The following is a 55,847-nucleotide window of genomic DNA, read 5'->3' on the forward strand; positions in this document are numbered from 1 at the left end:
CCGCTAAATCCACCGCGGCAAAACCGGCGGCCAAGCCTGCTGCTAGAACTGCTGCGGCCAAACCCGCTGCGGCGAAAGCGACGGCAGCCAAACCAGCAGCCAAAACTGCTGCCGCGAAACCTGCGACGGCCAAGCCAGCAGCCAAACCTGCAGCGGCTAAAACCGCTGCTGCAAAACCAGCGGCCAAATCTGCCGCGGCGAAACCGGTTGCCGCTAAAGCACCTGCCAAGGCCGGCAGCAAAACCCGCCGTGAAAAAGCCGGTCGCCGCTAAGCCAGCAACAGCTGCTGTCGCGGCCAAGCCTGCGACTCCAGCGCCAGCAGCATCGCCGGCACCGACTGCGAGCACGCCTGCAGCGTCGCCTGTAACAACGCCAGCAGCCTCTGCGAGCAGCATCACCCCAACCAGCGCTTCCTAAGCCCCGGTTACCGCGACGCGCAGTTCATTCAGCGCGTCGCGGTTCAGGGTGGTGGCTTGTACCGCCACTCCTTCCAGCCAGGCTGGCAAATCCTTTGCCTCCTCTTCTGGCCAGTCTCGTGCCGTCGTCTCCAGTCGCAACAACAACTGTCGCTCCGCTTCGAGCTCAAGCGCCTTGACCTGTTCGCGCAGAATAGTCAGTTGCACATCCTCAAGGGCCGCCGAGCGCCATTGCTGGCGCAGTTGCCGCAGGGGTTGCACGACATCGTCATGCCAGGGGCCGGCCAGTAACTGCAGCTGCTGCAGACGTTGGGCATTGCAGACCACGCCACGCTGGCCAAGCCAGACCGCGCACAACAGCAGGCAGACATTGGCGCCCGCACTCTGCAGTTCCAGGCAGGCCCGTTCGACGCCGGGTCGGGCGTAGGTCGTCAGGGTAGAGCTCCACAGGTCAGAGGACATATTCCTTCTCGCGCCAGTTGCGAGCGAAGCTGGTAGACTCCGCCGCCATTATGATCCGACTTCAAAGCCTAACATTACAGCGTGGCCCGCAACGTCTGCTAGAAGACGCCGAGCTGACCCTGCACGCCGGTCACAAAGCCGGCCTGATCGGTGCCAACGGCGCCGGTAAATCCAGCCTGTTCGCCTTGCTCCAGGGGGAATTGACCCCTGACTCGGGCGACTGCTTCCTGCCGGCGGACTGGCGTATCGCCCATATGCGCCAGGAGGTCGACACCCTTGAGCGGGTAGCGGTCGACTATGTGCTCGATGGCGACCTGCGCCTGCGCGAGGTGCAGCGTGAGCTGGCCGACGCCGAAGCGGCCCATGACGGTGCCGCTCAGGCGCGCCTGCACGCCGAACTCGATAGCGCCGACGGTTACACCGCCGATGCCCGGGCGCGCAAGCTGCTGGCAGGTCTGGGCTTCACCAACGAGCAGATGGATCGCCAGGTCGGTGATTTCTCCGGTGGCTGGCGAATGCGTCTGAACCTGGCGCAGGCACTGATGTGTCCGTCAGATCTGTTGTTGCTCGATGAGCCGACCAACCACTTGGACCTCGACGCCATTCTGTGGCTCGAAGACTGGCTCAAGAATTACCCTGGCACGTTGCTGCTGATCTCCCACGACCGGGACTTCCTCGACGCCGTGGTCGACCATGTGGCCCACGTCGATCAGCGCAAGATCACGCTCTATCGTGGTGGTTACAGCGCTTTCGAACGTGCTCGCGCCGAACGTCTGGCCCAGCAGCAGCAAGCCTACGAGAAGCAGCAGGCGCAGCGTGCGCATATGGAAAGCTACATCGCGCGTTTCAAGGCCCAGGCCACCAAGGCCCGTCAGGCCCAGAGCCGGATCAAGGCCCTGGAGCGCATGGAAGAGTTGTCGGCCGCCCACGTCGACTCGCCCTTCGATTTCGTGTTTCGCGAGTCGGCGAAAATCTCCAGCCCGTTGCTCGATCTCTCCGACGCCCGTTTGGGTTACGGCGAGAAGACCGTGCTGGAAAAGGTCAAGCTGCAACTGGCTCCGGGTGCCCGGATCGGCCTGCTCGGTCCGAACGGCGCAGGCAAGTCGACGCTGATCAAGAACCTTTCTGGTGAGCTGGAGCCGTTGGCCGGTCGCCTGGTGCGCGGCGAAAACCTGGTGGTTGGCTACTTTGCCCAGCATCAGTTGGACTCCCTCGACTCCAAGGCCAGCCCGCTCCTGCATATGCAGCGTCTGGCGCCGACCGAGCGGGAGCAGACCCTGCGCGACTTCCTCGGGGGTTTCGACTTCCGCGGAGCGCGCATCGATGAGCCGGTGTTGAATTTTTCCGGTGGCGAGAAGGCCCGTCTGGCGCTGGCGTTGATCGCCTGGGGCCGGCCGAACCTGCTGCTGCTCGACGAACCGACCAACCACCTCGACCTGGAGATGCGCCTGGCGCTGACCATGGCCTTGCAGGAATTCACCGGTGCAGTGCTGGTGGTTTCCCACGATCGGCACTTGCTGAAAAGCACCACCGATGAATTCTTGCTGGTTGCCGATGGCAAGGTCGAGGAGTTCGACGGCGACCTGGAAGACTACGCCCGCTGGCTGGTTGACTATCGACTGCGCAACGCGCCGGTTAACAACACGCCGGTCAATCCCGACAAAACCGACAAGAAAGCCCAGCGCCAGGCTGCCGCTGCATTGCGTCAGCAGCTGGCGCCGCATAAGCGTGAAGCCGACAAGCTCGAAACCGAGCTGGGCAAGCTCCACGAAAAACTCGCGAAGATCGAAACCAGCCTCGGCGACAGTGCGGTGTACGAAGCGGCCCGCAAGGATGAACTGCGTGATCTGCTGGCCGAACAGGCCCGGCTGAAAGTTCGTGAAGCCGAGTTGGAAGAAACCTGGATGGAAGCCCTGGAGCAACTCGAGAGCCTGCAGTCGGAGCTGGAGGCGCTCTCTTGATGGAAGCGCTGAAGCTGCATTGGTCTGCCGTATGGGTCGAGCCGCTGCTGTTTGTCGGGCAAATTCTGCTGATCCTGCTGGCCGGTTATCTGGCCCAGCGTTTCGTGGCCAGAGGCCTGACCCGCCTGGGCCAGCGCTATCCGTTCCCGCCGCAATTGCTGATGCCGCTGCGCGGAGGCTTGCGCTGGCTGATCATGGGCAGCGCGCTGATCTTTGTGCTGGAGCGCCTGGGTGTCTCGGCGACTGTGCTGTGGACGGCGTTGTCCGGTTTTGTCGCGGTGGCGGCGGTGGCGTTCTTCGCCATGTGGAGTGTGCTGTCCAACCTGCTCTGCGCGATTCTGATTTTCACTGTCGGGCCGTTCCGCCTGGGCGATGTGGTCGAGTTGGTGGACACCACCGACAAGCCCGGCGTCAAAGGCCGGGTGGTGGCGATCAATCTGCTCTACACCACATTGGTCGAATCCGCTGAGGCCGGCAATGGCAGCGCCATGGTGCAAGTGCCGAACAGTCTGTTCTTCCAGCGCTCGGTCCGCCGCTGGCGCGGCAGTGATGTATTTCCGCTGAGCACCAGCGAAAAACTGCCGGGCAGCTGATAACGCTGGTCGGCAGGGCTCAAGTCTTGCAAAAAATCGATAGTCATTCGCCAGAAGGCGCATTAGTTTAGACGTCTGCAACGAGTCTGAGTGAGGTGTGCGATGGTGCTTGAAACATGGCTGGCGTTTTTTGCCGCCTGCTGGGTGATCAGTCTTTCTCCTGGTGCCGGCGCCATTGCGTCGATGTCTTGTGGTTTGCAGTACGGCTTCTGGCGCGGCTATTGGAACGCCCTGGGCCTGCAACTGGGTCTGGCGATGCAGATCGCGATTGTCGCCGCAGGTGTCGGGGCCATTCTCGCGGCTTCGTCCACAGCCTTCTATGCGATCAAGTGGTTCGGCGTGGCCTACCTGGTCTATCTGGCGGTCAAGCAATGGCGCGCGCTGCCCAGCGACCTGAATGACGACGCGGCCATCCGGCAGATCGGCAAGCCGCTGGCGCTGGTGTTTCGCGGGTTCCTGGTGAACGTCAGCAACCCCAAGGCGCTGGTGTTCATGCTCGCGGTATTGCCCCAGTTCATCGACCCCCACGCGCCACTGGTGGCTCAATACCTGATTCTCGGCGTGACCATGATCATCGTCGATCTGATCGTGATGGCGGGCTACACCGGGCTGGCTTCGAAGGTTTTGCGCCTGCTGCGCACACCGAAACAGCAGCGCCGCATGAACCGTACCTTTGCCGGTTTGTTCATTGGTGCGGCCGGGTTGCTGGCGACCATACGCCGCACAGCGGTGTAACGCCTTCACCCACAAAAAAGGCGACCGCTGAGGTCGCCTTTTTTGTTCAAGGGCTTAGCGCAAAATGACGGGCGCCTCGTCCGGTGGCAGGTGGTTGCCCCGTGAGGTTTGCCCCGGTTGCTGGTAATCGCCGCCACCGAGCTGTTCGCCCAATTGGCGCGCCACGTCCTCACCCAGCGATTTCGAGACATCACGAACTACCCGCGGGCGGTTCAGTGAGACCTTCACGTCTTGGCTATTGACCAGTTTGGTGTCCTGACCTTCGCCCATGGCGGTAAACGCCGAGGTGATTTCGAAGGTGCTGGTGTTGATCAGGCTGAAGTCGGCTACCAGACTCAGACCGAGAATCGCCGAATAGCTGTCGGTATTGGCCAGAGACGTGACATCACGGGTGAAGTCGATATCCGACAGGGTGCCGAACAACACGTAGTCGGCGCCCTGGTAGTTACCGGCCTTGATCCGCTCGATCACATCAAACACGTCTTCGCTGGACCTGGCGGTGTGCGGCGTGCCCTGCACCAATTGAAACATCCCGGACTTGAGAATTTCGCCCTTGATGTCGCCGGTGAATTTGCGCAATTCGCCTTGCTCGATATAGCTGCTGGTGGCCTCGATCTCGTTATAGCTCGACGAACCGCTGGCGTTATAAGCGCTTGCCTGAAAGTTGCTCTGGGCCGAAATGATGTGGATGTATTGTTCCACCCGCTCTTGGTAGGCAAGGTCGGTGACCGCGATTTTCGGGGCCGCCTGCACGCCAAGCGCGCAGGCCAGGCCAATGATGCCAATCCATGCACGCATTGCTTATCGCTCCGTGGTTTTGCGGATCTCTTTTTCGTCCATCCACTCGGCCAGACCGCTTTCGACATCGATCAATTGCAGGCTGAACTTGTAGAAGACGTCCTTGTAATCGCTGCTGCGCTTGACGATCGAGCTGATCGAGCCTTCAAGGCGGTATTGGGCGGCGATCATATTGCCGGTCTTGGCCACGGTGCTTTTCTTGTACAGGCCGCTCTGGTTTTGCAGCTTGAGCTGGTCAACCTGGCTCTGCATGGCCGTGTTGTCACTGGCGAAACGGGCGGTGCCGGATTTCATCAGCTGAGTCTTGATGCTGGTGGTGATCTCGCGGGTATCGATGTACTCGCTGGTTTTGTTCTTCACGTCGTAAACCTGCACCACCGGGCGACCCTGCAGGATCCCGGACTGGGCCAGCGAGCGGGTCATGGTTTCGGCGATCATCTGCAGGTCGGTGGAACCGAACTCGTTGGTCACCAGCTCTACAGCCTTGCTGTCGCCGTAGCCGATATTTTTCCCGCCCAGGACCGGCGAGTTGTTGGCGCAACCGCTGGCCAGAAGGGCGACAACGGCGAGGAACGAAAAGCGTGCAAACATGGGAATACTCTCTAAAACTGAACGAAACGGTGAGTGCCTTAAGGCGTTTTGATTTCCAGGCGGAAATCCACGGCTTTGGCCAAAGGCGCGATGGCTGGCAGGAAGCTGGTTTGCGTGCCGTACAGGGTCAGGCTCTTCCAGGTTTCTTCTTCGCCGACCGGGAAACCTTCAGGGCCGAGCCAGGCGAAGCGGTAGTACATAGTCTTGTTGTTGAAGCTGGTGTTGCTGAGCTGGACGTTGACGGTCAGGAAGCCGTTTTCGCGAGCGACGCGCATCGCACCGACCTCGATGTTCTTCAGTTTGCCCATGCTCACGACTTTGCTCGCCGCGCTGCCGGGTTCTGGAGGTGGGGTGGCGCAACCGGCTAACAAGGCCAGCGCGATGACAGCAATGAAGTTGAAGCGCATGAAGAGTCTCTGCTTAAGGTTGTTTGAGGCTGGCCACAGCCTGCGGGTTGGCGCTTGGCGTCAGATTCGCGGCAATGCCGCTGGTGAACACCTGGCTGCCCACCACGCGCAAGGTAATGACTTGATAGGGCTGATCGATCTTGACCTTCACCAGCGCGCCGCCATGGGGGTTGGGCAGGCTGATCTGGTGCTCGCCTTGCTTGAGGCGCAGGCGCACCACCTGGGTGGCGTCAGGCAGGGTGCGCCAGGTGCGGGTATCGGCGCCTTCCATCACCGTTGAAGTAATGCCCACTGCCAGGCCGGCCAACGGGTTGACGTCGTTCAACTGCTTTTGCGCAACGCCGCGGGTCACGGCGCGCACGGTGGTGCGCAAAATGATCCCTGGCATGTCGTCACGCAGGGCGCGGCGGGACATGGCAGTGGTGCTGTTGAGCTGTGTCAGGTTCAATTGCTGACCGTCCACGCCGATCTGGGCGAAGGTCGCCGTCGAGGTGTCTGGCTTGATTACCGGAAACGACAGCGGCGTGATCACCAGATTGCCGCTGATGGGCAGCGGCAGCGGAATGCGGATGGAGTCGCGGGCCGGTGCCAGACCGCTTTGTACGACGATCAGGATGTCGCTTTCTTCACGCTTGCCAGCCGGCTTGTCGAGGTTCAACAGCGCTTGTTCGAGCAGGGGGGTATTGGGACGCAACTCTGCGGCTTTTCGGTAGCCCGGCGCGGCGAGGTCTCTTTCGCCCAGGGCTTCGTAGACGAAGCCGGCCAGGTAGTGGCTGAAAGCACTCTGATAACTGTTCTTCAGACCGACCACTTCCGGTGCGTCGAGGCTGGCCACCGGATAGCCCTGCAGGTCTTTGTACTCGGTCTGGACCCCTTGCTTCTCGGCTTCGTCTTCGCGCTTGAGGTATTCCTTGTCGCGCAGCTCGGCGATCACCGCTTCGCGTTCGTGAGTCTTCCTGATTTCGGTGCGGGCGCCGTCAAAGTCGTTGATGGCAAGCAGATTCAGGGCCATCTGGGTGGTCAGCATGACTTTTTCGTAGTCATAACCTTCGTAGCGACGAACCTTGTCGTTGACCAGGAAGCTGCCGAACTGTGACAGGTATTTGTCGGAGTCGAACTTGACCGAATCTTCCCACGCCCCCACAACCTGATCCGCGCTTCTCCATGCGGTCTGGCTACCCGGCAAATCACCTTTGGCGCGCAGCAGTTCACCTTTCTCGAAATAATAGAGCAGGTCTTTGTCCTGGCTGCGGTTGTTCTTTTCCAGCAGGGTCAGCGCGGCATCGACGTTGCCGGTGCTCAACTGTTGGTTGGTTTGCTGGAGCTCGGAGTCGTAGTTGCGGAACGCCGAACAACCGGCGAGCAAAGTGACTGCGCTGAGCGCGAGCGAGGTAAGGGCGCGGGATGCCATATGGAGTACTTCTTCCCTGAACGTAAGCAGCCATGTGTGCTGGTCGGGCCAAGTGGACCAATCGGCAGAGGAGGTGACTTTCCTGCCAATTCCTCATTAAAAGAGGAGCTTAAATACCCATTTGGAATAACTGGGGCGCGGCATTGTAGGCTTCGAAGATGGCAAAGTAATGGCTTTTTGGTGTTACTTAGCCGAGGCGTGCCACTATTTGAGCTGATCATTTTAAGAGTCTGAGCGCGCATTTCCCGGACCAGTGGATTCTTTATGGGCACTGTGAATCGTCGCAAAGCCGCTAAATAAGTGTTCTGGAGCTGTTTTCAGCGGTCAGTTCACAGGCCTGAGTGGATGAGAAGGCTTGAGCGAAACGCATTCGAAGTGAACAATGTGTTACTTCTTGTTTCCAATTGAGATTCGTTCATGAGTGCCTCGTCCCGTTTCCTGGCCTGGTTAGTGTTGCCGGTGTTGGTGTTATGCAGTTTCAATCTGCTGGCCGACACCGTGGAAGGCGCGCCCCAAGCGCTGCATTTGCTCGACTACATTGGCGCGGATTACCCGGCCACGGTCGAGGCGGGCAAGGTTGTCGATTCCTCCGAGTACCGTGAACAGCTGGAGTTTCTCGGTGTTTTGCAGGGGTTGATCGGCGGTTTGCCGGCCAAGCCTGAGCGGGCCGAACTGGAGCAAGGTGTCAGCAGCCTGCGCGCCGCCATCATTGCTCGCCAAGACGGAGCGACCGTCGCCCGCCAGGCGCGGCAGTTGGGAGCGAAGCTGGCGGTGGCCTATGAGGTCAGCCAGGCGCCAATCATCACCCCGGACCCGACTCGCGGTGCGCCGCTCTACGCTCAGCATTGTTCGGTCTGCCACGGTGACAGCGGCGCTGGCGACGGCCCGGCAGGCGTTGGTCTGACGCCGCCGCCGGCCAACCTGCGTGAAGCCTCACGCCTGGATCGCTTGAGCCTCTACGCGCTCTACAACACCCTTGGGCTGGGTGTTGAAGGCACGGACATGCCGTCTTTTGCCGATCAACTGGACGACCGTCAGCGCTGGGATCTGGCGACCTACATTGCGAGTTTTAGCGCCGCCGCGATTACGGCGAACAACCAGAAGAGCTTCAACCTTGCCGATCTGGCCCGGCAAACCCCGGGCGAAGTGCTGGCCGCCGAAGGCCCTGAAGCCGCGGCGATCTTCCGTGCTCAACGGGCTCAGCCACCACAGGTCAAGCGCGGCCCGGCTCAGTTGCTCGACTACACGGCGTCGACCCTGGACAAAAGCCTGGCAGCCTATCGCGCCGGCGATCACGAACAGGCTTATGACCTGTCGGTAGCGGCCTATCTGGAAGGCTTCGAGCTGGTCGAAAGCTCCCTGGATAACGTCGACGCCAACGTACGCAAGGACACCGAAAAATCCCTGATGGCTTTCCGTCAGTCGTTACAGGACGGTTTGCCGGTGCCCCAGGTCGAGCAGCGTCTGGACGCCGCGAAAGCCAAGTTGAAGCAATCTGCAGGTCTGTTGGGCAGCGATGGTTTGAGCTGGTCGCTGAGCTATGTTTCCGGTTTGCTGATCCTGTTGCGCGAAGGTCTGGAAGCGATTCTGGTCCTGGCGGCGATCCTGGCGTTCCTGCGTAACACCGGCCAGCAATCGGCAGTGCGCAGCGTCAACGTCGGCTGGGGTCTGGCGCTGGTGGCCGGTCTGGCGACCTGGGCGCTGGCGGCCTACGTGATCGATGTCAGCGGTGCCCAGCGTGAATTGCTGGAAGGTTGCACGGCGTTGTTCGCCAGCGTCATGGTGCTGTGGCTCGGTGTATGGATGCACGACCGCCGTCATGCGGCGGCCTGGCAGAATTACATCAAGAGCAGTCTGGTCAGTGGCGGCGGGCGTTTCGGCTTTGCGATCCTGGCGTTCTTCTCGGTTTACCGCGAGTTGTTCGAAGTAATCCTGTTCTACGAGACCCTTTGGCTGCAGTCGGGCCCTGCGGGACATAACGCCGTATTGGCCGGAGGTGCGACTGCGCTGGTGCTGTTGATCGGCCTGGCCTGGGTGATTTTGCGCGGCTCGGCGAAATTGCCCCTGGCGCTGTTCTTCGGGATCAACGCCGCACTGTTGTGTGCGCTGTCGGTGGTATTTGCCGGGCATGGGGTCAAAGCCTTGCAGGAAGCCGGGATCTTCGGCACCCGGCCGGTGGCGTTCTTTGACTTTGACTGGCTGGGGATCCACGCTGATGCCTATTCGCTGAGTGCTCAGGCCGTGGCGATTCTGGCGATCATCGTTCTTTACAGCCGTAGTCGCATGGCGGAGAAGCGGCGGGTGCGGGCTTCTTGATCTGATTGAAGCCGAAAGATTTCTGAGGGCAACAAAATATGCGTGTATGGATCGATGCCGATGCCTGCCCCAAGGCGGCGAAGGAGCAGGTGATCAAGTTTGCCTTGAAGCGTCAGTTCGAAGTGCTGCTGGTGGCGGGGCAGAGCCAGATCAAACCGGGCTATGCCTGCGTAAAGCTGATCGTGGTGCCCAGTGGCCCGGATGCGGCCGACGACTATCTGGTTGAACACGCGTTGCCCGGCGAACTGGTGATTTGCAGTGATGTGCCACTGGCCGATCGATTGATCAAGAAGGGCGTCGCCGCCCTCGATCCGCGCGGTAAGGAATTCGATCCACAGAACATGGGTGATCGGCTGGCGGTGCGCAACCTGTTCACCGACCTGCGCGATCAGGGCCAGATGGGCGGCGGCCCGCCGCCCCATGGCGAACGCGAGAAGCAGGCGTTCGCCAATTCTCTGGACCGGATCCTTACCCGGTTGATGCGCCAGACTTGAGCCTGACGCGGACCCGTGGCGAGGCGGCTTTTGTGGCGAGGGGGCTTGCCCCCGCTGGGCTGCGCGGCAGCCCCAAAATCAGCCAGCGCATTTTTTTAGAAAGAACCCATAGGCCGTTTTACGACTGCTTCGCAGCCGAGCGGGGGCAAGCCCCCTCGCCACAGCAAGCCTGTCACTACATAGTCGCGCTGTTCAAAAATCGCTTTCGTGAGTCAGCTCCAGCACCCGGTCAACCAGTTTGTTAATCCCTGACGCCGCTTCGCTGATGGATTGCGCCAGCATGTAGGCCGGAGTGCTGACCAGTTTGCGTGCCTTGTCTTCGATGATGTCGCTCACGGCGCACTCCGCATGGGTGGCGCCCATTTTGGTCATGGCTGCGGCGGTCTCGGCATCGTTGCCGATGGTGCAGGTCACGCCGGGGCCATAGATCTTGGCGGCCAAGGCTGGCGAAATGCAGATCAGCCCGACCGGTTTGCCGGCTTCGGCAAAGGCTTCCGTCAGGGCCAGTACTTCTGGCTGGATGCTGCAGCCGGCGCCTTCGACGGCGAAGTTGGAGAGGTTTTTTGCCGAGCCGAAACCGCCGGGCACGATCAGCGCGTCGAAGTCGGCGGCGTCGGCTTCGCGAATATCCTTTACCTCACCACGGGCAATGCGCGCCGATTCGATCAGCACGTTGCGCGATTCAGGCATTTCTTCGCCTGTGAGATGGTTGATCACCTGCAATTGCGCAATATTGGGTGCAAAGCACTGCACTTGGGCACCGCGCTGGTCCAGGCGCAACAGGGTGATCACGCTTTCGTGAATCTCGGCGCCGTCATAGACGCCACAGCCGGAAAGTATCACTGCAACTTTTTTGCTCATGGTTTTTTCTCCAGGTTCATGGCGTTAAATGTCCACTAATTTGTCAATCGTTGCCATAGGGTTATTTCGCGACTAAACCTAATCTGCGGGTAAAGATTCTGATCAGGTCGCGTCATGAACTTCATCCTTTATGCAGTGCCGTTTTTCTTTGTGCTGATAGCCGTCGAGCTGTTGGCCGATCGCTGGCGGGGTGTGAGTAATTATCGCGTGGCGGATGCGATCAACAGCCTCAGCACTGGCGTGTTGTCGACCACCACCGGGCTGTTGACCAAAGGCGTCGGGCTGATCACCTACGCCTTCGCCTTGCAGCATCTGGCGCTGTTCGAGCTGTCGGCCGAGAGCGTCTGGGTCTGGGTGTTTGCCTTTGTCTTTTATGACTTCTGCTACTACTGGCTGCATCGCCTGGGGCATGAGCGCAACATCCTCTGGGCGGCGCACTCGGTGCATCACCAGAGCGAGGACTACAACCTGTCCACTGCGTTGCGCCAGACCAGTACCGGATTCCTGTTGAGCTGGATCTTCTACCTGCCCATGGCGGTATTCGGTGTGCCGTTGCTGGTGTTCATCAGCGTCGCGGCACTGAACCTGCTCTATCAATTCTGGGTGCATACCCGGCACATACCCAAGCTCGGCTGGTTAGAATGGTTCTTCGTCACGCCGTCCAATCATCGGGTCCACCATGCACAGAACGCTCTCTACATGGATCGCAACTACGGCGGGGTGTTCATTATTTGGGACCGATTGTTCGGTTCATTCCAGGAAGAGGACGACAATGAGCCGGTGATTTTCGGCGTGACCACGCCGCTGGCGAGCTGGAACCCGCTGTGGGCCAACGTGCAGTTTTACGCGCAGTTGCTGAGCGATGCGCGGCATGCCGAAAGTGCGTGGGACAAACTGCGGATCTGGTTCATGCGTACCGGCTGGCGACCGGCGGACGTGGCGGCGAGGTACCCACTGAACAAGCCGGACTTGAGCCAGTTCCGCAAGTTCGAGGTGCCATTGGACGGGCGACAGCAGTGGTACGTCGCACTGCAGTTCAGCGTCTATATCGCACTTGGCAGCTACCTGATGAACCTGGCTGACAGTTTACCAACGGCCGCACTGGTCTTGGGGTGGAGCGCCTGGCGTTCGGTCTGTTTGTGCTGGGCGTGGCCCTGGAGAATCGCCCGTGGGCGTTGAAACTGGAGTGGGTGCGCCTGGCACTGAACGTGCCGCTGGTATGGCTGGCGCCGCTGCTGGGACTATGGCCGGCCAGCGCGGTGGGCTGGATCGGCCTGCTCAGTTACAGCCTGCTCAGTGGTATCGGTCTCTACTGTTGCAGAACCCGACTCACTCGACTGGTGTCGTAGGTTTTCTGGATTTGAGGTATTCGGCCTGTTCGGCCTGCTCCGCTTCGTAGATCTTTTTCGCCAGGCGGGCATTCTTCAAGCGCCGGCGCAGCCACAGGGCGAAACCCACCACCAGCAGTGCGCCCAGCACCCATAGCTCGTACTTCTTGACGCTGCCGAGCATCCCTTCGAGCACCGCGCCAAAATGGTAAGCGGCGGCGGCCAGGGCGGTGGCCCAGATCGCGGCGCCAATCCCGTTGAGCAGCAGATAACGCCCCGGTGGATAACCGGACAGGCCGATCGCCACCGGCATTACCGTGCGCAAGCCATAGACGAAGCGAAAGCTCAGTACCCAGATATCCGGGTGCCTGCGGATATGCTCCAGCGCCCGATCGCCCATCAGTTGCCAACGCGGTTTACGCGCCAGCAATTTGCGGCCGTGCTTGCGCCCCAGGAAGTACCACAGCTGATCGCCGGCATAGCTGCCGAGAAAGGCCACGACCACCACCAGGTTGATATCCATGTATCCGCGGAACGCGAGGAAGCCTGCGAGCACCAGAATGGTTTCGCCTTCGAAAAACGTGCCGAGAAAAAGGGCGAAGTAGCCGAAATCCTGAAGAAGTTGTTGGAGCATTGTCTGGATGCTGGCGAAATGAACGCGCAGCCTACCCCTTCAGGCACATTCAGGAAAGTATCCAAATGTGTCTCGACGTGAACAATTCCTACACGGACAATGACTGCGACTAGCGGTCACAGGGGTAAGCACGACTGTAATGACTTAGTCATAATGGCCGCTTATAACTGTCACACTCGCCCGCCAGTGCGGGCTCAGGAGTCTGCCGTGAGCTTTACCCCCGCCAACCGTTTGTTCCCTGCAACCCGCCTGCGGCGCAACCGTCGTGATGATTTCTCGCGTCGTCTGGTGCGTGAAAACGTCCTGACTGTCGACGACCTGATTCTCCCGGTTTTTGTGCTGGAGGGTGAAAACCGTCGCGAGGCCGTGGCTTCGATGCCGGGCGTTGAGCGTCTGACCATCGACCTGTTGCTCGAAGAAGCGGCGAAGTGGGTCGAGCTGGGGATTCCTGCGCTGGCACTGTTCCCGGTAACCCCGCCTGAACTGAAATCCCTCGACGCCGCCGAAGCCTGGAACCCGGACGGCATTGCCCAGCGTGCGACCCGTGCGCTGCGCGATCGCTTCCCTGAACTGGGGGTAATCACCGACGTGGCGCTGGACCCGTTCACCACCCACGGCCAGGACGGTATCCTCGACGAAGAAGGCTATGTGCAGAACGACATCACTGTCGACGCGCTGGTCAAGCAAGCGCTGTCCCATGCCGCTGCCGGTGCTCAGGTGGTGGCGCCGTCGGATATGATGGACGGCCGGATCCAGGCGATCCGCGAAGCCCTCGAACTGGCCGATCACGTCAACGTGCGGATCATGGCTTATTCGGCGAAGTACGCCAGCGCCTATTACGGCCCGTTTCGCGACGCCGTCGGTTCTGCGCTGAATCTGGGCACGGCTAACAAGGCTTCCTATCAAATGGACCCGGCCAACAGCAACGAAGCGCTGCATGAAGTGGCCGCCGACTTGTCAGAAGGCGCGGATATGGTCATGGTCAAGCCTGGCATGCCGTACCTCGACATCCTTTATCGGGTCAAAGAAGAATTTAAAGTGCCGACCTTTGTCTATCAGGTCAGCGGTGAATACGCCATGCACATGGCGGCAATCCAGAATGGCTGGCTGAGCGAAGGGGTTATTCTTGAATCCCTGACCGCTTTCAAACGTGCAGGTGCTGATGGCATCCTGACCTACTTTGCCGTTCGTGCTGCTCAATTGTTACGAGAGCAAAAATAGCCCTCCCAGGAACACGCAATGAATACCGAAGGACTTCTTGAAGTTGCAGTAACTGACGCTCAACCGGTGGTCGAGCAAGTCGTCGAAACCCCGCCGGAGCCGGAAATCCCGCCACTGGCCGTGGCCGTGGTCGAGCCGCAGCCCGCGGCCCCGACGATTGTGCTTCCAAGCCTGGATGACAGTAGCCTGTACATTCATCGCGAGCTGTCGCAACTGCAGTTCAACATCCGCGTGCTGGAACAGGCGCTGGATGAGTCCTACCCGTTGCTGGAACGGCTGAAGTTTCTGCTGATTTTCTCCAGCAACCTGGACGAGTTCTTCGAAATTCGCGTCGCCGGTCTGAAGAAGCAGATCACCTTCGCCCGTGAACAGGCCGGTGCCGATGGCCTGCAACCGCATCAGGCACTGGCGCGCATCAGCGAACTGGTACACGGTCACGTCGACCGCCAGTACGCGATCCTCAACGACATTCTGTTACCGGAGCTGGAGAAGCATCAGGTCCGCTTCATTCGTCGGCGCCACTGGACTACCAAACTCAAGACCTGGGTGCGCCGTTATTTCCGCGACGAGATCGCGCCGATCATCACGCCGATCGGTCTGGACCCGACGCACCCGTTCCCGTTGCTGGTGAACAAGAGCCTGAACTTCATCGTCGAGCTCGAAGGCATCGACGCCTTCGGTCGCGATTCCGGTCTGGCGATCATCCCGGCGCCGCGCTTGCTGCCGCGGGTCATCAAGGTTCCGGAAGAAGTCTGCGGTGCCGGCGACAACTACGTGTTCCTCTCGTCGATGATCCATGCCCACGCCGATGACCTGTTCCAGGGCATGAAGGTCAAGGGTTGTTACCAGTTCCGGCTGACCCGAAACGCCGATTTGTCGGTCGATACCGAAGATGTCGAAGACCTGGCGCGCGCCCTGCGTGGCGAGCTGTTCTCCCGTCGCTACGGTGACGCGGTGCGTCTGGAAGTGGCTGATACTTGCCCGAAACACCTGTCCGACTACCTGCTCAAGCAGTTCAACCTGCATGAAACGGAGTTGTATCAGGTCAACGGCCCGGTCAACCTGACACGCCTGTTCAGCATCACCAGCCTGGACAGCCATCCAGAGCTGCAATACACGCCATTCACCCCACAGATTCCCAAGCTGTTGCAGAACAGCGAGAACATTTTCAGTGTGATCAGCAAGCAGGACATCCTGCTGCTGCACCCGTTCGAGTCCTTTACGCCGGTGGTCGACCTGCTGCGTCAGGCGGCCAAGGATCCCCATGTGTTGGCGGTCCGTCAGACCCTGTATCGCAGCGGCGCGAACTCGGAAATCGTCGATGCGCTGGTCGATGCGGCGCGAAACGGCAAAGAGGTCACCGCGGTGATCGAATTGCGCGCGCGTTTCGACGAAGAGTCCAACCTGCAGCTGGCCAGTCGTCTGCAAGCGGCCGGCGCCGTGGTGATCTATGGCGTGGTCGGCTTCAAGACTCACGCCAAGATGATGCTGATTCTGCGTCGCGAAGCCGGGGAGATCGTCCGTTATGCTCACTTGGGTACCGGCAACTACCACGCCGCCAACGCCCGTCTGTACACCGACTACAGCCTGCTGACTTCCGATGACGCATTGTGTGAAGACGTCGGCAAGTTGTTCAGCCAGTTGATCGGCATGGGCAAGATCTTGCGCATGAAGAAGCTGCTGCACGCGCCGTTCACCCTGAAGAAGGGCATGCTCGACATGATTGCCCGGGAAACCCAGTTCGCCCTCGACGGCAAACCGGCGCACATCATCGCCAAGTTCAACTCGCTGACCGACCCGAAAATCATCCGCGCGCTGTACAAGGCCAGTCAGTCCGGGGTGCGTATCGATCTGGTGATACGTGGCATGTGCTGCCTGCGACCGGGTATCGCCGGGGTCTCGCACAACATCCATGTGCGCTCGATCATCGGTCGCTTCCTGGAGCACACGCGGGTGTTCTACTTCCTCAACGGTGGCGAAGAGCAGATGTTCCTGTCCAGCGCCGACTGGATGGAGCGCAACCTCGACAAGCGCGTCGAGACTTGCTTCCCGGTCGAGGGCAAGAAGTTGATTCTGCGGGTCAAGAAAGAGCTGGAGCTTTATCTCACCGATAACACCCACAGCTGGAGCCTGCAGGCGGACGGCCGTTACATACGCAATTCGCCGACCGGCAACCAGAACCCGCGCAGTGCCCAGGCGACGCTGCTGGAACGTTTGGGCAGTCCGATTCTGAGCGTACGCTGAGGCGGGACGCCGTTTCCCGGGCAACCCTTCTCGAGGGCTGTCCGGGAAACACATCTTTTAAATGCTAACGGGTCCCGTGTAGGAGCTGCCGAAGGCTGCGATCTTTTGATCTTTTCAACAGACAACTCGGTGTCTGTATGGACGCCAGGATCAAAAGATCGCAGCCTGCGGCAGCTCCTACGAGGTGTTTTGCAGCGGTTTCGGTTAGCGAACGTTCAGCACGAAGCCGACTCGGGTCAGCCACTCCGTTTCCAGCGCAAAGTCGGCCTGTGTCAGCTGGTTCTTGTCCAGCCAGTTTTCCGGGAACAGCACATCCAGACTGCCGCCAGCGGCTTGCAGCGTCACCTGCGGCATCTCTTGGGTACCGCGGATGTGATGGAACAGAATTGCAAAGCGCAGTAGTACGCACAGGCGAATCAGCTTGATGCCTTCATCGCCGAACTCGGCGAACCTGTCCTTGGGAATATTGCGTCGGTGTCCACGCACCAGTAGTGCCAGCATCAGCTGGTCTTCACGGGAGAAGCCGGCCAGGTCGGAGTGCTCGATCAGGTAGGCGCCGTGCTTGTGGTATTGATAGTGGGCGATGTCCAGCCCGACTTCATGGACCTTGGCCGCCCAGCCCAACAGTTCGCGCCAGACGCCGTCATCCAGATCCCAATCGGTCGCCACCTGATCGAAGGCATGCAGCGCCTTGCGCTCGACCCGTGCCGCTTGCTCCAGATCAACGTGATAACGCTCCATCAACGAGCTGAGAGTGCGTTCTCGGACGTCTTCGTGGTGATGACGGCCTAGCAGGTCATACAGCACGCCTTCGCGCAGAGCGCCTTCACAGTGGTCCATGCGTTGCAGTTCGAGGGCGTCGAAGATCGCTTCGAGGATCGCCAGGCCGGCCGGGAAGATGGCCCGGCGGTCGGGCTTGATGCCTTCGAAGTCGATTTTTTCGGCGTCACCCAGCTTGAACAGCTTTCGTTTTAGCCAGGCCAGGCCTTCGGCGTTGACCTCGCCAGCACCGTGACCGCCGGCTTTCAACGCCAGGCCTATGGCGCGGATGGTCCCCGAGGAGCCGATGGCTTCATCCCAGGTCAGGCGATGCAAAGCGTATTCGATGCTCATGATCTCCAGCCGCGCCGCGGTGTACGCCTGGGCGTAGCGGGCCGGGGTGATCTTGCCGTCACGGAAATAGCGCTGGGTATAACTGACGCAACCCATTTGCAGGCTTTCGCGCAGCAGCGGTTCAAAGCGCTGGCCGATGATGAATTCGGTACTGCCGCCGCCGATGTCGGTCACCAGGCGCTTGCCCGGGGTATCGGCTAGGGTGTGGGAAACGCCGAGGTAGATCAGTCGGGCTTCTTCACGGCCGGAGATGACTTCTACCGGGTGGCCGAGGATTTCTTCGGCGCGGCGGATGAATTCGCCACGGTTACGTGCCTCGCGCAGAGCGTTGGTGCCGACGATACGGACCGCGCCCGGGGGCATGCCGTTGATCAGTTGGGCGAAACGTTTCAGGCAATCGAGCCCGCGCTGCATGGATTCTTCGCTGAGCTGGCGCTCTTCGTCGATCCCTGCGGCCAGCTGAACTTTCTCGCCGAGCCGTTCCAGAATACGGATTTCACCGTTCTGGGCCTTGGCCACGACCATGTGGAAGCTGTTGGAGCCCAGGTCAATGGCGGCGATCAGGGACAGATTCTTGGCTTGGGATTGCGGCATGGTTAAGGGGTCTCGGTCGATAACCTTGTCATCCTGCCACGATCAAACGCTGACGCCAACGCGCAGGAGCTGCCGAAGGCTGCGATCTTTTGATCTGGATCCTGTTCGGGGCATATATTTATTATCCCTGTGGCAACTGCAGCCCCCTGTGGTGAGGGAGCTTGCTCCCGCTCGGCTGCGCAGCAGTCGGCCGAGCTGTTTCTGGAGAGTCAGAAGTTACCGTTCATCCGGCCCGAGCGAGCCATGGAAACCTGGCAGGAACACCGCAAGATCCTCCGGGCCTTGGCGCGCCGGGCGTCCGGCGCTGCGCAGAAGTCCATGCAAGGTCATGTGCGTAACGCTGCCCTGCGCACCGGGATTGCCATCGTGACTCCCGCAGCGTCCTGAGTTGAGCTATACACAAACTCGTGCGCCACCATAGTGAGAGTCAATCACCTGCGGCTTCCTGAACGGGGGAAGGGCAGCTATGATGGGCAACGTTTTTTATTGCTTACTACCCCGGAGACATCCATGAGCAGCGATCTTATCAAGCACGTCACCGACGCTACCTTCGAGGCAGAAGTACTTCAGGCCGCTGGCCCTGTGCTCGTTGACTACTGGGCTGAATGGTGCGGCCCTTGCAAAATGATCGCCCCGGTTCTGGACGAAATCGCTGGCACCTACGCTGGCAAACTGACCGTCGCGAAGCTGAACATCGACGAAAACCAGGAAACCCCGGCCAAGCATGGCGTGCGTGGTATCCCGACCCTGATGCTGTTCAAGAACGGCAACGTCGAAGCCACCAAAGTCGGTGCGCTGTCGAAGTCGCAATTGGCTGCCTTCCTCGACGCCAACATCTAAGCGTCGTTGTTATGGCGTCATGAAAAAGCCCCGCAAATTGCGGGGCTTTTTCATGAGAGAGGGCTAGACGCTCTGAAACTCAGGTGGTACATTCGGCCCCGCACTGGTTTCTCCTTTGCCCCCTGCAAGCCGTCGCCGACGCTCTCCTTTTCGATTAGTACGCGATCCTGTCGCCTTCTCTGCGGCGCGGCCTCATTAAGCCAAAAGCTTAATTTCCCCCCTCCATAAATGATTACGTCATTCCTATATGAATCTGACTGAACTCAAGCAAAAGCCGATTACCGAACTGCTCGAATTGGCCGAACAAATGGGCATAGAAAATATGGCCCGTTCGCGCAAGCAGGACGTGATTTTCTCCCTGCTCAAAAAGCACGCTAAAAGCGGTGAGGAAATCTCCGGTGATGGCGTGCTGGAGATTCTCCAGGACGGCTTCGGCTTCCTCCGCTCTGCTGACGCTTCCTATCTTGCCGGTCCAGACGATATCTATGTCTCGCCGAGCCAGATCCGTCGCTTCAACTTGCGCACCGGTGACACCATCGTTGGCAAGATCCGCCCTCCAAAGGAAGGCGAGCGTTATTTCGCCCTGCTGAAGGTCGACACGATCAACTACGATCGTCCCGAGAACGCGAAAAACAAGATTCTCTTCGAGAACCTGACCCCGCTGTTCCCGACCGTGCGGATGAAGATGGAAGCCGGCAACGGTTCCACCGAAGACATCACCGGCCGTGTGATCGACCTGTGTGCACCGATCGGTAAAGGCCAGCGCGGTCTGATCGTTGCTCCGCCGAAAGCCGGTAAAACGATCATGCTGCAAAACATCGCAGCGAACATCGCCCGTAACAACCCGGAAGTTCATCTGATCGTGCTGTTGATCGACGAGCGTCCGGAAGAAGTAACCGAAATGCAGCGTACCGTGCGCGGCGAAGTGGTTGCCTCGACGTTCGATGAGCCGCCAACCCGCCACGTGCAGGTTGCCGAAATGGTGATCGAGAAGGCCAAGCGCCTGGTCGAACACAAGAAAGACGTGGTGATCCTGCTCGACTCCATCACCCGTCTGGCTCGCGCCTACAACACCGTGATCCCGAGCTCCGGCAAGGTCCTCACCGGTGGTGTCGATGCGCACGCCCTGGAGAAACCGAAACGTTTCTTCGGTGCCGCGCGAAACATCGAAGAAGGCGGCTCGCTGACCATCATCGCTACCGCGCTGGTTGAAACCGGCTCGAAGATGGACGAAGTGATCTACGAAGAATTCAAAGGCACGGGCAACATGGAACTGCCTCTGGATCGCAAGATCGCTGAAAAACGCGTGTTCCCGGCGATCAACATCAACCGCTCCGGTACCCGCCGTGAAGAGTTGCTGACCGCTGACGACGAGTTGCAGCGCATGTGGATCCTGCGCAAGCTGCTGCACCCGATGGACGAAGTCTCGGCCATCGAGTTCCTGGTCGACAAGCTCAAGCAGACCAAGACCAACGATGAGTTCTTCCTGTCGATGAAGCGTAAGTAAATCGCAGAAAGTCAGCAAAAGCCGGGGAAACCCGGCTTTTTGCTGTCTGATTATTCATGATCCGGGCAGGTCACTATTCTGAACCGGTGGGTTCGGCGCTAAACTCATGCCCCCGAACGCCACGGCCAAAACGAGGCTCATGCATGCAGTATCGCGACTTGCGCGACTTTATCAGCGGTCTGGAACAGCGCGGCGAACTCAAGCGCATCCAGGTTCCGGTGTCCCCAGTGCTGGAAATGACCGAGGTCTGCGATCGCACCTTGCGCGCCAAAGGTCCGGCCCTGCTGTTCGAAAAGCCGACGGGTTATGACATTCCGGTGCTCGGCAACCTGTTCGGTACGCCCCATCGCGTTGCCTTGGGCATGGGCGCCGAGGCGGTCAGCGAGCTGCGGGAAATCGGCAAGCTGCTGGCTTTCCTGAAAGAGCCGGAGCCGCCGAAAGGCTTGAAGGATGCCTGGTCGAAGCTGCCGATCTTTCGCAAGATCATCGCCATGGCGCCGAAGGTCGTCAAAGACGCGGTCTGCCAGGAAGTGGTCATCGAAGGTGATGACGTCGATCTGGCCATGTTGCCGGTGCAGACCTGCTGGCCTGGCGATGTCGGCCCGCTGATCACCTGGGGCCTGACCGTCACCAAAGGCCCGAACAAGGACCGGCAGAACCTCGGCATCTATCGCCAGCAGGTTATCGGGCGCAACAAAGTCATCATGCGCTGGTTGAGCCATCGTGGCGGCGCGCTGGACTACCGTGAATGGTGCGAGAAGCACCCGGGCCAGCCATTCCCGGTTGCCGTGGCGCTGGGTGCGGATCCTGCGACCATCCTCGGAGCGGTCACGCCGGTGCCGGACAGCCTTTCCGAGTACGCCTTCGCCGGCTTGCTGCGCGGCAACCGTACCGAGCTGGTGAAATGCCGTGGCAACGACCTGCAAGTCCCGGCAACCGCCGAGATCATCCTTGAAGGCGTGATCCATCCGGGCGAGATGGCCGACGAAGGTCCGTATGGCGACCACACCGGCTACTACAACGAAGTCGACAGCTTCCCGGTGTTCACCGTCGAGCGCATCACCCATCGAATCAAACCGATCTACCACAGCACCTACACGGGTCGTCCACCGGATGAACCGGCGATTCTTGGCGTGGCGCTGAACGAAGTGTTTGTGCCGATCCTGCAGAAGCAGTTTCCCGAGATCACCGACTTCTACCTGCCGCCGGAAGGTTGCTCGTACCGCATGGCCATCGTCACCATGAAGAAGCAGTATCCCGGTCATGCGAAGCGGGTAATGCTCGGTGTCTGGTCGTTTTTGCGACAGTTCATGTATACCAAGTTCGTTATCGTCACTGATGACGATATCAACGCCCGCGACTGGAACGACGTGATCTGGGCCATCACCACGCGCATGGACCCCAAGCGCGACACGGTGATGATCGACAACACGCCGATCGACTACCTCGACTTCGCTTCGCCGGTTTCCGGCCTGGGATCGAAGATGGGGCTCGATGCCACGCATAAATGGCCTGGTGAAACCACCCGCGAGTGGGGCCGGGTTATCGTCAAGGATGAAGCGGTCACCCGCCGGGTCGATGCCATCTGGAATCAGTTAGGAATAGATTGATGCGTGTAACCTTGCAGCCGTCCGGAGCAGTGCTTGAGATATTGCCCGGTGAGCGGATTCTCGATGCGGCACGGCGCCTGGGCTATGAATGCCCGCAGAGCTGCCGCAATGGCAATTGCCATGTGTGCGGCGCGCTGCTGGTGGAAGGGCGAGTCGAACAGGCTGGTGATGTTCGTGACCACGGCGAGTTCTACACTTGCATAGCAGAGCCGCTGGAAGACTGCATCGTGCTGTGGGATGGCGTGCTTGCGCTGGGAGAATTGCCGGTGCGTAGTTTTGCGTGTCAGGTCACTCAATGCATTGAAGTCGGCGGTGATACCTGGCGGGTACGACTACGGGCGCCAGCCGGCAAGTCGCCGCGCTATCACGCCGGCCAGTACCTGATGATCGAGCGTGAGAATGGCGAAAAATCCGCTTTCTCGCTGGCCTCCGCACCGCATTCCGGACGGGATCTGGAAATCCATGTGCTGGCGCGCGAAAGCAGTGCGCTGAGCCTGATCGAGCAGTTGCAGCGCAACGCCATGGTGCGGATCGAGATGCCATTGGGCGATACGCACCTGGCTGAACTGCCGGACGGCCCATTGGTGCTGATCGCCGCGGGCACCGGGATGGGACAGATCCACAGCCTGATCGAACATTGCCGCTCCAAGGGCTTCAAACACCCGGTGCATCTGTACTGGGGCGTGCGGCGGCCGGAAGATTTCTATGAAATCGAGCACTGGGATGAGTGGGAAAAGTTGCCCAATCTGTTCCTGCACAAAGTCGTCAGCGATCTGTGCGGCTGGGAAGGGCGCTGTGGCATGTTGCATGAGGCGGTCTGCGAGGACATCGCGGACCTGAAGGCGGTGCATGTGTATGCCAGTGGCTCGCCGGCCATGGTCTATGGCACCCTGGACGCCTTGGTCAACGCGGGAATGGATGCTCATCAGATGCGGGCAGATGTCTTTGCATACGCGCCGCGATCTTGATCCGCGATCTTGATCCGCGATCTTGATCGCGATCTTGATCCTGTTCAGTGGTCAGTCTCCATATAACCCCCTATATAGCCTAACGGTATTTATCCAGTCGAATAAATGCCGTTAGGGTATATGCAAAAGTCCGCGACAGTTATTGGCACTCAACTTGCGTTGAAACTTATGTGCCTCAAGGTTTCAGCGGCGCGTTCTATTAAGTAACTCTTTTAATATGCGAGGAGCTGAACGCTATTCGCCATGACAGCCATCGAACCTGCTTTTTTGCATCCGCCATACCCGCCGCGGCTCGATCTGGGACCGCAGCTCACTCACGAACAGTTATTGAGCTCGATGCAGGCCACCATGGGCCGGCACAAGGGTGGGCCGGTCTGGTTGTTCGCCTACGGCTCATTGATCTGGCGCCCTGAATGCTCGGCAGTCGAGCGGGTACGCGGGCGAGTGCACGGTTATCATCGCGGTTTGTACCTGTGGTCTCACGAGCACCGTGGCACCCCGGAAATCCCGGGACTGGTATTCGGTCTGGATCGTGGCGGTTCTTGCAGTGGCTTCGCCTATCGCTTGCCGGAAGATCAGCTGGAAGCGTCGCTCTACGCCCTGTGGCAGCGCGAGATGCCGTTCCCGTCCTATCGTCCGCACTGGCTTAACTGCCGTCTCGAAAATGGAAGTCAGGTTCAGGCCTTGGGATTTGTGTTGGAACGGCACCTGCCCAGCTATGCCGGCAATTTGCCGGATCATGTGCTGAGCCAGGTGTTCGAAAGCGCTTGCGGGCGTTACGGCACCACCCGCGATTACGTCGAGCAGACCGCCAGCGCCCTGCGTAGCCACGCCATGCCAGACCGAAATCTGGAGGCGCGGCTCAAGCGCTGCCAATCAAACGCGGATCAGGCGATCGCTTCGCGGCTCTGACTGGCGACTTGCTTGTGCCCCAAGGTCGGCGCCAGGAAGGCCATGGCCAACAGGCAGGCACTGACCAGCAGCACGAAGCCGCCATCCCAGCCAAAATGGTCCACGGTGTAGCCCATGGCCGCACTGGCCGCGACCGAACCTCCCAGATAACCGAACAGACCGGTGAAGCCGGCAGCGGTGCCCGCGGCTTTCTTCGGTGCCAGCTCGAGCGCCTGCAGACCGATCAGCATCACCGGACCGTAGATCAGAAAGCCGATGGAGAGCAGTGCGATCATGTCGACCATTGGATTGCCCGCCGGGTTGAGCCAGTAAACCAGGGTCGCCACGGTCACCAACGCCATGAACACCATGCCGGTCAGGCCGCGGTTGCCACGGAAGATCTTGTCCGACATCCAACCGCACAGCAGCGTGCCCGGAATCCCTGCCCATTCGTAGAAAAAGTAGGCCCAGGAGGTTTTATCCACAGTGAAGCCTTTGGCTTCCTTGAGGTAGGTCGGCGCCCAGTCCAGCACGCCATATCGCAGCAGGTAGACAAAGACATTGGCCATGGCGATGTACCAGAGCATTTTGTTGCGCAGCACGTATTTGACGAAGATTTCCTTGGCGCTGAATTCGTCCTCGTGGCTGGAATCGTAGCCTTCCGGGTAATCGTTCTTGTACGTCTCGATCGGCGGCAGACCGACCGATTGCGGGGTGTCGCGCATGGCCACAAAAGCGAACACCGCCACCAGCAACGCGACGGCCGCCGGCACATAAAACGCCGCATGCCAGTCGTTGAACAAGCCCATGCCGAGCAGGAACAGCGGGCCGATCAGCCCGCCGCCGACGTTATGCGCGACGTTCCACACCGACACCACGCCGCCGCGTTCCTTCTGCGACCACCAGTGAACCATGGTCCGGCCACTGGGTGGCCAGCCCATGCCCTGAGCCCAGCCATTGATGAATAACAGAATGAACATCATGGTCACGCTGGACGTTGCCCAGGGCGCGAAACCGAAAACAAACATCACCCCGGCGGATACCAGCAAGCCGAACGGCAGGAAGTAGCGCGGGTTGGAACGGTCGGACACCAGGCCCATGAGAAACTTGGACAAACCGTAGGCGATGGCAATCGCCGACATCGCCAGCCCCAGTTGACCTCGGCTGTAGCCCTCGTCGATCAGATACGGCATGGCCAGGGAGAAGTTCTTGCGCAGCAGGTAATAACCCGCATAGCCGATGAAAATCCCGGCGAAGATCTGCCAGCGCAAGCGGCGGTAGGTGCTGTCTATTTGTTCTTCAGGCAATGGAGCCTGATGTGCGGCAGGACGAAAGAAAGCAAACATTCAAAGGCTCCAGATTTCTTGTTTTGACGGCGGATGCGAATGTTACGGTTTCGTTACCGAAAATAGCATCGCTTCACATTGGCGAAACAGCGGAAATCAGAGGGATTGCATGTTCCTTTGCGAACATGTCGCTCAGGTGTAAGAGGAGGGCGTTCTTGGGACGGTGTCTCTACGCCACGCACCGGGATATCTGTCCGGATGTGTCTTTCGGATAAATCCTACGTACAAACAAGAAGCGCTGATCTTAGAAGCACAAGCAATGGCCACTACCCTCTTGTCCTGTTCGCCGATTTCGGCATTTCGAACACGATGGGGTTCAGGATGAAAGGTTTCGCATGGGTGTTGGTCTTGCTTTTTTCAATGAGCGTGCAAGCTGCGGATGTTCAGTTGATTCCTGTGTACACGCCGAATCCCGTTTACCCGATAGACATGTGGCGAGCAAACAAGAGCGGGAAGGTCCGTGTCAGCTATTGGGTCAACGCCGATGGGTCGGTCAGCGATCTCAAGGTGCTCAAAAGCTCCCACCGCGAGTTTGACCGGGCCGTTAAACGCAGGGTGAAGACATGGCGTTTCAAACCATGGACACCCACTGACCAGCGGCCTGCAAAGATCAAGATTGTGGCGCCCTTTGTATTCGACCTGGGCTCAGGAGCTACCTGGGCTTCGGATATGAATACGGTTCTAACGACCGTGCCCTGTAGCAAATTGAACGAGGAACTTGCCCAAACTCGGCAATACTTCCCGGACAAACCTTTGGCAGACCTGCATTTGTTCGGGTACATCCGCGCTTACCTGTCGGGAGTCTTCATGCGCGGGCAACTCTCGGATGGCGAGCGCCAGATCATGTTGGACGACCTGGATAGAGCGGTTCCGAGGATTCTGGAAAGCTGTGAAAGGAATCCGACGGCGAACTATGTCGATTTTTTGCCGGAGAATATGCGCAAGCTGTTTTAGTTGGCCGTTAGGAAGGGTTTCGCCCGGTTGCAGGTTGCCGCGTTGTTTCAGCACGTGCATCGAGGTGCCATAGGTCATGCTGAACGCGGCGCATGTCACTCAGGCGCAGAGGAAGGGCGGTGTGGGAAGTGTTACCACTCCATCCGTTTTAGGGGGGTTAAGGGCAGCAAGGGGCTTGCCGTTAGGAAATTTCCTGCACTCAAATGAGAATCTATGGCATTTGCTATATCGCCATGCGGCTTTAACCTCTACCACCACTGCCAGGTCTGGCAGCAAAGGCGCGAAGGGTGGCGGTTATGCAGTGTTGGCTTGGATTGGTCATAGGATTTTTTATCTTTATCGATAGTGTGGCGGCGGAGGTCTTTCTGATTCCTGAGCACACCCCCAAGCCGGATTATCCTCGAGAGTTGTTCAGGAAAGGCGTCACGGGTGTCGTCCGGGTTGCGTTCACCGCCAATGCCGATGGCTCCGTCAGCAAGGTGAAGACGCTGGAGAACCCTCATCCGCAACTGGCCGAGGTCGCCTTGGCCGCCGTGAGCCAGTGGCGCTTCAGGCTGTGGACGGTCGATAGCGACAATCCGGCCGAAGTGGAGGTTGTCGCGCCGATGGATTTTCGACTCGACCTGGATTTACCCATTCACTTCAATAAATCGATCAAGAAGTGGAAATGCCGAGACTTAAATGAGGCCGCGCTTCAGTACCCGGAGTCATCGTGGGTCGATATGCCTGCGTTCCATTACACCCGAGCGCATCTGTCGAATGTGTTTTACTCGACGCAATTACCGGATGCAGAGCGTCTGGCATTGATCGCCCGGCTCAATCGAAGTGTGCCGTACATTGTGAGGCATTGCAGCACCAGTCCTACCTCCAGGTATGTGCGTTTCCTGCCCGAGGAAATCCGCAAACTGCTGTAGTGGTGGTCCATGAAAAGCGTCACTGCGGTCTGAACGACGTCATCAGCCGTTCAGGCCGCTTCGGCCAACTTAGCGAACCTGCACCACCACTTTCCCGACCGCCTTGCGCTGGCCGAGATCATTAATGGCTTGGGCCGCTTCGGCCAAGGGATATACCTGCGACACCAATGGCTTCAACTTGCCCTCTGCAAACCACCCAAACAATTGCTGGAAGTTCGCTGCGTTGTCTTGCGGCTGGCGCTGGGCGAATGACCCCCAGAACACGCCGACTACTGCCGCACCTTTGAGCAGCGCCAGGTTCACCGGCAGTTCCGGAATGCGCCCGCTGGCGAAGCCGACCACCAGCAGGCGCCCATTCCAGGCGATGGCGCGGATGGCCTGGTCGAACAGGTCGCCGCCGACCGGGTCGTAGATCACGTCGGCGCCCTGGCCGTCGGTGAGGCGTTTGATCTCGTCTTTCAGGCTGGTTTCGCTGTAGTTGATCAGCTCATCGGCCCCGGCAGCCTTGGCCACGGCGAGTTTCTCGGCGCTGCTGGCGGCAGCGATAACCCGGGCGCCCATGGCTTTGCCGATTTCCACGGCGGCAAGACCGACCCCGCCGGAAGCGCCGAGCACCAGCAGGGTTTCGCCGGCTTGCAGGTTGGCGCGTTGTTTCAGTGCGTGCATCGAGGTGCCGTAAGTCATGCTGAATGCGGCGGCGGTGTTGAAGTCCATGGCCGCGGGAATCGGTAGCACGTTATAGCCGGGCACCGCGACCTGCTCGGCGAAGCTGCCCCAACCGGTGAGTGCCATGACCCGGTCGCCGACCTTGAGGTGGCTGACCTTTTCGCCCACCGCGCTGACCACGCCGGCCGCTTCACCACCGGGGGAAAACGGGAAGGGTGGCTTGAACTGGTACTTGCCCTCGATGATCAACGTATCGGGGAAATTCACCCCGGCGGCGTGCACGTCCAGCAGGATCTCGTTCTTCTTCGCTTGAGGACTGGCGATTTCTTCCAGCACCAGCGATTCGGCAGGGCCGAAGGCTTTGCACAGCACGGCTTTCATCGGGGCTATTCCTTTGGGAGTGATGGCCGATAAGTGTAGGTGTGTGATTCAAGCGGTCAACGAGCATGCCCCGTCCTGATAGTCAGCCATAAGCTTTGTGCTTGGGGTCGCGCAGGCGGATCGCTATGCTAGGCCGCAAACCGGATAAGGAGCGAACTGTGAAAGCGTGGACCATGTTGATGCTGGCCCTGTCTCTGCCAATGGCAGCGCTGGCCGAAGAAGCCAAAGAGGGGACGGCACCGAAAGTCAGCTACATCAACCTGAGCCCGCCCTTCGTTGGCAACTATGGTCTGGATGGCAGCCCGAAACTCAGGGTGTTCAAGGCCGACGTAGCCTTGCGGGTGACGGGCGATGAAGCGGCACAGGCGGTAAAGGCCAATGAACCCTTGATCCGCAATCAATTGGTGGCGTTGTTTTCCCAGCAAACCATTGAGGCCATGAGTAACGTCGAGGCCAAGGAAAAGCTCCGCCAGGAAGCCTTGAAGCAGACCCAGCAAGTGATGAACGACGAAACCGGCAAGCCGATGGTTGATGATCTGTTGTTCAATAATTTGATCATTCAATAGGATCTTCGGTGTCTGGGCGGGCCCTATCGCGAGCAAGCACGCTCCCACATTCGACCGCGTCCGTCCGGGCAGCTCGGGCAACTGTGGGAGCGAGCTTGCTCGCGATGAAGCCCAGTACAAACAACCGAGTACTTTCTAGCGCAACGCCAAAACCGCCGCCCATTGCTCGGCGGATACCGGCATCACCGACAGCCGACTGCCTTTCTGTACAAGCGGCAACTCAGCGAGCTCGGTTTGTTGTTTCAGGTAACCCAGGCCAAGCACTTTTGGAAAGGTCTCGACATGGGCGACGTTTATCGCGCTCCAGGGATTCTTCTCGACGTTGGCTTTCGGGTCGTAATACGGGCTGTCGGGCTCCAGCGCGGTCGGGTCCGGATACGTCGCCTCGGTGATGCGGCCGATTCCGGCAATACCCGGCTCAGGGCAACTGGAGTGATAGAAGAAAAACTCGTCGCCTACCGCCATGGCCCGCAGAAAGTTACGTGCCTGGTAATTGCGCACGCCGTCCCAGCGCGCTTCGCCGAGGGCCTCCAGGTCCTTGATCGAGAGTTCTTCCGGCTCGGATTTCATTAGCCAATAGGCCATCGTTTTTGCTCCTGGAGGGGGAGTGGACAAGTTGTCCGGCAATTTTATGACAAACCGACAGTCGGTTGACGCCAGCATTTGCGTGTCGGTTCACGTTACCGCAGAATGCCGGCCTTCTAAGCTTGACGCTGCTGCACGGCCTATAAAAAAACCGCTGCTGTCATCGTGTGTGATGTGCCTGAAGGGGGGCAATCGATGAAACGCAAACCGGATTTACTATGGATTTTGGTTATTTTGTTCGGTTTGGGCGTCGTGACCACGGGTTATGCGCAGAGTCTGTGGTCGCCCCAGACCGAGGCCCCGATGGCCGTCGCGACGCAACAGCAACCCCTCAAGCACTGACAGTGATTACCGGACGCCGCTGACTCCAGTGGCGTCTACCTGGCGAAATACCACTTCTTGTCCGTAACCGTTCCTTGCAGCGGTACATCCCAGCTCGCTTGATTCAGTCGATCGACTTTCTGACATTCATGGGCCAGCCCCAGCAGCGTCGGCTTGCGCCAGGTTTTGCGGCGCGCCAGATAGGCCAGGCTGCGGTCGTAGAAACCACCGCCCATGCCCAGACGACCACCGGCGTCATCAAAACCCACCAGCGGCAAAAACACCAGATCCAGGGCCCAGACCTTGCGTTGTCGGGCCGTGTTGAATCGTGGCTCGGGAATGCGGAAGCGGTTGGGACGAAACTTTTCCCCGGGGCGAATGCGCTGGAACACCATCTTGGTGCGTGGCCAGGCACTGAGCACCGGCAGGTAGGTGATCTTGCCCCGACGCTGCGCGGCACGCAGCAGCAGGCGCGGATCGATTTCACCGTCGGTGGGTAGATACAGCGAGATGTGTCTGGCCCGGCGAAACAGCGGGTGCTGTGCCAGTTGGCGGTAAAGTCCGTGGGCCGCTTCGCGTTGTTCGCAAGGCGTCAGCGCCCGGCGGGCTTTGCGCAGCATGCGTCGAAGTTGCGGGCGGGAAAGCGGCGCAGGTTCAGTCATGCTGTTGGTTGATCAGAATCGAGCGCGGCAGGGTGGCGTACTCGTTAAAAGCCATTGCCAGTTTGCAGAAACTGGCAATGGGCAGGAATTCAGGCTCCCCGGATGAACCGCTGTCGACTTAGCCCTTGAACCCGAAAGTTCAAGGTGGAAGATGCAGTAGGCCTTAAGGCTTTCCGTCTAGCGGACATGCACACCGGCCCAACGTGCAACCTCCAGGGTAGTGCGAATCGGCTCAGGGACATCGCCAACTGGCAAGCACCCCAGGGAGTGGCGCGAGTATACCGCAACCACCCTAAGGAATCAGCCCTTGGTGACATCCGTATCGGTCGCGAGCACCAAATCGACACGTTCCAGCAGGTCACGTACCTGCTCGCGGGTCGAACCGCTGGCCTGCACTTCCGAGCGTTCCTGGTTGTGCAGCAGGTCATGGGTGATGTTCAGCGCGGCCATTACGGCAATGCGATCGGCACCGATGACTTTGCCGCTGCTGCGGATTTCGCGCATCTTGCCGTCCAGATAGCGGGCGGCGCTCACCAGGTTGCTGCGTTCTTCCTGAGGGCAGATGATCGAATATTCTTTGTCGAGGATCTGCACGGTAACGCTGTTGTTTGAACTCATGAGTCTTGCTCCAGGGCCTTGAGGCGCGAAATCATGGATTCGACCTTACGCCGGGCGATTTCGTTCTTTTCGATGAGGTGAGCGCGTTCCTCGCGCCAGGTCTTTTCTTGAGCTAATAAGAGTCCGTTCTGGCTCTTTAGTTGCTCGACCCTGTTAATTAGCAGTTCGAGTCTAGCCATCAGCGCTTGCAGGTCGGTGTCTTCCATTGGGTTCCACTGGATTTGTCTGATGAATGGCACTGGCTAGGGGCCGTTGATGCTGGGTGAACCGCGCGTCAACAGCCCCTAGGCAAACGAGTTGGCGCCCTCGATAGTCTTGGCGCGTCTGCCGATGCTAGGATACAAGGCCTTTATTCTAGACATTGCGCCGCTTGGCGCCTAGCAGCCCATGCCCATTCAGAATTCTCCGTATCACGCATTCGCCACCCTGCTCAACACCAGCGGCCATCCCGTATCGCCTGCCGAACTGCATGGCCTGTTGCTGGGGCGCAGTTGCGCCGGCGCCGGTTTTGAAGCCGACAGCTGGCTGGCCGATGCTGCCGAACTGCTTGAAGGCGAGCCCCAAGACAACGTCCGTAACGCCTTGATCGGCCTGCAGGAAATGGTCAAAGGCGAACTGACCAGCGACGACATGACCGTTGTGCTGCTGTTGCCGTCCGATGACGCGCCGCTGACCGAGCGTGCCGAGGCCCTCGGCCAGTGGTGCCAGGGTTTCCTTGCCGGCTTCGGCCTGACCTACCGTGACAACGCCTTGAGCGCTGAAGCCACGGAAGTCTTGCAGGATCTCGCGGCCATTGCCCAAGTGCAAGACGCCCTGGAAGAATCCGACGACGGTGAAAGTGACTACATGGAAGTCATGGAGTACCTGCGGGTTGCGCCATTGCTGCTGTTCACCGAGACCACCAAACCGGCTACAGCGCCTGCCAAACCTTCGCTGCACTAATTGATTGCCAGGGAAATCCATCTGCCCATGATTCATATCCCGAAATCGGAATACAGCCGGCGCCGCAAGGCGCTGATGGCGCAGATGGAACCCAACAGCATCGCGATTCTGCCGGCCGCGGCCGTGGCGATACGCAACCGTGATGTCGAGCACGTCTACCGTCAGGACAGCGATTTCCAGTACCTCAGCGGTTTCCCCGAACCTCAGGCAGTGCTGGTCCTGATGCCCGGGCGTGTACATGGCGAATACCTGCTGTTCTGCCGTGAACGCAACGCCGAACGCGAGTTATGGGACGGTTTGCGCGCCGGGCAGGAAGGCGCGATCCGCGACTTCGGTGCCGATGACGCCTTTCCGATCACGGACATCGACGACATCTTGCCGGGCCTGATCGAAGGCCGCGACCGGGTCTATTCGGCCATGGGCAGCAATCCCGAATTCGACCGCCATCTGATGGACTGGATCAACGTGATCCGTTCTAAAGCGCATCTCGGCGCCCAGCCACCGAACGAATACGTTGCTCTGGATCATCTGCTGCATGACATGCGTCTGTATAAATCGGCGGCAGAAGTGAAAGTGATGCGTGAAGCCGCGCGGATTTCCGCTCAGGCGCATGTTCGGGCGATGCAGGCCAGCCGTGCCGGTTTGTTTGAGTTCAGCCTGGAAGCGGAGCTGGACTACGAGTTCCGCAAGGGTGGGGCGAAAATGCCGGCCTATGGCTCGATCGTTGCCTCGGGGCGCAACAGTTGCATCCTGCATTACCAGCAGAACGATGCGCTGCTCAAGGACGGCGACCTGGTGTTGATCGATGCCGGTTGCGAGATTGACTGCTACGCCAGCGACATCACCCGGACCTGGCCGGTCAGCGGCAAGTTCTCCCCTGAGCAGAAGGCGATCTACGAGTTGGTGCTGGCTTCCCAGGAAGCGGCATTTGCCGAAATCGCCCCGAACAAGCACTGGAACCAGGCCCATGAAGCCACGGTTCGGGTCATTACCGCGGGCTTGGTGGACCTTGGTTTGTTGCAGGGCGACGTTGACGAGCTGATCGCCAGCGAAGCCTACAAGGCGTTTTACATGCATCGCGCCGGTCACTGGCTGGGGATGGATGTGCATGACGTCGGCGAGTACAAGGTCGGCGGCGAATGGCGGGTGCTGGAAGTCGGCATGGCGCTGACGGTCGAACCGGGCATCTACATTGCACCGGACAATCAGAACGTAGCGAAGAAATGGCGCGGCATTGGCGTGCGCATCGAGGATGACGTGGTGGTGACCAGGCAGGGCTGTGAAATTCTGACTAAAGGCGTGCCCAAAACGGTGGCCGAGATCGAAGCACTGATGGCGGCTGCCCGGGCTCAGGCGGCATGAGTCGAGTCAGTCTGGCAATCATTGGTGGCGGCCTGGTCGGCGCCAGTCTGGCGTTGGCCTTGCAGGCGGGAGCCAAAGCCCGCGGCTGGAAGATCGTACTGATCGAACCGTTTGCACCTGGCGACAGTTTTCAACCGAGTTATGACGCCCGCTCCTCGGCGCTGTCCTACGGCGCCCGGCAAATTTATCAGCGGTTGGGCCTGTGGCAGGAAATTTCCCGGCGGGCCGAGCCGATCAAACAGATCCATGTCTCCGATCGCGGGCGGTTTTCCACCGCACGGTTGTCGGCCATGGAGGAGGGCGTTCCGGCGCTCGGTTATGTGGTCGAAAACGCCTGGCTCGGCCAATGCCTCTGGCAAGGTATGGACAAGGACGTGATCAGTTGGCACTGCCCGGCCGAAGTCACGGGCATGGAGCCACTTGAAGACGGTTACCGCCTGACCCTCAACGATGAAACCACCCTCGACTGCGATCTGGCCGTTCTAGCCGATGGCGGCCGTTCGGGACTGCGCGAGCAACTGGGGATCGGCATCAAACAGCGTCCGTACAACCAGAGCGCGCTGATCGCCAACATCACCCCGAGCGAGTCCCATAACGGCGTGGCGTTCGAGCGCTTTACCGATGACGGCCCGATGGCCTTGCTGCCACTGCCGGATAACCGCTGCGCACTGGTCTGGACCCGTATCGGCATGGACGCCAAGCGTCTGGCGAGCCTTGATGAACGCAGCTTTCTCAGTGAGTTGCAGGGCGTCTTCGGCTATCGCCTGGGCACCCTCAAACAGGTCGGCGCACGGCACCTTTATCCATTGACGCTGGTGGAGGCCGAAGAACAGGTTCGTCCGCATCTGACGATTCTGGGCAATGCCGCCCACAGCCTGCATCCGATCGCCGGTCAGGGTTTCAACCTGTCGCTGCGTGATGCCCAGGCATTGGCCGATGCCTTGCTGGCCAGCGAGAGCGCGCCGGGCGACTTCGTGACCTTGCAGGCCTATCGGGAGCGGCAACGGCTGGATCAACAACTGACTATCGGCTTCTCCGATCAGGTCACCCGCTTGTTTGGCAGCGCTCAACCGTTGGTCGCTCTGGGCCGCAATATCGGCTTGCTCGGCCTCGATCTGCTGCCACCGGCCAAACGCTGGTTCGCCCGGCAGGCCATGGGCCTGGGCACCCGTCCCGATGCATGAGTGGCTGACCCACGGTTTAGAGATTGGTGACGGCGGCGGCACGCAGGTGGCGCGGCTCGATAAACCCCTTTACGTGCGGCTCAAGCCGCAAGCGAGACAGGCTTAAAGCATGGAAATGCGCGCAGATCTGCTGATTGTCGGGGCCGGAATGGTCGGGAGCGCTTTGGCGCTGGCGCTGCAAAACAGCGGGCTGGAGGTGCTGCTGCTCGATGGCAGCCCGTTGAGCGTCAAACCCTTTGATGCGCAGGCGCCCTTCGAGCCGCGAGTGAGTGCCTTGTCGGCAGCCAGCCAGCGGATCCTGGAGCGCCTGGGCGTCTGGGACGGTATCGCTGAGCGGCGCACCAGCCCCTATACCGAAATGCAGGTCTGGGACGGCAGCGGCACCGGGCGGATCCATTTCTCGGCGGCCAGCGTGCACGCCGAAGTACTCGGGCATATCGTCGAGAACCGTGTGGTGCAGGATGCCCTGCTCGAGCGTTTGCACGACTGCGATTTAGGCTTGCTGGCCAATGCGCGACTGGAGCAGATGCGCCGCTCCGGCGACGACTGGCTGCTGACCCTGGCCGATGGCCGGAAATTGCGTGCACCTTTGGTGATCGCGGCGGACGGCGCCAACTCGGCGGTACGCCGCCTGACCGGTTGCGCGACCCGCGAGTGGGATTACCTGCATCACGCCATCGTCACCAGCGTGCGCAGTGCTCAGCCCCATCAGATGACCGCCTGGCAACGGTTTACCGACAACGGTCCGCTGGCCTTCTTGCCGCTGGAGCGCGACGGCCGGCACGACTGGTGCTCGATCGTCTGGTCGACCACCCCGACTGAAGCCGAACGCCTGATGGCGCTGGACGATGAAACCTTTTGCCGCGAGCTGGAACGAGCCTTCGAAGGCCGGTTGGGCACGGTGTTGAGCGCCGACCCGCGACTTTGCGTGCCGCTGCGTCAGCGTCATGCCAAGCGCTACGTGGCCGAAGGCCTCGCGCTGATCGGCGATGCAGCCCACACCATTCACCCGTTGGCCGGGCAAGGGGTCAATCTCGGCTTCCTCGACGCTGCGGTATTGGCTGAAGTACTGCTGCAAGCGGCCAGCCGCGGCGAGCGCCTGGCGGATGTCAAAGTGCTCAGCCGTTACGAGCGTCGACGCATGCCCCACAACCTGGCGCTGATGGCGGCGATGGAAGGGCTGGAGCGGTTGTTCCAGGCTGATCCCTTGCCACTGCGCTGGCTGCGTAATACCGGCTTGAAGATGGTCGATCAGATGCCTGAAGCCAAGGCGCTGTTCGTGCGCCAGGCGCTGGGGTTGACCGGAGATTTACCGGAGCTGGCCAAGGCGTAGGAGCTGCCGCAGGCTGCGGTCTTTTGCTCTTCGGCAATCAGTGGTGCGCCGGAAAAGATCGCAGCCTGCGGCAGCTCCAGCAACATCTAGTAACTCCTCCGCGGACTGTTCGGTTGAGAAGCTAAATGTGAGTCACTATCATTTCATTTTCCCTTATTTCGAGAGACCGCCCCCATGCTGGCACCGAAGCGTCTACTGACTGCCCTGGCACTCACACTCATCGGTAGCACGGCCCAGGCGGCCGACGAAGTGGTGGTTTACTCCTCGCGCATCGATGAGCTGATCAAACCGGTGTTCGATGCCTATACCCAGAAGACCGGTGTCCAGGTGAAGTTCATCACCGACAAGGAAGCACCGTTGATGCAGCGGATCAAGGCCGAGGGCGAAAACGCCACCGCCGATCTGCTGCTCACCGTCGATGCCGGCAACCTCTGGCAAGCCGAGCAGATGGGTATCCTGCAACCTTTCACCTCCAAGGTGATCGACGCCAATATTCCGCTTCAGTACCGTTCGTCCGCCCATCAGTGGACCGGTTTAAGCCTGCGGGCGCGGACCATCGCCTATTCCACTGCCCGGGTTAAACCGGCTGACTTGAGCACCTACGAGGCGTTGGCCGATAAGCAATGGGAAGGCCGTTTGTGCCTGCGTACGGCGAAAAAGGTTTACAACCAGTCACTGACCGCCACGATGATCGAAGTTCATGGTGCGGAAAAGACCGAGAAAATCCTCAAAGGCTGGGTCAACAATCTGTCTACCGATGTGTTCTCCGATGACGTCGCGGTGCTTGAAGCGATCAACGCCGGGCAATGCGACGTCGGCATCGTCAACACCTACTACTATGGCCGTCTGCACAAGCAGAAGCCTGATCTGGCGGTAAAACTGTTCTGGCCAAACCAGGGCGACCGTGGTGTGCACGTCAACCTGTCCGGCATCGGTCTGACCAAACACGCGCCGCATCCAGAGGCGGCCAAGGCACTGGTGGAGTGGATGACCACCCCGGAGGCACAGAAGATCTTCGCCGATATCAACCAGGAATTCCCGGCCAACCCGAGTGTGCAGCCGTCTGCTGAAGTAGCGGGTTGGGGCAAGTTCGTTGCCGATACCTTGCCGGTGGAAGTGGCTGGCAAGCGTCAGGCCGAGGCCATTCGTTTGATGGACCGTGCTGGCTGGAACTGAGTCGCCCGTTATACTGCGCCCCGCATTTGCGGGGCGTTTTGTTTCCGACAGATTGTCGGCGCGATTTAGATGGCCAAAAGATCGTAGCCTCCGGCAGCTTCTACAGGAATCGCATACACCTCTGATATCGCGGTTGCACGCGGTCGGCGTAGGAGCTGCAGGCTGCGATCTTTTCCGGTACACACCGCAATCCGCTATCGATTCAAACCCATCACCAGAGAGCTTTTCGTGGCCCATCCCGCTCAACGTCGTTGGTATCCACTGGTCTTTGCCGTTGCCGCACTGGTTCTGCTGCCACTGAGCGTGCTGTTGTTGTCGTGGCAGTCGATCGACCAGCAGATCTGGTCGCACCTGTGGCAAACCCAGATGCCGCGCTTGCTCGGCAATACGCTGACGCTGGTGCTGGGCGTCGGTTTCGGCGTGACGCTGCTGGGTGTCAGCCTGGCCTGGTTGACCAGCCTCTGTGACTTCCCTGGGCGGCGCTGGCTGGATTGGGCGCTGATGCTACCGTTTGCGATTCCGGCCTACGTGCTGGCGTTTGTCTTCGTGGGTCTGCTGGATTTTTCCGGTCCGCTGCAAACCCTGTTGCGAGAATGGTTCGGCATGGGCCTGCGTCTGCCGCGAGTGCGCTCTACTGGCGGGGTGATCCTGGTGCTGGTGCTGGTGTTCTACCCCTACGTCTATTTGCTCGCGCGTACCGCCTTTATCGCCCAGGGCAAGGGCCTGATGGAAGCTGCGCGGGTTCTTGGTCAATCTCCCTGGCAGGCGTTCTGGCGCGTGGCGCTGCCCATGGCGCGGCCAGCCATCGGTGCGGGCGTAGCCCTGGCACTGATGGAGACCCTGGCGGATTTCGGCGCGGTGGCGGTGTTCAACTTCGATACCTTCACCACGGCCATCTACAAGACCTGGTACGGCTTCTTCAGCCTCTCCAGCGCAGCGCAACTGGCCAGTCTGTTGCTGCTGGCGGTCATGCTGGTGTTGTACGGCGAACGCCGGGCTCGCGGCGCCAGCCGGGGGAGTAATGAGCGGCCCCGGGGCAAGGCGTTGTATCACCTGCGCGGCTTCAAGGCGTTGGCTGCCAGTACTTGGTGCGGCCTGGTGTTTGCCTGTGCCTTTGTCATTCCGATGCTGCAGCTGATGGTCTGGTTCTGGCAGCGCGGACGTTTCGACCTCGATGAGCGGTATGCCGGGCTGATCGTGCACACGCTGTACCTGGGTGGCATGGCGGCCTTGATCACGGTGAGTGTGGCCATGTTGCTGGCATTTGCCCGACGACTGGCGCCGACCCGGGCCATCCGCTCCGGTATCAGTGTGGCGAATGTAGGCTACGCCTTGCCGGGCTCGGTGCTCGCCGTGTCGATCATGCTCGCCTTCAGTTATCTGGACCGCGAGTTGGTGATCCCGCTGTCGTCCTGGCTGGGTGGTGCGGGTAAACCCTTGCTGTTGGGCAGCCTGTCGGCATTGTTGCTGGCGTATCTGGTGCGATTCATTGCGGTGGCCTACGGACCGCTGGAAAACAGCCTGGGGCGGATCCGGCCGTCGTTGCCCGAAGCAGCCCGAAGTTTGGGGGTCAGTGGGCCACGACTGTTTTGCAAAGTGTATCTGCCATTGCTGCTGCCAGGTACCTTGAGCGCTGCGTTGCTGGTGTTCGTCGATGTGCTCAAGGAAATGCCCGCCACCCTGCTGATGCGCCCGTTTGGCTGGGATACGCTGGCTGTACGAATCTTCGAAATGACCAGTGAAGGCGAGTGGTCACGGGCGTCGTTGCCGGCTTTGACGCTGGTTTTGGTCGGACTGTTACCGGTCATCGGATTGATCCGACGTTCCGCGCATCGAACAGGCTAGGTGCCAGTCCTACACCTTGCGGCTACAATGCGCGGCATTTGGTACGGTCCGTCTTTCAGACAGGGTGACTAAAATCGGCTGAAAGCCATATATTTAAAGGCTTTCACTCCGTACAGCACTCGTCCGCACCTTCGCCACGCCCGGAAGGAGAAACCCATGGGACAGCGTACGCCTCTGTATGACCTTCATCTCGCCCTCGGCGCGAAGATGGTCGATTTTGGCGGTTGGGATATGCCGTTGCATTATGGCTCGCAAGTCGAAGAGCACCATCAAGTGCGCCGCGACTGCGGGGTTTTCGATGTATCCCATATGACCGTGATCGACGTCAGCGGCCCCCAGGCTAAGGCCTGGCTCCAGTATTTACTGGCCAATGATGTCGAGCGTCTGCACGGCGTTGGCCGTGCCCTGTACAGCGCCATGCTCAATGAGCGCGGCGGGGTGGTCGATGACATGATCGTCTATCGCACCGAGGCCGGTTACCGTCTGGTGGTGAATGCCGCCACCCGTGATCAGGACATGGCCTGGATGCAGGCTCAGCTCGGCGATTACCAGGTGCAGTTGCACGAGCGCTACGAGTTGGCGATGCTGGCGATTCAAGGCCCGCAGGCCCGGAACAGGATTGCCGAGCTGGTTTCCCAGGCGCGTGGCGCGCTGATCCATCAGCTGAAACCTTTTGAAGGGCAAGCCGACGGCGACTGGTTCATTGCGCGTACCGGTTACACCGGTGAAGATGGTCTGGAAATTGTCCTGCCGGCCGATCAGGCACCGGCGTTCTTCAACGATCTGGTCGGTGCCGGTATTTCCCCGATCGGCCTCGGCGCCCGCGATACGCTAAGGCTTGAAGCCGGCATGAACCTGTACGGCCAGGACATTCATCAAGACGTCTCACCGTTGGCGGCCAATATGGCCTGGAGCATCGCCTGGGAACCTGCCGCTCGTCAGTTTATCGGCCGCGCGGCGCTGGAAGCCGAGCGGGCAGGCGGAGTGCAGCAAAAGCTGGTGGGTCTGGTGCTGGAGGAGCGCGGTGTATTGCGCGCTCACCAAGTGGTTCGCATCGCCAATGTTGGCGAAGGGGAGATCACCAGTGGTAGTTTCTCTCCTACGCTTAGCAAGTCGATCGCACTGGCGCGGGTGCCCATGGCAACCGCCGACCGTGCAGAAGTGGAAATCCGTGGCAAGTGGTACCCGGTTCGGGTGGTAAAACCGACCTTTGTGCGTCATGGCAAAGCCTTGATCTAACTTTTTCTGGCGGGCAAACAACCGCTGACATTTCTTCTTGAGGACACAGAATATGAGCGAAATCCCTGTCGACCTGCGTTTTGCCGAAAGTCACGAATGGGCCCGTCTGGACGAGGATGGCGGCGTGAAAGTGGGTATTTCCGACCATGCTCAGGAAGCCTTGGGCGATGTAGTGTTCGTCGAGCTGCCGGAAATTGGCAAAGTGTTTGCCGCCGGTGAGGCCGCGGGTGTGGTCGAGTCGGTCAAGGCCGCATCCGATATCTACTCGCCAGTGTCGGGCGAAGTGATTGCCATCAACGAAGAACTGGGCGCCAGTCCGGAGCTGCTTAACAGCGATCCATACGGTGCGTGGATCTTCAAACTCAAGCCCACCGATACCTCTGAACTGGACGCGTTGCTCGACGCTGCCAGCTACAAGAGCGCTATCGGCGAGTAATGCTCGCCCCGTAGGAGCTGCCGCAGGCTGCGATCTTTTGATCTTTCTAACGGACCACGCGTTTCCGAACAAAGATCAAAAGATCAAAAGATCAAAAGATCGCAGCCTGCGGCAGCTCCTACAGATGCAGGCAACAATTACGGCTGCAGCACAGCCTTGACCGCCGCCACCGAACGCTCGACATCACTCTTGCTCGTGGCCGAGAACATCGGCAGCGAGACGATCAAACGACCCACACGTTCCACGACCGGGAACATGCCCTATGTGAAACCGTGCGCATGACCGTTTCAGCTCGAGCCCAAGGCTTGTGCGGCGTCTTCCAGCACCCACGGTTCTCTCAGACGCTGAGCATAATGGTACCGATTGGCCAAAGACCCCATGCCGTCGACCCTCGGGATCGGCTGCTATGCTGCTTTGACCGTGTTGCATCGACGCCGAGCGCCATTCGAGAGAGAGCCCGTCATGTCCCAGCTGCCGTCCTTGAGCCAGTTACGCGACCCCAATGCCTTCCTGCGGCGCCATTTGGGACCCGATTGCGCCGAGCAACAGGCCATGCTCGACAGCCTCGGGCTCGCCAGCCGGGTCGAGTTGATCGAGCAGACGGTGCCGCCGGGCATTCGATTCAACCGCATGCTGGATCTGCCGCCAGCACTTGATGAAGAGGCCGCACTGGCCAGGCTCAAGGGCTATGCCGAGCAGAACGAGGTCTGGACCAGTCTGATCGGCATGGGCTATCACGGCACCCTGACGCCTGCGGTGATCCTGCGTAACGTGCTGGAAAATCCCGGCTGGTACACCGCCTACACCCCCTATCAGCCTGAGATTGCCCAGGGTCGGCTCGAGGCGTTGCTGAATTTCCAGCAGATGACCATCGACCTCACCGGCCTGGAACTGGCCAACGCATCACTGCTGGATGAAGCCACGGCGGCAGCGGAGGCCATGGCGCTGGCCAAGCGTGTGGCCAAGTCCAGAAGCAATCTGTTCTTCGTCGACGAAAACTGTCACCCACAGACCATTTCCGTGATCCAGACCCGCGCCGAAGGGTTCGGCTTCGAACTGGTGATCGATGCTGTGGATAACCTTGCCAGCCACCAGGTGTTCGGCGCACTGCTGCAGTACCCGGACACCCACGGTGAGATCCGCAACTTGCGGCCGCTGATCGATCAGTTGCATGCGCAGCAGGCGTTGGCCTGTGTCTCGGCCGACCTGCTCAGTCTGTTGTTGTTGACCCCGCCAGGGGAGTTGGGGGCCGATGTGGTGTTCGGTTCGTCTCAGCGATTTGGTGTGCCCATGGGTTACGGTGGTCCTCATGCGGCATTTTTTGCCAGTCGTGATGAGTTCAAACGGGCGATTCCGGGGCGGATCATCGGCGTTTCGAAGGATGCGCGGGGCAATGTCGCGCTGCGTATGGCGTTGCAGACCCGCGAGCAGCATATCCGCCGGGAGAAGGCCAACTCGAACATCTGTACCGCGCAGGTACTGCTGGCCAACATCGCCAGCTTCTATGCGGTGTATCACGGCCCAGAGGGGCTCAAACGCATTGCCCAGCGGGTTCACCGGCTGACCTGCATTCTGGCTGCCGGTCTTGAACGCAACGGCATTACCCGGCTTAACCAACAGTTCTTCGACACCCTGACCCTGGAAGTCGGCGGCAGCCAGACGGCGATCATCGAAAGCGCCAAGGCTGCACAGATCAATCTGCGGATTCTCGGTCGTGGGCAGTTAGGCTTGAGCCTCGATGAAACCTGCGATGAAACCACGGTGGCGCGGTTGTTCGATATCTTTCTCGGCGCCGACCACGGGCTGGATGTCGCTGAGCTGGATGCCGAGCCATTGGCCTCGGGCATCCCGACTGAACTGCTGCGCAGCTCGCCTTATCTGAGCCATCCGGTATTCAGCGCCCATCACAGCGAAACCGAGATGCTGCGCTACCTCAAACAGCTGGAGAACAAGGACCTGTCACTCAACCAGTCGATGATCCCGCTGGGCTCCTGCACCATGAAGCTCAATGCCACCAGCGAGATGATCCCAATCACCTGGCCGGGCTTTGCCAATCTGCACCCGTTTGCGCCGACCGAGCAGGCGTTGGGCTATTCGCTGATGATCAGCGAGCTGGAGCGCTGGCTGTGCGCGATCACCGGCTTCGATGCCATCTGCATGCAGCCCAACTCCGGTGCTCAGGGTGAGTACGCCGGGTTGCTGGCGATCCGCAAATACCACGAGAGCCGCCAGCAGGGCGCGCGCAACGTTTGCCTGATCCCGGCGTCTGCCCACGGTACCAACCCGGCCTCGGCGCAGATGGCGGGCATGCAGGTGGTAATTGTCGAGTGCGATGATGCCGGCAACGTCGATCTGGACGACCTGAAAGCCAAGGCCCTGGCCGCCGGCGACAAGCTGTCCTGCCTGATGGTGACCTACCCATCGACCCATGGCGTGTATGAAGAAGGCATCAGCGAGATCTGCGAAGTTGTCCACAGTCACGGCGGCCAGGTGTACATGGACGGCGCCAACCTCAACGCCCAGGTCGGGCTGGCTCGCCCGGCGGATATTGGCGCTGATGTATCCCACATGAATTTGCACAAGACTTTCTGCATCCCCCATGGCGGTGGGGGCCCCGGCATGGGGCCGATTGGCGTGCGGGCGCATCTGGCGCCATACGTCGCCAATCACCCGGTAGTGCCCATCGAAGGCCCGCTACCGCAGAACGGCGCGGTCAGCGCGGCGCCCTGGGGCAGCGCGAGCATTCTGCCGATCAGCTGGATGTATATCGCGATGATGGGGCCGCAATTGGCGGATGCCAGCGAAGTGGCGATTCTCGCCGCCAACTACCTGGCCGAGCATTTGAGTGGAGCCTTCCCGGTGCTCTATACCGGGCGTAATGGCCGGGTGGCCCACGAATGCATTCTTGATCTGCGGCCGCTCAAGGCGCAAACCGGGATCAGCGAAGAGGACGTGGCCAAACGCTTGATGGACTACGGCTTTCACGCGCCGACCATGTCGTTCCCGGTACCGGGCACGCTGATGGTCGAGCCGACCGAAAGCGAGTCCAAGGCTGAACTGGACCGTTTCATTGAAGCGATGCTGAGTATTCGCGCGGAAATAGCCCTGGTGCAAAACGGTACCTGGCCCGGCGAAGACAACCCGTTGAAACGCTCACCGCACACCCTGGCGGATATCACCGGCGTCTGGGAACGGCCCTACAGCATCGAACAGGCAGTCATCCCCAGCGCTCACACCAAGGCCCATAAATACTGGCCGGCGGTGAATCGCGTCGACAATGTCTATGGCGACCGTAATCTGTTCTGCGCCTGTGTGCCGGTGGATGCGTATCGTTGAAGCGAGGGAGCGGTAAGCCCTAAAGGGGCAAAAAAATACCGCTCCCGGGAGCGGCATTTTTTTATTCAGCAGATCAGCAGATCACTGCTGGGCAACCGCATTCTTCGCCAGAATCGCGTTGGCCAGTTCCATGTCGGTAGCCTGCAAGCCTGGGTTATCGGCGCGGACTTTCTGCATCGCGGCTTCCAGATACGGGCCACGAATACCACCCTCGCTGGCGACGAAGCTGCCGGCATCGTCCTGGGCGGCGACCATCAGTTTGTGATCCTTGAAGGTCAGGTAGGTAGAGCCTGTGGTCGCACCGGAGGAAATGACGTTACGCCAGAAGCTGTCGGCCATTGCCGAACCAACAGGAATAGACAGCAAGGCCAGGGTGGCGACAGCAAGTTTAAAACGCATTATGGGTGACTCCGACATGGGTTAGCTGGAGTCTTGGATACTCGATAGCCCGGTTGAGTTCCGTTGCCCTCAATCGGCGGGTTCTACCTGGATGATGACCCCTTCCTGCCCGATAACGCGAACACGGGAGCCGACAGGCGCGTCCGGCCCTTTGGCCATCCAGACGCCGTCGGCGACCTTGATCTTGCCTCGCCCGCCGACAATCGCCTCATGGACCATGAAGGTTTTGCCGATCAGCTCCTGACCACGCAGATTGAGGTTCGGCTGATCGCTGGCGCGAACGGCACTGCGCTGGCGTCTCCACCAGTATAAAGCCGTCAGCACCGATAGCAGACCGAACAGCAGCAATTGCACTTCCCAGGACAACTCCGGAATCAGGAAGGTCAGCACTCCGACTGCGGCAGCGGCCATGCCAACCCAGAGCAAATAACCACCGGCGCCGAACACTTCGAGAATCAGCAAGACGGTGCCTAATGCCAGCCAGTCCCAGAACGACAAGTGCTGCAGGAATGCCCACATAAGTCGCGCCTCAGGCCTTTTTGCTGTCGAATGTGGCTTTGACTATTTCGCCGATACCACCGACGGCCCCGATTACCTGGCTGGCTTCCAGCGGCATCAGGATTACTTTGCTGTTGTTGGCCGACGCCAGTTTGCCTAACGCATCAATGTATTTCTGTTCGACGAAGTAGTTGATCGCCTGCACGTTACCGGTCGCGATCGCTTCGGACACTACCTGAGTGGCACGGGCTTCGGCTTCGGCTTGCCGCTCGCGGGCTTCGGATTCAAGGAACGCCGCCTGCCGGCCACCCTCGGCCTCGAGGATCTGCGCTTGTTTTTTACCTTCGGCAGTCAGGATCGCCGATGCCCGCAGGCCTTCGGCCTCGAGGATTTGCGCTCGCTTGATCCGCTCGGCTTTCATCTGCCCGGACATGGCCGCCATCAGGTCCGCGGGTGGGCTGATGTCCTTGATTTCGATCCGGGTGATCTTGATGCCCCAGGGCGCCGTGGCTTCGTCGACGGTGCGCAGCAATTTCTCGTTGATGCCGTCACGCTGGCTGAGCATCGCATCCAGCTCCATGGAGCCGAGTACCGTGCGAATGTTGGTTTGCAGCAGGTTGCGGATGGCGTGCTCGAGGTTGTTCACCTCGTAGGCGGCCTGAGCGGTGTTGACCACCTGGAAAAAGCATACGGCATCGATCTGCACAGTGGCGTTGTCGGCAGTGATGACTTCCTGCGGCGGGATATCCAGCACGCTCTCCATCACGTTGATCTTGCGGCCGATGCGGTCCATGACCGGGATGATGATGTTCAGGCCCGGCTTCAGGGTGTTGGTGTAGCGGCCGAAGCGCTCGACGGTCCACTGATAGCCCTGCGGAACCACCTTGAAGCCCATGAATACAATGGCGATGGCCAGGCCGACAAAAAGCAAAAGCACGCTACCGATCTGCATAACATTTCCCTGTTCACATTCAATGAGGCTGCAATGCCTGATTGTAGCGGCGCGGGGCGGGCATAAAAACCGATTAGTGCGGCTGGCATCATCGGGAGACATAAAAGCTGCCGCACCGGGTTGGCCACTGTTGCGGTTGTCGGCTACGCCGTTATTTCAACTCACTCTGGGGTGTCACGCGCAGCACCTCCTCGATGGTCGTCAAGCCTGCTGCGACTTTCTGTGCGCCGGATAACCGCAGGCTGCGCATGCCTTCCTTGAATGCCTGGTGACGCACCGCCAGCAGATCGGTGTCCCGGTGGATCAGCGCTTTGACGCTGTCGCTCATCAGCATGATCTCGTAAACCCCGGCGCGCCCGCGATAACCGGTGTCGCGGCACTCCAGACAACCGATTGCCCGTTGGGCATTGATCGGCAGCGGTGCTTGCCAGGGCCGGGTCAGGGTCTGCCAGTCCTCGTCGCCCAGACTCACTGGCGCCTTGCAGTGTGGGCAAAGGGTCCGCACCAACCGCTGAGCCATGACCCCGAGTACGGTGGCCTTGATCAGGTAATGCGGCACGCCGAGTTCCAACAGGCGGCTGATGGCGCTCGGCGCATCGTTGGTGTGCAGGGTGGAAAGCACCAGGTGACCGGTGAGCGCGGCCTGGATCGCCATTTCGGCGGTTTCCAGGTCGCGGATCTCGCCAATCATGATGATGTCCGGGTCCTGGCGCATCAGTGCTCGTATACCGCTGGCAAAGGTCAGTTCGATGTTGTGCTGGACCTGCATCTGGTTGAACGCCGGCTCGACCATTTCGATCGGGTCTTCGATGGTGCAGAGATTGACTTCGGGTGTCGCCAGTTTCTTCAGGGTGGTGTAGAGCGTGGTGGTTTTACCTGAACCAGTCGGACCGGTGACCAGAATGATGCCGTTGGGCTGGCGGGTCATGTCTTGCCAGCGGCGCAGATCTTCTGCGGAGAAGCCCAGCTGGTCGAAATCCTTGAGCAGCACTTCCGGGTCGAAAATTCGCATGACCATTTTTTCGCCAAAAGCTGTTGGCAGCGTCGACAGACGCAACTCGACTTCGCCGCCGTCCGGGGTTTTGGTCTTGACCCGGCCGTCCTGGGGTTTGCGCTTTTCCGCGACATTCATCCGGCCCAGGCTTTTCAGGCGGCTGACGATGGCCATGGTCACTTGAGGGGGAAATTGATAGACGTTGTGCAGTACGCCGTCGATACGAAAGCGCACGGTGCCTTGCTCTCGGCGGGGCTCGATATGGATATCGCTGGCGCGCTGCTGGAAGGCGTACTGGAATAGCCAGTCGACGATATTGACGATGTGCGCGTCGTTGGCGTCCGGCTCCTGGTCACTGGCACCGAGGTTGAGCAATTGTTCGAAGTTGCCCAGGGTGCTCATTTTCTGATCAGAGTTGTTGGCGCCGCTGACCGACTTGGCCAAGCGGAAAAATTCCACGGTAAAGCGCTGGATGTCAGCCGGGTTCGCCACCACGCGTTTGATCGGCAGCTTCAGGACGTGGGTCAGATCGGCTTCCCAGGCGGTGACGTAGGGCTGCGCGCTGGCCACGGTCACCGCATCGCGGTCGATCGACACCGCAAGGATCTTGTGGCGCTGGGCAAAGGCATAGGACATCAGTGGGGTAATGCCCGCGACATTGATCTTCAGCGGGTCGATACGCAAATAAGGCTGACCGGCCTGCTGCGCGAGCCACAGGGTCAGGCTTTCCAGGTCGAGCTGCTTGCCGGGTCGACTGAGGTCGTCGAACTGCTGGCTGGCGAGAAATTCCAGCGGGTGGAGCTGGCTGTTGACGGCGTTGCGTCGGGTAGTCAATGCGTGTTCGGCACAATCCTGACTGATAAAGCCCTGGGCGACCAGTTCACGCAGCAGATCATTGAGATCGAGCCAGCGATCCTGAGTGAGGAGGGGGACGGACATGCGGGTTCCTTATGAACGATCCTGCAACTAGCGGTTAAGACGTGTGCGTCTCTGACCTCCGATTGCCAAGAATAGTCCCCGGATGAGCCGACCGTTCGGCCGTTACCGAACCAAGCGTTGCGAGTTTTTGCCGAGAGGCTTCAGCCGGTCGCCTGTGCAGGCTGAGCCCATGCAGATTCAGCAGATTGCAAATCCACCGAGCAGACGCTGATCAAGTTACGGAGCTTTTCAGCGATCACCTGGGCGCGGTGCCAGCTCAGCCCGTCGAGCACCACGTCGATCGACAGTAAATCGCCCTGCTGGAGCACGTTGACCTGCTGCGGAACCAGAAACTGCAGGGCGAAATGGTTGAGCACCCGGCACAGCAGATCCGGCTCGGCTTCCGCCAGGAGCTGATAGTGCACACGGCAATGGGCGTTGCTGACGTTCCAGACATCGGCGCGGGTCGGGGTGGTGCTGACAGCTTCAAGAGGGGGCATGTTGGTTCTCCAAATCACTGGCGAAATTTTTACATGCTGGCCGGGGTATTTCTTATCTATGATTGGCCTAATTAGCCATATATTGAATTAAACAATTCTCCATTATCTATTTTTAGGGTTTTTATATGCATAGCGAGCTTGATGCATACGACCGGCGGATTTTGGCGCTGCTCCAGGAGGACGCCTCGCTCTCCAGTGCGCAGATCGCCGAACAGGTCGGGCTATCGCAGTCGCCGTGCTGGCGACGGATTCAGCGGCTCAAGGAGGAGGGGGTGATTCGCGGGCAAGTGACCCTGCTGGATCGCAAGAAAATCGGTCTCAACACGCAGATCTTCGCCGAGATCAAACTCAACGCCCACGGCCGCTCCAACTTCACCGAATTCACCGAGGCGATTCGCGGCTTTCCGGAGGTTTTGGAGTGTTATGTGCTGATGGGGTCGGTGGACTTTTTGCTGCGCATCGTCACCGCGGACATCGAGGCGTATGAGCGGTTTTTCTTCGAGAAGCTGTCGATGGTCCCGGGGATACAGGAGGTCAACTCGATCGTGGCGTTGTCCGAAATCAAATCCACGACGAGTTTGCCGGTGTAGCGATTCAGTGCTTTTTGTGGCGAGGGGGCTTGCCCCCGCTGGAGTGCGGAGCGGTCCAAAAACCAGCAGCCGAGTATTCCCGGAAGGAGTGCGTTAGCCGGTTTACGACTGCTGCGCAGCCGAACGGGGGCAAGCCCCCTCGCCACAGCGATATCACATACGCAGAAGCATTTTCCAGGCACGATTCTGGAACACTACAATCGCCTGCTGCTTGCGGGCATCGAGCGCTTCATCGGTGATCGGCTCGTTGGCCAGTTGCTGCAGCTGTTTCAGCTCGCCGTACAGGCGATCGGCTTCCGGGATCTCCAGCACGCCACGCGCATGATGCAGCCAGGACAGGATGCGTTCGATGCGCGGCAGTTGTTCGGCCAGGTCTTCCGGCTGTTGCTGATAACGCGACAGTTGCAGGGCGACGGCTTCGTCGGCCAGCAGACGCGGCAACCAGTTGGCCAATTGCGCTGCACCCTGGCGATTGCCGCGGATGTTGCGCTCGGCTGCCCAGGTGCGGGCCAGCAACCAGCGCGAAGTGTTCAGCGAGAACAGGCCCCAGCGCACGTCTTCGAGTTCTTCGGCGAACTGTTCGGGTGCGGCTTTGCGCACGTCTTCGTCGTCCTGGCCGGCTTGCACCAGTGGGCGCCAGTCTTCCAGCAAGGCATCCAGCGCTACCCGCAGATCGTGGGTCGATTGACGTGGCGCGGCCTGGCCCAGGCTGCCCAGCAACGCGCGCAACTCAGAGAGGTTCTCGACCCATTCCTGCAGCAGGCGCCAGTGGCCATTGAAGCGGTATTGCTCGGCCAGGCGCTGGCTGCTGCTCAGCAAATGCCAGCTCAACGCGGCGAAGGCCTCGTCCAGCGGCAGTTCAGCCGTCAGCTTTGGCGCGGGCAGGCTCAACGAATAGCTGTTGGCATCGAACAGGCGATAGCCACGCTCGGCCTTGCTGATATCGCACGGCATCAGCGCCAGGGTAGCGGCCAGTTCGGCGGCCAGTTCCAGCAGTGCCGCCGGTTCGCCTTCACGCAGTTCCAGTTCCAGTTCGCAGATTTCTTCTTTCTGCTTGCCGGCGATCACGTGGCCCAGGTCCAGCGCGGCTTCGATGACCACTTTGGCTTTGCCACGGCCCCAGGCGATTTCCGCGCGTTCGCGGACGAAATCGGTGGTGAAGATCGGCTTGAGGGTTTTCTTGTCCAGCTCAGCCAGCTGTTCCGGCCAGCATTCACCATCGAGTTTTTTCACATCGAGCTTGGCTTTGGGCAGTTTCCAGTCGTACTCGTTACGCTCGGACAGACCGGCGATGCTTTGACCGCGGGTCTTGAGGGTCTGGATCACTTCTTCGCCATCGCGGCGCAGGCGCAGGGCAACCTTGGCCTGGGCCAGATCGCGCTCTGGCGTGTCGAAGTACTGGTTCATCAGTTCACGGCGTTCCCAGCCACTTTTGTTGCGTTTTTTCAGTAGCGGATGCTCGCGCAGCGCGGCGAGGGTTTCGCGGCTGACGCGGAGTTTGATTTCGGTTTCTTTCTGCATGGCCGGAAAATCCAGGATCGGGAGCGCAGCCGGGGGAATGTGTGGCTGCCAAGGCCGTGCAGTGTACAGGACAAGCCAGCTCGACGTGCCGCGACGGTTTATTCCGCGCGCCGGATGGCTCTATGATGGAGTTCACAACCGCGAGCCCGGAGACCGAGCATGCCTTTGCCATCCATGAAAGATCAGTTCGCTGCGCTGATCGCTGCACCGTCGGTCAGTTGTACCCAGCCGCATCTGGATCAATCCAATCGAGCGGTCATCGACCTGTTGGCGACCTGGCTCGGTGATCTGGGATTTGCCTGCGAGATCCAGCAGGTCAACCCTGGCAAGTTCAATCTGCTCGCCAGCTTTGGCACGGGCCCCGGCGGCCTGGTGTTGGCCGGGCACAGTGACACGGTGCCGTTCGACGGCGCGCTGTGGCAGACCGATCCGCTGAAACTGACCGAAGTCGACGGTCGTTGGGTGGGTCTGGGCAGTTGCGACATGAAGGGCTTTTTTGCGTTGGCCATCGAAGCCGTCCTGCCGTTGCTGGACAAGCCGTTCAAGCAACCCTTGATGATTCTCGCCACCTGCGATGAAGAAAGCTCCATGGCCGGCGCCCGGGCATTGGCCGCAGCCGGCCGGCCATTGGGACGTGCGGCGGTGATTGGCGAGCCAACCGGACTCAAGCCGATCCGGATGCACAAAGGGATAATGATGGAGCGCATCGATATTCTCGGGCAAAGCGGCCACTCATCGGACCCCCGCCTGGGCCATAGCGCGCTGGAAGCCATGCACGACGCCATGGGTGAATTGCGCGGCTTGCGCCTGGCGTGGCAGCGCGAGTACCGCAATCCGCAGTTCAGCGTGCCGCACCCAACCCTGAATTTTGGCTGCATCCATGGAGGCGACAACCCCAACCGGATTTGCGGCCAGTGCTCGCTGGAATTCGACCTGCGACCCCTGCCAGGCATGGACCCGAACGTCTTGCGTGCAGCGATCCGGCAGAAGCTTGAGCCGATTGCCGAGTGGCATAAGGTGAAGATTGATTACGCGCCGTTGTTCCCCGAAGTGCCGCCTTTCGAGCAAGCCGAGGACTGCGAATTGGTCCGCGTCGCCGAAAGACTCACCGGGCACCTTGCCGAAGCAGTAGCGTTTGGCACCGAAGCGCCTTATCTTCAGCGCCTTGGCTGCGAGACGCTGGTGCTTGGCCCAGGCGACATCGCCTGCGCGCACCAACCGGGGGAATACCTCGAAATGTCACGCTTGCAGCCTACCGTGCATCTACTACGTCAACTGATTGAACATTATTGCCTGACACCGGCCTGACCTCCGTTAATCGCCGATGATCAAGCCCGTATCTACAAGGAGAGCTCGCGTGTCGCCTAGCCTGTTCCGACGATAACCAACAGCCCGCTGTGCGTTTTCTGTTTCGTCCTTTTTTTGGCTGCTTTTTATTACAGGCGCTGGTTTTATGCCCGATTACGTCAATTGGCTTCGTCACGCTTCTCCCTATATCAACGCCCACCGTGATTGCACCTTTGTCGTCATGCTGCCTGGCGATGGGATCGAGCATCCGAACTTCGGCAATATCGTCCACGACCTGGTGCTGTTGCACAGCCTGGGCGTGCGGCTGGTACTGGTGCATGGTTCGCGCCCGCAAATTGAAACCCGTCTCGCGGCCCGTGGCCTGACCCCGCATTACCACCATGGCCTGCGCATCACCGATGCGGCGACCCTGGAATGCGTCATCGATGCGGTCGGCCAACTGCGGATTGCTATTGAAGCGCGCCTGTCGATGGACATGGCCGCATCGCCAATGCAGGGCTCGCGTCTGCGGGTGGCCGGCGGCAATCTGGTGACTGCACGGCCGATCGGCGTGCTTGAAGGCGTCGACTATCACCATACCGGCGAAGTCCGTCGGGTCGACCGCAAGGGCATCAACCGTCTACTGGACGAGCGTTCGATCGTGCTGCTGTCGCCGTTGGGTTACTCGCCGACCGGGGAAATTTTCAACCTGGCCTGCGAAGACGTCGCCACACGTGCCGCCATCGACCTGGGGGCGGACAAGCTGTTGCTGTTCGGCGCCGATATGGGCTTGATCGACGAAAACGGCAAGCTGGTGCGCGAGCTGCGTCCGCAACAGGTCCCCGCGCATTTGCAGCGTCTGGGTGGCAACTATCAGGCGGAATTACTCGATGCCGCCGCCGAGGCCTGTCGTGGTGGTGTGGGTCGCAGCCATATCGTCAGCTATGTGGAAGATGGCGCTTTGCTCACCGAACTCTTCACTCGCGACGGTGGCGGTACCCTGGTCGCCCAGGAGCAGTTCGAACTGGTCCGTGAAGCGGCTATTGAAGACGTCGGCGGATTGCTGGATTTGATCAGCCCGCTGGAAGAGCAGGGCATTTTGGTTCGCCGTTCCCGCGAAGTGCTGGAGCGTGAGATCGAGCAGTTCAGCGTGGTCGAGCGCGAAGGGATGATCATTGCCTGCGCGGCGCTGTATCAGATTGCCGATTCGGATGCCGGAGAGCTGGCTTGCCTGGCGGTCAACCCGGAATACCGGCATGGCGGTCGCGGTGATGAATTGCTGGAACGGATCGAAACCCGCGCCCGGGCGCAGGGCTTGAAAACCTTGTTCGTACTCACCACGCGAACCGCGCACTGGTTCCGCGAGCGCGGCTTCGTGCCGAGCAGCGTTGACCGCCTGCCATCGGCTCGGGCCTCGCTGTATAACTACCAGCGTAATTCGAAAATCTTCGAAAAGTCGCTATAACCGGCGATAATTGATCCACGACAAATCTCGCATTCACATACGGCGATAACCTGAAAGCACGGCTGAATGTTCCTCGGTTGTTTGAGGAACCTGACGGTTTTGCCGAGGGTTTTCGCCGTTTGCGTTTGGCCAGGAGGGTCGTCTGTGGATGGCGAACCAGCAAAGCCTAAGCGCCAAATGATCTAAAAATAATCGGTTAAATACTCTTTAGAAATTAGCCGGCAAGCCGACACTTTGTGTCCGGTTTGGTTGAGTGGGTCATGTCTTATTTCCAAATAGAATGAAAAATGATGAAATAATTCTTTTTGGGTTTATGGAAAACTCATTACCCTGCACGAATCCATCACGCGGTTAGACCATGGTCGTAGACACGCCTGGTTACGATTGACTTCCCAGTTACCGTCTGGCGCTAATCGCGCACCTACGGATCCCGGGCGTTCGACTCAGGACCTAAGTACAGAAGAATTAGAAAACGAGAGGAGCGAAACAATGAACAAGTCCACGTTGGCCCTGGCTGTGGCCGTGGGGGTTTTGGCACAGCAAGCAGGTGCCGCCGGTTTTGTCGAAGACAGCAAGGCTACATTGGGGTTGCGCAACTTCTACATCAATAACGACAACCGTGATTCGAATACCCCTAAAAACGCGAGCTATCAAGAAGAATGGGGCCAAGGCTTCCAGCTCAACTTCACATCGGGTTACACCCAAGGCCCTGTTGGCTTTGGTGTCGATGCGATCGGCTTGTTGGGGGTTCGGCTGGATTCGGGCAAGGGTCGCCATGGCAACCCGACCAGCACCAATTACGGCGGTACGGTATTCCCGACTGACAGCGATGGTCGCGCAGTTAATGATTACTCCAGCCTGGGCCTGACGGCCAAAGCCAAGGTTTCCCAGACTGAATTGAAACTCGGTACCCTGCAGCCAAAACTACCGGTTATTGTGACCAACGATGGTCGTCTGCTGCCGCAAACCTTCCAGGGTGGCCAGATCACCTCCAACGAGATCAAGGACCTGACCCTGGTCGGCGGTCAGATCGAGCACGCCAAAGGTCGTAACTCCAGCAACAACGAAGAGTTGTCGATTGCCGGTGCCAACAGTCCTACCTCTACCGGCCGTGACAGCAACAAGTTCCTCTATGCCGGTGGCGACTACAAGATCACCAAGGATCTGACCGCTCAGTATTACTACGGCAACCTGGAAGATTTCTACAAGCAGCACTTCCTCGGCCTGGTGCACAACTGGTCCATCGGTCCGGGCGTGTTGAAGAGCGATCTGCGCTACTTCAACAGCTCCGATGATGGCGCCAACGGCCACGATCCGGCCTACTACAGTACCGGTAACTATTCGGGCTTCCGCGCGGGTAGAGGCAAGGTCGACAACAACCTCTACAGCGGTCTGTTCCTGTATTCCGTTGCCGGTCACACCTTCGGTGGCGGCTATCAGGTCAGCAATGGCAGCAGTGACTTCCCTTGGTTGAACCAGGGTGACGGTTCGTCCGCTTACCTCACCACCGACATGCAAATCCAGAAGTTCGCCCGTGCCGGCGAGCGGACCTGGCAAGCGCGCTACTCCTATGACTTCGCCAAGGTCGGCCTGCCAGGCGCAACCGCCGGTGTGGTCTACCTGCGCGGCGACAACATCGATACCACTGCCAACACGGTGGCTCACCCGGCTTCCGGTACCGGTCGTTCCGAGTGGGAACGCGACATTACTGTGGCTTACGTAGTGCCGGAAGGTCCGCTGAAGAACCTCGGGGTGATGTGGAAAAACGCCATGTGGCGCAACGACGTTCCGGGTCAGCGCGACCAGGACGAGAACCGTCTGATCGTCAGCTACTCGATCCCGCTGTTGTAATACTTGCGTAAACCCCGCCCGGCGCAATGCCGGGCGGGGATTGTCAAATCAGGCTCTCCCGGACCCCCTCTTTGAATCACCTTCTCGAACCTCGATGAGAAAGGTGGTCTTCACGTGCGTGTGCAGTGAAGATGCTTTTAATATTCTATTTGGAAATAAACAAATCGATATTTATTCTTTTTAAGTTGTCTGGGGTGCAGGCAGAGTAGGCGGCACAAGCACTCACCAGGAGCACTATCATGAGCCTCAGACTTGGCGACATCGCACCCGATTTTGAACAGGATTCCAGCGCCGGCAAGATTCGTTTCCATGAGTGGCTCGGCGATAGCTGGGGCGTGCTGTTTTCCCATCCGGCGGACTTCACCCCGGTGTGCACCACGGAGCTCGGTTTCACCGCCAGGCTCAAGGACGAATTCGCCCAGCGCGGGGTCAAGGCCATTGCCCTGTCAGTCGATCCGGTGGACTCGCACCACAAGTGGATCGAAGACATCAACGAAACCCAGAACACTATCGTCAACTTCCCGATCCTCGCCGACGCGGATCGCAAGGTCTCCGACCTCTACGACCTGATCCACCCCAATTCCAGTGACACCCTGACCGTGCGTTCACTGTTCGTCATCGACCCGAACAAGAAGGTGCGCCTGACCATTACCTATCCGGCCAGTACCGGGCGTAACTTCCATGAAATCCTGCGGGTGATCGATTCGCTGCAGCTCACCGAGAACTACAAAGTGGCTACACCGGCCAACTGGCAGGACGGTGATGAGGTAGTGATCGTGCCATCGCTCCAGGATCCAGAAGAGCTCAAGCAACGCTTCCCCCAAGGTTATCGGGCGGTGAAACCGTATCTGCGACTGACGCCGCAGCCGAATCGTTAAATTCCAGCATTTTTTGCGTGGCTGAAATCGTCATCCCGAGCAAGCTCGCTCCCACATTTGACCGCATACCCTGTGGGAGCGGGCTTGCTTGCGATAGCGGACTGACAAGCACCACAGAATTCAGGTTCTACCG

Annotated in this window: 51 protein-coding genes, 1 other RNA gene and 5 pseudogenes; 34 read left to right on the forward strand and 23 right to left on the reverse strand. The window is 59.7% G+C overall.

What is annotated here, in order from left to right:
* On the forward strand, positions 1–272 hold a 272-nt coding region (locus F8N85_RS35140), incomplete at its 5' end, for a hypothetical protein (RefSeq protein ID WP_224795739.1).
* A gap of 141 nt (positions 273–413) precedes the next feature.
* Here F8N85_RS35140 and F8N85_RS24565 read toward each other — a convergent pair.
* Complete coding sequence (locus F8N85_RS24565) at positions 414–878, reverse strand: TIGR02444 family protein (protein WP_150806107.1); 465 nt, start codon at positions 876–878, stop codon at positions 414–416.
* A gap of 50 nt (positions 879–928) precedes the next feature.
* On the opposite strand from F8N85_RS24565, the gene F8N85_RS24570 reads away from it, so the two are divergent.
* The 3 genes from F8N85_RS24570 to F8N85_RS24580 all read left to right on the forward strand — a co-directional run bounded on the left by F8N85_RS24570 (position 929) and on the right by F8N85_RS24580 (position 4,167).
* Positions 929–2,839: an ATP-binding cassette domain-containing protein gene (locus F8N85_RS24570; protein ID WP_150806108.1), complete on the forward strand. Its 1,911-nt coding sequence runs from the start codon at positions 929–931 to the stop codon at positions 2,837–2,839.
* Entirely contained in the window at positions 2,839–3,432 is a 594-nt protein-coding gene (locus F8N85_RS24575; RefSeq protein WP_150806109.1) for a mechanosensitive ion channel family protein, read from the forward strand. Before F8N85_RS24570 ends, F8N85_RS24575 begins: the two co-directional genes overlap by 1 nt.
* Before the next feature lie 102 nt (positions 3,433–3,534).
* Positions 3,535–4,167, forward strand: a complete 633-nt coding sequence (locus tag F8N85_RS24580) for a LysE family transporter (protein WP_150806110.1) — start codon at positions 3,535–3,537, stop codon at positions 4,165–4,167.
* Between the two features lie 54 nt (positions 4,168–4,221).
* On the opposite strand, the gene F8N85_RS24585 is transcribed toward F8N85_RS24580, so the two are convergent.
* Genes F8N85_RS24585 through F8N85_RS24600 form a run of 4 tightly spaced genes read right to left on the reverse strand, consistent with a single transcriptional unit; the run spans position 4,222 to position 7,374 of the window.
* Positions 4,222–4,965: a penicillin-binding protein activator LpoB gene (locus F8N85_RS24585; RefSeq protein ID WP_150806111.1), complete on the reverse strand. Its 744-nt coding sequence runs from the start codon at positions 4,963–4,965 to the stop codon at positions 4,222–4,224.
* Positions 4,966–4,968: 3 nt separating this feature from the next.
* The gene (gene lpoB, locus F8N85_RS24590; protein WP_150806112.1) at positions 4,969–5,556 is read right to left on the reverse strand and encodes a penicillin-binding protein activator LpoB; all 588 of its coding nucleotides are present in this window, start codon (positions 5,554–5,556) and stop codon (positions 4,969–4,971) included.
* Between the two features lie 38 nt (positions 5,557–5,594).
* A complete protein-coding gene (locus F8N85_RS24595) occupies positions 5,595–5,963 on the reverse strand; it encodes a YcfL family protein (RefSeq protein ID WP_150806113.1) in 369 nt (122 codons plus the stop codon).
* Positions 5,964–5,976: 13 nt separating this feature from the next.
* Positions 5,977–7,374, reverse strand: coding sequence for a COG3014 family protein (locus tag F8N85_RS24600; protein WP_150806114.1), 1,398 nt, complete (start codon positions 7,372–7,374; stop codon positions 5,977–5,979).
* 417 nt (positions 7,375–7,791) lie between these two features.
* On the opposite strand from F8N85_RS24600, the gene F8N85_RS24605 reads away from it, so the two are divergent.
* Together F8N85_RS24605 and F8N85_RS24610 are read left to right on the forward strand one after the other, a co-directional pair.
* Positions 7,792–9,690: a cytochrome c/FTR1 family iron permease gene (locus F8N85_RS24605; RefSeq protein ID WP_150806115.1), complete on the forward strand. Its 1,899-nt coding sequence runs from the start codon at positions 7,792–7,794 to the stop codon at positions 9,688–9,690.
* A 38-nt stretch (positions 9,691–9,728) separates the two neighbouring features.
* Entirely contained in the window at positions 9,729–10,184 is a 456-nt protein-coding gene (locus F8N85_RS24610; protein WP_150806116.1) for a YaiI/YqxD family protein, read from the forward strand.
* Positions 10,185–10,376: 192 nt separating this feature from the next.
* Here F8N85_RS24610 and elbB read toward each other — a convergent pair whose 3' ends face one another.
* Positions 10,377–11,045: an isoprenoid biosynthesis glyoxalase ElbB gene (gene elbB, locus F8N85_RS24615; RefSeq protein WP_150806117.1), complete on the reverse strand. Its 669-nt coding sequence runs from the start codon at positions 11,043–11,045 to the stop codon at positions 10,377–10,379.
* Positions 11,046–11,159: 114 nt separating this feature from the next.
* Between elbB and F8N85_RS24620 the strand changes: the two are divergent.
* Positions 11,160–12,394 (forward strand): annotated as a pseudogene (locus F8N85_RS24620) (sterol desaturase family protein).
* On the opposite strand, the gene F8N85_RS24625 reads toward F8N85_RS24620, so the two are convergent.
* Positions 12,375–13,007 (reverse strand): DedA family protein, encoded by a 633-nt coding sequence (locus F8N85_RS24625; protein ID WP_150806118.1) that lies wholly within the window; start codon positions 13,005–13,007, stop codon positions 12,375–12,377. The pseudogene F8N85_RS24620 and the gene F8N85_RS24625 overlap by 20 nt on opposite strands.
* Positions 13,008–13,214: 207 nt before the next feature.
* Between F8N85_RS24625 and hemB the strand changes: the two genes are divergently transcribed.
* Complete coding sequence (hemB, locus tag F8N85_RS24630; RefSeq protein WP_150806119.1) at positions 13,215–14,228, forward strand: porphobilinogen synthase; 1,014 nt, start codon at positions 13,215–13,217, stop codon at positions 14,226–14,228.
* A gap of 18 nt (positions 14,229–14,246) precedes the next feature.
* The gene (gene ppk1 / locus F8N85_RS24635; RefSeq protein WP_150806120.1) at positions 14,247–16,472 is read left to right on the forward strand and encodes a polyphosphate kinase 1; all 2,226 of its coding nucleotides are present in this window, start codon (positions 14,247–14,249) and stop codon (positions 16,470–16,472) included.
* Positions 16,473–16,676: 204 nt separating this feature from the next.
* Here ppk1 and ppx read toward each other — a convergent pair whose 3' ends face one another.
* Positions 16,677–18,179 carry an exopolyphosphatase gene (gene ppx / locus F8N85_RS24640; protein WP_150806121.1) on the reverse strand — a complete coding sequence of 501 codons (1,503 nt, stop codon included), beginning with the start codon at positions 18,177–18,179 and terminating at the stop codon, positions 16,677–16,679.
* Between the two features lie 171 nt (positions 18,180–18,350).
* Here ppx and F8N85_RS24645 point away from each other — a divergent pair.
* The 6 genes and pseudogenes from F8N85_RS24645 to F8N85_RS24670 all read left to right on the forward strand — a co-directional run.
* Positions 18,351–18,566: pseudogene (locus F8N85_RS24645) on the forward strand (FCD domain-containing protein); the annotation flags it as partial.
* A 123-nt stretch (positions 18,567–18,689) separates the two neighbouring features.
* Positions 18,690–19,019 carry a thioredoxin TrxA gene (gene trxA / locus F8N85_RS24650; RefSeq protein ID WP_064680366.1) on the forward strand — a complete coding sequence of 110 codons (330 nt, stop codon included), beginning with the start codon at positions 18,690–18,692 and terminating at the stop codon, positions 19,017–19,019.
* 247 nt (positions 19,020–19,266) lie between these two features.
* Complete coding sequence (gene rho, locus F8N85_RS24655; RefSeq protein ID WP_150806122.1) at positions 19,267–20,526, forward strand: transcription termination factor Rho; 1,260 nt, start codon at positions 19,267–19,269, stop codon at positions 20,524–20,526.
* 143 nt (positions 20,527–20,669) lie between these two features.
* On the forward strand, positions 20,670–22,136 hold the full coding sequence (ubiD, locus tag F8N85_RS24660) for a 4-hydroxy-3-polyprenylbenzoate decarboxylase (RefSeq protein ID WP_150806123.1): 1,467 nt from the start codon (positions 20,670–20,672) through the stop codon (positions 22,134–22,136).
* On the forward strand, positions 22,136–23,104 hold the full coding sequence (locus F8N85_RS24665; RefSeq protein WP_150806124.1) for a CDP-6-deoxy-delta-3,4-glucoseen reductase: 969 nt from the start codon (positions 22,136–22,138) through the stop codon (positions 23,102–23,104). Before ubiD ends, F8N85_RS24665 begins: the two co-directional genes overlap by 1 nt.
* 243 nt (positions 23,105–23,347) lie before the next feature.
* Entirely contained in the window at positions 23,348–24,016 is a 669-nt protein-coding gene (locus F8N85_RS24670) for a gamma-glutamylcyclotransferase (RefSeq protein WP_150806125.1), read from the forward strand.
* On the opposite strand, the gene glpT is transcribed toward F8N85_RS24670, so the two are convergent.
* Entirely contained in the window at positions 23,992–25,341 is a 1,350-nt protein-coding gene (gene glpT, locus F8N85_RS24675; protein WP_150806126.1) for a glycerol-3-phosphate transporter, read from the reverse strand. The two genes, F8N85_RS24670 and glpT, sit on opposite strands and share 25 nt — an antisense overlap.
* A 321-nt stretch (positions 25,342–25,662) precedes the next feature.
* Here glpT and F8N85_RS24680 point away from each other — a divergent pair, with 321 nt between their 5' ends.
* Positions 25,663–26,295, forward strand: a complete 633-nt coding sequence (locus F8N85_RS24680; RefSeq protein ID WP_191636257.1) for an energy transducer TonB — start codon at positions 25,663–25,665, stop codon at positions 26,293–26,295.
* Positions 26,296–26,307: 12 nt separating this feature from the next.
* On the opposite strand, the pseudogene F8N85_RS35860 reads toward F8N85_RS24680, so the two are convergent.
* Positions 26,308–26,391, reverse strand: a pseudogene (locus F8N85_RS35860) (hypothetical protein); the annotation flags it as partial.
* Between the two features lie 200 nt (positions 26,392–26,591).
* On the opposite strand from F8N85_RS35860, the gene F8N85_RS24685 reads away from it, so the two are divergent.
* The gene (locus F8N85_RS24685) at positions 26,592–27,209 is read left to right on the forward strand and encodes an energy transducer TonB (protein WP_150806192.1); all 618 of its coding nucleotides are present in this window, start codon (positions 26,592–26,594) and stop codon (positions 27,207–27,209) included.
* A 69-nt stretch (positions 27,210–27,278) separates the two neighbouring features.
* Here F8N85_RS24685 and F8N85_RS24690 read toward each other — a convergent pair whose 3' ends face one another.
* Positions 27,279–28,256 carry an NADPH:quinone oxidoreductase family protein gene (locus F8N85_RS24690; RefSeq protein WP_150806128.1) on the reverse strand — a complete coding sequence of 326 codons (978 nt, stop codon included), beginning with the start codon at positions 28,254–28,256 and terminating at the stop codon, positions 27,279–27,281.
* A 158-nt stretch (positions 28,257–28,414) separates the two neighbouring features.
* Between F8N85_RS24690 and F8N85_RS24695 the strand changes: the two genes are divergently transcribed.
* Positions 28,415–28,822 (forward strand): flagellar basal body-associated protein FliL, encoded by a 408-nt coding sequence (locus F8N85_RS24695; protein WP_150806129.1) that lies wholly within the window; start codon positions 28,415–28,417, stop codon positions 28,820–28,822.
* 135 nt (positions 28,823–28,957) lie between these two features.
* Here F8N85_RS24695 and F8N85_RS24700 read toward each other — a convergent pair whose 3' ends face one another.
* Positions 28,958–29,407, reverse strand: coding sequence for an EVE domain-containing protein (locus F8N85_RS24700; protein WP_150806130.1), 450 nt, complete (start codon positions 29,405–29,407; stop codon positions 28,958–28,960).
* A 195-nt stretch (positions 29,408–29,602) separates the two neighbouring features.
* Here F8N85_RS24700 and F8N85_RS24705 point away from each other — a divergent pair, with 195 nt between their 5' ends.
* Positions 29,603–29,749 carry a hypothetical protein gene (locus F8N85_RS24705; protein ID WP_150806131.1) on the forward strand — a complete coding sequence of 49 codons (147 nt, stop codon included), beginning with the start codon at positions 29,603–29,605 and terminating at the stop codon, positions 29,747–29,749.
* 35 nt (positions 29,750–29,784) lie between these two features.
* Here the strand turns inward: F8N85_RS24705 and F8N85_RS24710 are convergent, their stop codons facing one another.
* The 4 genes from F8N85_RS24710 to F8N85_RS24725 all read right to left on the reverse strand — a co-directional run bounded on the left by F8N85_RS24710 (position 29,785) and on the right by F8N85_RS24725 (position 31,214).
* Complete coding sequence (locus F8N85_RS24710) at positions 29,785–30,390, reverse strand: 5-formyltetrahydrofolate cyclo-ligase (RefSeq protein WP_150806132.1); 606 nt, start codon at positions 30,388–30,390, stop codon at positions 29,785–29,787.
* A 91-nt stretch (positions 30,391–30,481) separates the two neighbouring features.
* Positions 30,482–30,660: non-coding RNA, 6S RNA (ssrS, locus tag F8N85_RS24715), on the reverse strand.
* Between the two features lie 30 nt (positions 30,661–30,690).
* Positions 30,691–31,008 carry a cell division protein ZapA gene (locus F8N85_RS24720; RefSeq protein ID WP_150806133.1) on the reverse strand — a complete coding sequence of 106 codons (318 nt, stop codon included), beginning with the start codon at positions 31,006–31,008 and terminating at the stop codon, positions 30,691–30,693.
* On the reverse strand, positions 31,005–31,214 hold the full coding sequence (locus F8N85_RS24725; protein WP_003213954.1) for a TIGR02449 family protein: 210 nt from the start codon (positions 31,212–31,214) through the stop codon (positions 31,005–31,007). Before F8N85_RS24725 ends, F8N85_RS24720 begins: the two co-directional genes overlap by 4 nt.
* Before the next feature lie 181 nt (positions 31,215–31,395).
* Between F8N85_RS24725 and F8N85_RS24730 the strand changes: the two genes are divergently transcribed.
* The 9 genes and pseudogenes from F8N85_RS24730 to gcvH all read left to right on the forward strand — a co-directional run bounded on the left by F8N85_RS24730 (position 31,396) and on the right by gcvH (position 40,525).
* Positions 31,396–31,950, forward strand: a complete 555-nt coding sequence (locus tag F8N85_RS24730) for a YecA family protein (protein WP_150806134.1) — start codon at positions 31,396–31,398, stop codon at positions 31,948–31,950.
* Between the two features lie 27 nt (positions 31,951–31,977).
* Positions 31,978–33,312, forward strand: a complete 1,335-nt coding sequence (gene pepP / locus F8N85_RS24735) for a Xaa-Pro aminopeptidase (protein ID WP_150806135.1) — start codon at positions 31,978–31,980, stop codon at positions 33,310–33,312.
* Positions 33,309–34,496 carry a 2-octaprenyl-6-methoxyphenyl hydroxylase gene (gene ubiH, locus F8N85_RS24740; RefSeq protein ID WP_150806136.1) on the forward strand — a complete coding sequence of 396 codons (1,188 nt, stop codon included), beginning with the start codon at positions 33,309–33,311 and terminating at the stop codon, positions 34,494–34,496. Before pepP ends, ubiH begins: the two co-directional genes overlap by 4 nt.
* A gap of 16 nt (positions 34,497–34,512) precedes the next feature.
* A pseudogene (locus F8N85_RS35145) lies at positions 34,513–34,602 on the forward strand (tetrameric acyl-CoA thioesterase); the annotation flags it as partial.
* A 9-nt stretch (positions 34,603–34,611) separates the two neighbouring features.
* A complete protein-coding gene (locus tag F8N85_RS24745) occupies positions 34,612–35,829 on the forward strand; it encodes a 2-octaprenyl-3-methyl-6-methoxy-1,4-benzoquinol hydroxylase (protein ID WP_191636258.1) in 1,218 nt (405 codons plus the stop codon).
* Between the two features lie 174 nt (positions 35,830–36,003).
* Positions 36,004–37,005, forward strand: a complete 1,002-nt coding sequence (locus F8N85_RS24750) for an extracellular solute-binding protein (protein WP_150806138.1) — start codon at positions 36,004–36,006, stop codon at positions 37,003–37,005.
* A gap of 228 nt (positions 37,006–37,233) precedes the next feature.
* Positions 37,234–38,850 (forward strand): ABC transporter permease, encoded by a 1,617-nt coding sequence (locus F8N85_RS24755; protein ID WP_150806139.1) that lies wholly within the window; start codon positions 37,234–37,236, stop codon positions 38,848–38,850.
* Between the two features lie 156 nt (positions 38,851–39,006).
* Entirely contained in the window at positions 39,007–40,089 is a 1,083-nt protein-coding gene (gcvT, locus tag F8N85_RS24760; RefSeq protein WP_150806140.1) for a glycine cleavage system aminomethyltransferase GcvT, read from the forward strand.
* Positions 40,090–40,141: 52 nt separating this feature from the next.
* Positions 40,142–40,525, forward strand: a complete 384-nt coding sequence (gene gcvH / locus F8N85_RS24765; RefSeq protein WP_150806141.1) for a glycine cleavage system protein GcvH — start codon at positions 40,142–40,144, stop codon at positions 40,523–40,525.
* Positions 40,526–40,662: 137 nt separating this feature from the next.
* Here gcvH and F8N85_RS24770 read toward each other — a convergent pair.
* Positions 40,663–40,785: pseudogene (locus F8N85_RS24770) on the reverse strand (DegT/DnrJ/EryC1/StrS aminotransferase family protein); the annotation flags it as partial.
* Positions 40,786–40,987: 202 nt separating this feature from the next.
* Here F8N85_RS24770 and gcvP point away from each other — a divergent pair.
* Positions 40,988–43,861 carry an aminomethyl-transferring glycine dehydrogenase gene (gene gcvP / locus F8N85_RS24775; protein WP_150806142.1) on the forward strand — a complete coding sequence of 958 codons (2,874 nt, stop codon included), beginning with the start codon at positions 40,988–40,990 and terminating at the stop codon, positions 43,859–43,861.
* Positions 43,862–43,942: 81 nt separating this feature from the next.
* Here gcvP and F8N85_RS24780 read toward each other — a convergent pair whose 3' ends face one another.
* From F8N85_RS24780 to F8N85_RS24800, 5 genes are all read right to left on the reverse strand, one after another.
* Complete coding sequence (locus F8N85_RS24780; RefSeq protein ID WP_150806143.1) at positions 43,943–44,260, reverse strand: DUF2388 domain-containing protein; 318 nt, start codon at positions 44,258–44,260, stop codon at positions 43,943–43,945.
* 69 nt (positions 44,261–44,329) lie between these two features.
* Positions 44,330–44,779, reverse strand: coding sequence for an NfeD family protein (locus tag F8N85_RS24785; RefSeq protein ID WP_150806144.1), 450 nt, complete (start codon positions 44,777–44,779; stop codon positions 44,330–44,332).
* Positions 44,780–44,789: 10 nt separating this feature from the next.
* Positions 44,790–45,710, reverse strand: a complete 921-nt coding sequence (locus F8N85_RS24790) for an SPFH domain-containing protein (protein ID WP_150806145.1) — start codon at positions 45,708–45,710, stop codon at positions 44,790–44,792.
* A gap of 151 nt (positions 45,711–45,861) precedes the next feature.
* Positions 45,862–47,643 (reverse strand): GspE/PulE family protein, encoded by a 1,782-nt coding sequence (locus tag F8N85_RS24795; RefSeq protein ID WP_150806146.1) that lies wholly within the window; start codon positions 47,641–47,643, stop codon positions 45,862–45,864.
* A 140-nt stretch (positions 47,644–47,783) separates the two neighbouring features.
* On the reverse strand, positions 47,784–48,122 hold the full coding sequence (locus F8N85_RS24800; protein WP_150806147.1) for a hypothetical protein: 339 nt from the start codon (positions 48,120–48,122) through the stop codon (positions 47,784–47,786).
* Positions 48,123–48,247: 125 nt separating this feature from the next.
* Here F8N85_RS24800 and F8N85_RS24805 point away from each other — a divergent pair, with 125 nt between their 5' ends.
* Positions 48,248–48,712 carry an Lrp/AsnC family transcriptional regulator gene (locus F8N85_RS24805; RefSeq protein WP_150640660.1) on the forward strand — a complete coding sequence of 155 codons (465 nt, stop codon included), beginning with the start codon at positions 48,248–48,250 and terminating at the stop codon, positions 48,710–48,712.
* Positions 48,713–48,865: 153 nt separating this feature from the next.
* On the opposite strand, the gene F8N85_RS24810 is transcribed toward F8N85_RS24805, so the two are convergent.
* The gene (locus tag F8N85_RS24810; RefSeq protein WP_150806148.1) at positions 48,866–50,233 is read right to left on the reverse strand and encodes an inorganic triphosphatase; all 1,368 of its coding nucleotides are present in this window, start codon (positions 50,231–50,233) and stop codon (positions 48,866–48,868) included.
* Between the two features lie 159 nt (positions 50,234–50,392).
* Here F8N85_RS24810 and argE point away from each other — a divergent pair, with 159 nt between their 5' ends.
* The 4 genes from argE (at position 50,393) to F8N85_RS24830 (ending at position 55,714) form a co-directional block, all read left to right on the forward strand.
* Positions 50,393–51,541 carry an acetylornithine deacetylase gene (gene argE, locus F8N85_RS24815; RefSeq protein ID WP_150806149.1) on the forward strand — a complete coding sequence of 383 codons (1,149 nt, stop codon included), beginning with the start codon at positions 50,393–50,395 and terminating at the stop codon, positions 51,539–51,541.
* 145 nt (positions 51,542–51,686) lie between these two features.
* Positions 51,687–52,985, forward strand: coding sequence for an amino-acid N-acetyltransferase (argA, locus tag F8N85_RS24820; RefSeq protein WP_150806150.1), 1,299 nt, complete (start codon positions 51,687–51,689; stop codon positions 52,983–52,985).
* 489 nt (positions 52,986–53,474) lie between these two features.
* Positions 53,475–54,836: an OprD family porin gene (locus F8N85_RS24825; protein ID WP_150806151.1), complete on the forward strand. Its 1,362-nt coding sequence runs from the start codon at positions 53,475–53,477 to the stop codon at positions 54,834–54,836.
* A 239-nt stretch (positions 54,837–55,075) separates the two neighbouring features.
* The gene (locus tag F8N85_RS24830) at positions 55,076–55,714 is read left to right on the forward strand and encodes a peroxiredoxin (protein WP_150806152.1); all 639 of its coding nucleotides are present in this window, start codon (positions 55,076–55,078) and stop codon (positions 55,712–55,714) included.
* The last annotated feature ends 133 nt before the right edge of the window (positions 55,715–55,847 follow it).

Origin of the sequence: Pseudomonas fluorescens, assembly GCF_902497875.1 — a bacterium.
Taxonomy (GTDB): domain Bacteria; phylum Pseudomonadota; class Gammaproteobacteria; order Pseudomonadales; family Pseudomonadaceae; genus Aquipseudomonas; species Aquipseudomonas fluorescens_BR.

Bases quoted from the DNA above. Each gene is read 5' to 3' on its own strand.
- F8N85_RS24565 (WP_150806107.1), bottom strand. From the start codon at position 878: ATGTCCTCTGACCTGTGGAGCTCTACCCTGACGACCTACGCCCGACCC.
- F8N85_RS24570 (WP_150806108.1), top strand. From the start codon at position 929: ATGATCCGACTTCAAAGCCTAACATTACAGCGTGGCCCGCAACGTCTG.
- F8N85_RS24575 (WP_150806109.1), top strand. From the start codon at position 2,839: ATGGAAGCGCTGAAGCTGCATTGGTCTGCCGTATGGGTCGAGCCGCTG.
- F8N85_RS24580 (WP_150806110.1), top strand. From the start codon at position 3,535: ATGGTGCTTGAAACATGGCTGGCGTTTTTTGCCGCCTGCTGGGTGATC.
- F8N85_RS24585 (WP_150806111.1), bottom strand. From the start codon at position 4,965: ATGCGTGCATGGATTGGCATCATTGGCCTGGCCTGCGCGCTTGGCGTG.
- lpoB (WP_150806112.1), bottom strand. From the start codon at position 5,556: ATGTTTGCACGCTTTTCGTTCCTCGCCGTTGTCGCCCTTCTGGCCAGC.
- F8N85_RS24595 (WP_150806113.1), bottom strand. From the start codon at position 5,963: ATGCGCTTCAACTTCATTGCTGTCATCGCGCTGGCCTTGTTAGCCGGT.
- F8N85_RS24600 (WP_150806114.1), bottom strand. From the start codon at position 7,374: ATGGCATCCCGCGCCCTTACCTCGCTCGCGCTCAGCGCAGTCACTTTG.
- F8N85_RS24605 (WP_150806115.1), top strand. From the start codon at position 7,792: ATGAGTGCCTCGTCCCGTTTCCTGGCCTGGTTAGTGTTGCCGGTGTTG.
- F8N85_RS24610 (WP_150806116.1), top strand. From the start codon at position 9,729: ATGCGTGTATGGATCGATGCCGATGCCTGCCCCAAGGCGGCGAAGGAG.
- elbB (WP_150806117.1), bottom strand. From the start codon at position 11,045: ATGAGCAAAAAAGTTGCAGTGATACTTTCCGGCTGTGGCGTCTATGAC.
- F8N85_RS24625 (WP_150806118.1), bottom strand. From the start codon at position 13,007: ATGCTCCAACAACTTCTTCAGGATTTCGGCTACTTCGCCCTTTTTCTC.
- ppk1 (WP_150806120.1), top strand. From the start codon at position 14,247: ATGAATACCGAAGGACTTCTTGAAGTTGCAGTAACTGACGCTCAACCG.
- ppx (WP_150806121.1), bottom strand. From the start codon at position 18,179: ATGCCGCAATCCCAAGCCAAGAATCTGTCCCTGATCGCCGCCATTGAC.
- trxA (WP_064680366.1), top strand. From the start codon at position 18,690: ATGAGCAGCGATCTTATCAAGCACGTCACCGACGCTACCTTCGAGGCA.
- rho (WP_150806122.1), top strand. From the start codon at position 19,267: ATGAATCTGACTGAACTCAAGCAAAAGCCGATTACCGAACTGCTCGAA.
- ubiD (WP_150806123.1), top strand. From the start codon at position 20,670: ATGCAGTATCGCGACTTGCGCGACTTTATCAGCGGTCTGGAACAGCGC.
- F8N85_RS24665 (WP_150806124.1), top strand. From the start codon at position 22,136: ATGCGTGTAACCTTGCAGCCGTCCGGAGCAGTGCTTGAGATATTGCCC.
- F8N85_RS24670 (WP_150806125.1), top strand. From the start codon at position 23,348: ATGACAGCCATCGAACCTGCTTTTTTGCATCCGCCATACCCGCCGCGG.
- glpT (WP_150806126.1), bottom strand. From the start codon at position 25,341: ATGTTTGCTTTCTTTCGTCCTGCCGCACATCAGGCTCCATTGCCTGAA.
- F8N85_RS24680 (WP_191636257.1), top strand. From the start codon at position 25,663: ATGAAAGGTTTCGCATGGGTGTTGGTCTTGCTTTTTTCAATGAGCGTG.
- F8N85_RS24685 (WP_150806192.1), top strand. From the start codon at position 26,592: ATGCAGTGTTGGCTTGGATTGGTCATAGGATTTTTTATCTTTATCGAT.
- F8N85_RS24690 (WP_150806128.1), bottom strand. From the start codon at position 28,256: ATGAAAGCCGTGCTGTGCAAAGCCTTCGGCCCTGCCGAATCGCTGGTG.
- F8N85_RS24700 (WP_150806130.1), bottom strand. From the start codon at position 29,407: ATGGCCTATTGGCTAATGAAATCCGAGCCGGAAGAACTCTCGATCAAG.
- F8N85_RS24705 (WP_150806131.1), top strand. From the start codon at position 29,603: ATGAAACGCAAACCGGATTTACTATGGATTTTGGTTATTTTGTTCGGT.
- F8N85_RS24710 (WP_150806132.1), bottom strand. From the start codon at position 30,390: ATGACTGAACCTGCGCCGCTTTCCCGCCCGCAACTTCGACGCATGCTG.
- F8N85_RS24720 (WP_150806133.1), bottom strand. From the start codon at position 31,008: ATGAGTTCAAACAACAGCGTTACCGTGCAGATCCTCGACAAAGAATAT.
- F8N85_RS24725 (WP_003213954.1), bottom strand. From the start codon at position 31,214: ATGGAAGACACCGACCTGCAAGCGCTGATGGCTAGACTCGAACTGCTA.
- F8N85_RS24730 (WP_150806134.1), top strand. From the start codon at position 31,396: ATGCCCATTCAGAATTCTCCGTATCACGCATTCGCCACCCTGCTCAAC.
- pepP (WP_150806135.1), top strand. From the start codon at position 31,978: ATGATTCATATCCCGAAATCGGAATACAGCCGGCGCCGCAAGGCGCTG.
- ubiH (WP_150806136.1), top strand. From the start codon at position 33,309: ATGAGTCGAGTCAGTCTGGCAATCATTGGTGGCGGCCTGGTCGGCGCC.
- F8N85_RS24745 (WP_191636258.1), top strand. From the start codon at position 34,612: ATGCGCGCAGATCTGCTGATTGTCGGGGCCGGAATGGTCGGGAGCGCT.
- F8N85_RS24750 (WP_150806138.1), top strand. From the start codon at position 36,004: ATGCTGGCACCGAAGCGTCTACTGACTGCCCTGGCACTCACACTCATC.
- gcvT (WP_150806140.1), top strand. From the start codon at position 39,007: ATGGGACAGCGTACGCCTCTGTATGACCTTCATCTCGCCCTCGGCGCG.
- gcvH (WP_150806141.1), top strand. From the start codon at position 40,142: ATGAGCGAAATCCCTGTCGACCTGCGTTTTGCCGAAAGTCACGAATGG.
- gcvP (WP_150806142.1), top strand. From the start codon at position 40,988: ATGTCCCAGCTGCCGTCCTTGAGCCAGTTACGCGACCCCAATGCCTTC.
- F8N85_RS24780 (WP_150806143.1), bottom strand. From the start codon at position 44,260: ATGCGTTTTAAACTTGCTGTCGCCACCCTGGCCTTGCTGTCTATTCCT.
- F8N85_RS24785 (WP_150806144.1), bottom strand. From the start codon at position 44,779: ATGTGGGCATTCCTGCAGCACTTGTCGTTCTGGGACTGGCTGGCATTA.
- F8N85_RS24790 (WP_150806145.1), bottom strand. From the start codon at position 45,710: ATGCAGATCGGTAGCGTGCTTTTGCTTTTTGTCGGCCTGGCCATCGCC.
- F8N85_RS24795 (WP_150806146.1), bottom strand. From the start codon at position 47,643: ATGTCCGTCCCCCTCCTCACTCAGGATCGCTGGCTCGATCTCAATGAT.
- F8N85_RS24800 (WP_150806147.1), bottom strand. From the start codon at position 48,122: ATGCCCCCTCTTGAAGCTGTCAGCACCACCCCGACCCGCGCCGATGTC.
- F8N85_RS24805 (WP_150640660.1), top strand. From the start codon at position 48,248: ATGCATAGCGAGCTTGATGCATACGACCGGCGGATTTTGGCGCTGCTC.
- F8N85_RS24810 (WP_150806148.1), bottom strand. From the start codon at position 50,233: ATGCAGAAAGAAACCGAAATCAAACTCCGCGTCAGCCGCGAAACCCTC.
- argE (WP_150806149.1), top strand. From the start codon at position 50,393: ATGCCTTTGCCATCCATGAAAGATCAGTTCGCTGCGCTGATCGCTGCA.
- argA (WP_150806150.1), top strand. From the start codon at position 51,687: ATGCCCGATTACGTCAATTGGCTTCGTCACGCTTCTCCCTATATCAAC.
- F8N85_RS24825 (WP_150806151.1), top strand. From the start codon at position 53,475: ATGAACAAGTCCACGTTGGCCCTGGCTGTGGCCGTGGGGGTTTTGGCA.
- F8N85_RS24830 (WP_150806152.1), top strand. From the start codon at position 55,076: ATGAGCCTCAGACTTGGCGACATCGCACCCGATTTTGAACAGGATTCC.